This window comes from Citrobacter sp. W9 (genome assembly GCF_026719375.1).
In the GTDB taxonomy this organism is placed as follows: Bacteria; Pseudomonadota; Gammaproteobacteria; order Enterobacterales; family Enterobacteriaceae; genus Citrobacter; species Citrobacter werkmanii.
Genome location: NZ_JAPPTE010000002.1, coordinates 226,876 through 284,546 on the forward strand (window position 1 = coordinate 226,876; position 57,671 = coordinate 284,546).

The 57,671-nt window shown below is 52.7% G+C and carries 48 protein-coding genes and 1 riboswitch (2 of these 49 only partly in view); of the genes, 29 read left to right on the plus strand and 19 right to left on the minus strand.

All coding sequences use genetic code 11. From position 1 onward, the window contains the following. A protein-coding gene (alkA, locus tag OOJ59_RS05845; protein ID WP_137347136.1) for a DNA-3-methyladenine glycosylase 2 crosses the window boundary here: on the minus strand, positions 1-507 show its 5' portion. The gene continues 363 nt to the left of window position 1, outside the view; the window shows 507 of its 870 coding nt (coding positions 1-507); the start codon lies at positions 505-507; the stop codon falls past the left edge of the window. Between the two features lie 136 nt (positions 508-643). Between alkA and yegD the strand changes: the two genes are divergently transcribed. After that, complete coding sequence (gene yegD / locus OOJ59_RS05850) at positions 644-1,996, plus strand: molecular chaperone (protein ID WP_137347115.1); 1,353 nt, start codon at positions 644-646, stop codon at positions 1,994-1,996. A 99-nt stretch (positions 1,997-2,095) separates the two neighbouring features. Here yegD and OOJ59_RS05855 read toward each other — a convergent pair whose 3' ends face one another. Beyond that, a complete protein-coding gene (locus OOJ59_RS05855; protein ID WP_106672390.1) occupies positions 2,096-2,155 on the minus strand; it encodes a type I toxin-antitoxin system Ibs family toxin in 60 nt (19 codons plus the stop codon). Between the two features lie 279 nt (positions 2,156-2,434). Between OOJ59_RS05855 and OOJ59_RS05860 the strand changes: the two genes are divergently transcribed. From OOJ59_RS05860 to trhP, 7 genes are all read left to right on the plus strand, one after another. Further along, positions 2,435-3,682, plus strand: a complete 1,248-nt coding sequence (locus OOJ59_RS05860; RefSeq protein WP_160956061.1) for an MdtA/MuxA family multidrug efflux RND transporter periplasmic adaptor subunit — start codon at positions 2,435-2,437, stop codon at positions 3,680-3,682. Further along, a complete protein-coding gene (locus OOJ59_RS05865) occupies positions 3,682-6,804 on the plus strand; it encodes an MdtB/MuxB family multidrug efflux RND transporter permease subunit (RefSeq protein WP_085047915.1) in 3,123 nt (1,040 codons plus the stop codon). The genes OOJ59_RS05860 and OOJ59_RS05865 overlap by 1 nt, the downstream gene beginning before the upstream one ends. Next, on the plus strand, positions 6,805-9,885 hold the full coding sequence (gene mdtC, locus OOJ59_RS05870; protein ID WP_038641823.1) for a multidrug efflux RND transporter permease subunit MdtC: 3,081 nt from the start codon (positions 6,805-6,807) through the stop codon (positions 9,883-9,885). Beyond that, positions 9,882-11,294: an MFS transporter gene (locus tag OOJ59_RS05875; RefSeq protein ID WP_137347118.1), complete on the plus strand. Its 1,413-nt coding sequence runs from the start codon at positions 9,882-9,884 to the stop codon at positions 11,292-11,294. The genes mdtC and OOJ59_RS05875 overlap by 4 nt, the downstream gene beginning before the upstream one ends. Beyond that, positions 11,294-12,697, plus strand: a complete 1,404-nt coding sequence (gene baeS / locus OOJ59_RS05880) for a two-component system sensor histidine kinase BaeS (RefSeq protein WP_159120963.1) — start codon at positions 11,294-11,296, stop codon at positions 12,695-12,697. Before OOJ59_RS05875 ends, baeS begins: the two co-directional genes overlap by 1 nt. Continuing rightward, positions 12,694-13,416, plus strand: coding sequence for a two-component system response regulator BaeR (baeR, locus tag OOJ59_RS05885; protein ID WP_038641831.1), 723 nt, complete (start codon positions 12,694-12,696; stop codon positions 13,414-13,416). The genes baeS and baeR overlap by 4 nt, the downstream gene beginning before the upstream one ends. Before the next feature lie 165 nt (positions 13,417-13,581). Further along, positions 13,582-14,943 carry a prephenate-dependent tRNA uridine(34) hydroxylase TrhP gene (gene trhP, locus OOJ59_RS05890; protein ID WP_150345189.1) on the plus strand — a complete coding sequence of 454 codons (1,362 nt, stop codon included), beginning with the start codon at positions 13,582-13,584 and terminating at the stop codon, positions 14,941-14,943. A gap of 189 nt (positions 14,944-15,132) precedes the next feature. Here the strand turns inward: trhP and OOJ59_RS05895 are convergent, their stop codons facing one another. The 3 genes from OOJ59_RS05895 to clpS form a co-directional block, all read right to left on the minus strand. After that, on the minus strand, positions 15,133-15,462 hold the full coding sequence (locus OOJ59_RS05895; protein ID WP_032939562.1) for a DHCW motif cupin fold protein: 330 nt from the start codon (positions 15,460-15,462) through the stop codon (positions 15,133-15,135). 75 nt (positions 15,463-15,537) lie between these two features. Then, a complete protein-coding gene (gene clpA / locus OOJ59_RS05900) occupies positions 15,538-17,814 on the minus strand; it encodes an ATP-dependent Clp protease ATP-binding subunit ClpA (RefSeq protein ID WP_038641840.1) in 2,277 nt (758 codons plus the stop codon). Positions 17,815-17,844: 30 nt separating this feature from the next. Continuing rightward, on the minus strand, positions 17,845-18,165 hold the full coding sequence (gene clpS, locus OOJ59_RS05905; protein WP_006683877.1) for an ATP-dependent Clp protease adapter ClpS: 321 nt from the start codon (positions 18,163-18,165) through the stop codon (positions 17,845-17,847). Positions 18,166-18,488: 323 nt separating this feature from the next. Here clpS and cspD point away from each other — a divergent pair, with 323 nt between their 5' ends. Further along, positions 18,489-18,713 carry a cold shock-like protein CspD gene (gene cspD, locus OOJ59_RS05910; protein WP_003036813.1) on the plus strand — a complete coding sequence of 75 codons (225 nt, stop codon included), beginning with the start codon at positions 18,489-18,491 and terminating at the stop codon, positions 18,711-18,713. Between the two features lie 74 nt (positions 18,714-18,787). Here cspD and macB read toward each other — a convergent pair whose 3' ends face one another. After that, complete coding sequence (gene macB / locus OOJ59_RS05915) at positions 18,788-20,734, minus strand: macrolide ABC transporter ATP-binding protein/permease MacB (protein WP_087855946.1); 1,947 nt, start codon at positions 20,732-20,734, stop codon at positions 18,788-18,790. Next, a complete protein-coding gene (gene macA / locus OOJ59_RS05920; RefSeq protein WP_038641845.1) occupies positions 20,731-21,846 on the minus strand; it encodes a macrolide transporter subunit MacA in 1,116 nt (371 codons plus the stop codon). The genes macB and macA overlap by 4 nt, the downstream gene beginning before the upstream one ends. A gap of 159 nt (positions 21,847-22,005) precedes the next feature. On the opposite strand from macA, the gene OOJ59_RS05925 reads away from it, so the two are divergent. Beyond that, on the plus strand, positions 22,006-22,953 hold the full coding sequence (locus tag OOJ59_RS05925; protein WP_085047908.1) for a VirK/YbjX family protein: 948 nt from the start codon (positions 22,006-22,008) through the stop codon (positions 22,951-22,953). On the opposite strand, the gene OOJ59_RS05930 is transcribed toward OOJ59_RS05925, so the two are convergent. Then, positions 22,950-24,608, minus strand: coding sequence for an ATP-dependent endonuclease (locus OOJ59_RS05930; protein ID WP_137350822.1), 1,659 nt, complete (start codon positions 24,606-24,608; stop codon positions 22,950-22,952). The genes OOJ59_RS05925 and OOJ59_RS05930 overlap by 4 nt on opposite strands. Before the next feature lie 371 nt (positions 24,609-24,979). On the opposite strand from OOJ59_RS05930, the gene aqpZ reads away from it, so the two are divergent. The 4 genes from aqpZ (at position 24,980) to hcr (ending at position 29,504) form a co-directional block, all read left to right on the plus strand. Further along, positions 24,980-25,675, plus strand: coding sequence for an aquaporin Z (gene aqpZ, locus OOJ59_RS05935; RefSeq protein WP_038641851.1), 696 nt, complete (start codon positions 24,980-24,982; stop codon positions 25,673-25,675). Positions 25,676-25,817: 142 nt separating this feature from the next. After that, a complete protein-coding gene (locus tag OOJ59_RS05940) occupies positions 25,818-26,717 on the plus strand; it encodes a lysine exporter LysO family protein (RefSeq protein WP_087855944.1) in 900 nt (299 codons plus the stop codon). Positions 26,718-26,872: 155 nt separating this feature from the next. Beyond that, positions 26,873-28,525: a hydroxylamine reductase gene (gene hcp / locus OOJ59_RS05945; protein WP_137347122.1), complete on the plus strand. Its 1,653-nt coding sequence runs from the start codon at positions 26,873-26,875 to the stop codon at positions 28,523-28,525. 10 nt (positions 28,526-28,535) lie between these two features. Further along, positions 28,536-29,504 carry an NADH oxidoreductase gene (gene hcr / locus OOJ59_RS05950; RefSeq protein ID WP_069323474.1) on the plus strand — a complete coding sequence of 323 codons (969 nt, stop codon included), beginning with the start codon at positions 28,536-28,538 and terminating at the stop codon, positions 29,502-29,504. Between the two features lie 67 nt (positions 29,505-29,571). Here hcr and OOJ59_RS05955 read toward each other — a convergent pair whose 3' ends face one another. Then, positions 29,572-30,006: a DoxX family protein gene (locus OOJ59_RS05955; protein ID WP_069323473.1), complete on the minus strand. Its 435-nt coding sequence runs from the start codon at positions 30,004-30,006 to the stop codon at positions 29,572-29,574. A gap of 153 nt (positions 30,007-30,159) precedes the next feature. Here OOJ59_RS05955 and poxB point away from each other — a divergent pair, with 153 nt between their 5' ends. The 4 genes from poxB (at position 30,160) to OOJ59_RS05975 (ending at position 35,468) form a co-directional block, all read left to right on the plus strand. Next, entirely contained in the window at positions 30,160-31,878 is a 1,719-nt protein-coding gene (gene poxB / locus OOJ59_RS05960) for a ubiquinone-dependent pyruvate dehydrogenase (RefSeq protein WP_137350826.1), read from the plus strand. 36 nt (positions 31,879-31,914) lie between these two features. Continuing rightward, the gene (gene ltaE, locus OOJ59_RS05965) at positions 31,915-32,916 is read left to right on the plus strand and encodes a low-specificity L-threonine aldolase (RefSeq protein ID WP_085047903.1); all 1,002 of its coding nucleotides are present in this window, start codon (positions 31,915-31,917) and stop codon (positions 32,914-32,916) included. A gap of 10 nt (positions 32,917-32,926) precedes the next feature. Beyond that, complete coding sequence (locus tag OOJ59_RS05970) at positions 32,927-34,357, plus strand: SDR family oxidoreductase (protein ID WP_121529269.1); 1,431 nt, start codon at positions 32,927-32,929, stop codon at positions 34,355-34,357. 97 nt (positions 34,358-34,454) lie between these two features. After that, entirely contained in the window at positions 34,455-35,468 is a 1,014-nt protein-coding gene (locus tag OOJ59_RS05975; RefSeq protein ID WP_038641874.1) for an NAD-dependent epimerase/dehydratase family protein, read from the plus strand. On the opposite strand, the gene OOJ59_RS05980 is transcribed toward OOJ59_RS05975, so the two are convergent. Next, a complete protein-coding gene (locus OOJ59_RS05980) occupies positions 35,465-36,295 on the minus strand; it encodes an N-acetylmuramoyl-L-alanine amidase (protein WP_085047901.1) in 831 nt (276 codons plus the stop codon). The two genes, OOJ59_RS05975 and OOJ59_RS05980, sit on opposite strands and share 4 nt — an antisense overlap. Continuing rightward, on the minus strand, positions 36,292-36,615 hold the full coding sequence (locus OOJ59_RS05985) for a heavy metal-binding domain-containing protein (protein ID WP_001160725.1): 324 nt from the start codon (positions 36,613-36,615) through the stop codon (positions 36,292-36,294). The genes OOJ59_RS05980 and OOJ59_RS05985 overlap by 4 nt, the downstream gene beginning before the upstream one ends. A gap of 126 nt (positions 36,616-36,741) precedes the next feature. On the opposite strand from OOJ59_RS05985, the gene OOJ59_RS05990 reads away from it, so the two are divergent. From OOJ59_RS05990 to yegS, 7 genes are all read left to right on the plus strand, one after another. Further along, the gene (locus tag OOJ59_RS05990) at positions 36,742-37,257 is read left to right on the plus strand and encodes a lipoprotein (RefSeq protein ID WP_160956060.1); all 516 of its coding nucleotides are present in this window, start codon (positions 36,742-36,744) and stop codon (positions 37,255-37,257) included. A 227-nt stretch (positions 37,258-37,484) separates the two neighbouring features. Continuing rightward, on the plus strand, positions 37,485-38,213 hold the full coding sequence (gene artP, locus OOJ59_RS05995) for an arginine ABC transporter ATP-binding protein ArtP (RefSeq protein ID WP_003027295.1): 729 nt from the start codon (positions 37,485-37,487) through the stop codon (positions 38,211-38,213). 16 nt (positions 38,214-38,229) lie between these two features. Then, a complete protein-coding gene (artI, locus tag OOJ59_RS06000; RefSeq protein ID WP_003027298.1) occupies positions 38,230-38,961 on the plus strand; it encodes an arginine ABC transporter substrate-binding protein ArtI in 732 nt (243 codons plus the stop codon). A gap of 6 nt (positions 38,962-38,967) precedes the next feature. Next, positions 38,968-39,684: an arginine ABC transporter permease ArtQ gene (gene artQ, locus OOJ59_RS06005; protein ID WP_038641891.1), complete on the plus strand. Its 717-nt coding sequence runs from the start codon at positions 38,968-38,970 to the stop codon at positions 39,682-39,684. After that, a complete protein-coding gene (gene artM / locus OOJ59_RS06010; protein ID WP_160956059.1) occupies positions 39,684-40,352 on the plus strand; it encodes an arginine ABC transporter permease ArtM in 669 nt (222 codons plus the stop codon). Before artQ ends, artM begins: the two co-directional genes overlap by 1 nt. A gap of 178 nt (positions 40,353-40,530) precedes the next feature. After that, the gene (artJ, locus tag OOJ59_RS06015; RefSeq protein ID WP_061382043.1) at positions 40,531-41,262 is read left to right on the plus strand and encodes an arginine ABC transporter substrate-binding protein ArtJ; all 732 of its coding nucleotides are present in this window, start codon (positions 40,531-40,533) and stop codon (positions 41,260-41,262) included. 130 nt (positions 41,263-41,392) lie between these two features. Continuing rightward, positions 41,393-42,292, plus strand: coding sequence for a lipid kinase YegS (gene yegS / locus OOJ59_RS06020; protein ID WP_160956058.1), 900 nt, complete (start codon positions 41,393-41,395; stop codon positions 42,290-42,292). Positions 42,293-42,313: 21 nt separating this feature from the next. On the opposite strand, the gene fbaB is transcribed toward yegS, so the two are convergent. Further along, complete coding sequence (gene fbaB / locus OOJ59_RS06025; protein ID WP_160956057.1) at positions 42,314-43,366, minus strand: class I fructose-bisphosphate aldolase; 1,053 nt, start codon at positions 43,364-43,366, stop codon at positions 42,314-42,316. A 252-nt stretch (positions 43,367-43,618) separates the two neighbouring features. On the opposite strand from fbaB, the gene OOJ59_RS06030 reads away from it, so the two are divergent. Genes OOJ59_RS06030 through OOJ59_RS06040 form a run of 3 tightly spaced genes read left to right on the plus strand, consistent with a single transcriptional unit; the run spans position 43,619 to position 46,862 of the window. Next, positions 43,619-44,896 (plus strand): nucleoside permease, encoded by a 1,278-nt coding sequence (locus OOJ59_RS06030; protein WP_038641902.1) that lies wholly within the window; start codon positions 43,619-43,621, stop codon positions 44,894-44,896. Then, complete coding sequence (locus OOJ59_RS06035) at positions 44,893-45,897, plus strand: ADP-ribosylglycohydrolase family protein (RefSeq protein ID WP_160956056.1); 1,005 nt, start codon at positions 44,893-44,895, stop codon at positions 45,895-45,897. The genes OOJ59_RS06030 and OOJ59_RS06035 overlap by 4 nt, the downstream gene beginning before the upstream one ends. After that, positions 45,894-46,862 carry a PfkB family carbohydrate kinase gene (locus tag OOJ59_RS06040; protein WP_193157085.1) on the plus strand — a complete coding sequence of 323 codons (969 nt, stop codon included), beginning with the start codon at positions 45,894-45,896 and terminating at the stop codon, positions 46,860-46,862. The genes OOJ59_RS06035 and OOJ59_RS06040 overlap by 4 nt, the downstream gene beginning before the upstream one ends. Here the strand turns inward: OOJ59_RS06040 and OOJ59_RS06045 are convergent. The 5 genes from OOJ59_RS06045 to OOJ59_RS06065 form a co-directional block, all read right to left on the minus strand. Then, on the minus strand, positions 46,836-47,582 hold the full coding sequence (locus OOJ59_RS06045) for a GntR family transcriptional regulator (protein ID WP_038641911.1): 747 nt from the start codon (positions 47,580-47,582) through the stop codon (positions 46,836-46,838). The genes OOJ59_RS06040 and OOJ59_RS06045 overlap by 27 nt on opposite strands. A 42-nt stretch (positions 47,583-47,624) precedes the next feature. Then, positions 47,625-48,425, minus strand: coding sequence for a bifunctional hydroxymethylpyrimidine kinase/phosphomethylpyrimidine kinase (gene thiD, locus OOJ59_RS06050; RefSeq protein ID WP_087855934.1), 801 nt, complete (start codon positions 48,423-48,425; stop codon positions 47,625-47,627). Further along, a complete protein-coding gene (gene thiM, locus OOJ59_RS06055) occupies positions 48,422-49,210 on the minus strand; it encodes a hydroxyethylthiazole kinase (RefSeq protein WP_038641915.1) in 789 nt (262 codons plus the stop codon). Before thiM ends, thiD begins: the two co-directional genes overlap by 4 nt. Positions 49,211-49,241: 31 nt before the next feature. Beyond that, positions 49,242-49,338: riboswitch (TPP riboswitch) on the minus strand. Between the two features lie 219 nt (positions 49,339-49,557). Then, entirely contained in the window at positions 49,558-50,175 is a 618-nt protein-coding gene (locus OOJ59_RS06060) for a TetR/AcrR family transcriptional regulator (protein WP_160956053.1), read from the minus strand. Then, positions 50,168-53,293 (minus strand): efflux RND transporter permease subunit, encoded by a 3,126-nt coding sequence (locus OOJ59_RS06065; protein WP_160956052.1) that lies wholly within the window; start codon positions 53,291-53,293, stop codon positions 50,168-50,170. Before OOJ59_RS06065 ends, OOJ59_RS06060 begins: the two co-directional genes overlap by 8 nt. Before the next feature lie 823 nt (positions 53,294-54,116). Between OOJ59_RS06065 and OOJ59_RS06070 the strand changes: the two genes are divergently transcribed. After that, positions 54,117-54,449 (plus strand): RcnB family protein, encoded by a 333-nt coding sequence (locus OOJ59_RS06070; protein WP_121529274.1) that lies wholly within the window; start codon positions 54,117-54,119, stop codon positions 54,447-54,449. Between the two features lie 51 nt (positions 54,450-54,500). Here the strand turns inward: OOJ59_RS06070 and OOJ59_RS06075 are convergent, their stop codons facing one another. Then, a complete protein-coding gene (locus OOJ59_RS06075; RefSeq protein WP_085047893.1) occupies positions 54,501-55,538 on the minus strand; it encodes a hypothetical protein in 1,038 nt (345 codons plus the stop codon). Positions 55,539-55,547: 9 nt separating this feature from the next. Beyond that, positions 55,548-57,671: the 3' portion of a fimbrial biogenesis outer membrane usher protein gene (locus OOJ59_RS06080; protein WP_160956131.1), read on the minus strand. Its footprint extends 357 nt past the window's final position; the window shows 2,124 of its 2,481 coding nt (coding positions 358-2,481); the start codon falls outside the window, past its right edge; the stop codon is at positions 55,548-55,550.

Here is a 57,671-nt window from a genome sequence, read left to right on the forward strand (position 1 = left end):
CAGGTGTAATGGATCGGCATCAGCGAGCGCTTCAGGGGTAGGAAAACACACATACTCTGGCGCATCCTCCAGCGTGTCCCCATAAGTATGCGCCACTTTCGCCGTCAGTTTCGCCGCCATAGCTACGCTGACTAACTGCCCTAAAATCGCCCGTACTCCTTGTTCAAACGCATCAACACTGCCCGGCAAACGCAGTCCCGGACGCGCTGCCCCAAGGCTTCCCAGCGCGCTGACGATTTGCTGCGGGCAACAGGTAAGATCGAATAAGCGCGTCATTTTAGCCAGACACTCTGCGGCAACCGGCTGTAGCCCCGGACTCAACGTCACGTGTAGTTGATGGGTGTGTAGATCCGGTATCACGCGCACCAGACCACGATGATTCCCGACGGTCAGGCTTCTGGCATAACGCAGATCCCCCACGGTTTCTACCCCTTCCACCGCACGGGCGGCCAGGAACCCCAGCATCCAGGGCCAGTCATAAGGCGGTTGCCAACTCAGCGTGAACATTGCGTTTTCCTTTTCAAGCAAACCTACAGCATAAACGGTATTCAAACGATACGCCTTGCTTTCATATTCCAGTTGTCGGGACGTCGACATTTCGTTAAAGTCACGCCCCTTCTTCACTGGCATGGGGATTTTTACGGTGTTTATTGGTTTTGACTACGGTACGGCAAACTGTTCAGTGGCCGTTATGCAAGACGGGCAGCCACACTTGCTCAAAATGGAAAACAACAGCACGCTTCTGCCCTCAATGCTGTGTGCGCCAACGCGCGAAGCGGTCAGCGAATGGCTGTATCGCCATCACGACGTGCCAACCACGGATGACGAAACGCAGGCGCTGCTGCGTCGTGCGATGCGCTATAACCGCGAAGAAGATATTGAGGTGAATGCCAACAGCGTGCAGTTCGGTCTGGCTTCACTGGGTCACTATATTGACGATCCGGAAGAGGTGTACTTCGTTAAATCACCAAAATCCTTTCTCGGTGCCAGCGGTCTGAAACCGCAGCAGGTTGCGCTGTTTGAGGATCTGGTCTGCGCCATGATGCTACATATTCGTAATCAGGCACAAAGCCAGTTGCCGGAAGCCATCACCCAGGCCGTTATTGGTCGCCCAATCAACTTCCAGGGTTTAGGCGGCGATGACGCTAATGCTCAGGCGCAGGGGATTCTTGAACGTGCGGCAAAACGCGCTGGTTTTCAGGATGTTGTTTTTCAATACGAACCGGTAGCGGCTGGCCTGGATTACGAAGCCACGCTACAGGAAGAAAAACGCGTATTGGTCGTGGACATTGGCGGGGGGACGACCGACTGTTCATTGTTGCTGATGGGACCGCAATGGCATCAACGCGGCGATCGCGAAAACAGCCTGCTGGGGCACAGCGGCTGCCGCGTAGGCGGGAACGATCTGGACATTGCGCTGGCATTTAAACACTTGATGCCGCTCCTCGGCATGGGTGGAGAAACGGAAAAAGGCATCGCCTTACCTATTCTGCCCTGGTGGAACGCGGTCGCGATTAACGATGTCCCCGCGCAAAGTGAGTTCTACAGTAGCGCCAACGGACGCTTACTGAACGATCTTGTGCGCGACGCCCGGGAAGCCGATAAAGTCGCCCTGTTGCTCAAAGTCTGGCGCGAGCGTCTGAGCTACCGCCTGGTACGCAGCGCAGAAGAGAGCAAAATCGCACTCTCCGACCAGAACATCGTTACGGCGGCGATACCGTTTATCAGTGAAACGCTGGCCACCGATATCAGCCAACACGGACTGGAAGCCGCGCTCAATCAGCCCCTGGTGCGCATTCTCGAGCAGGTTCAACTGGCGCTGGAAAACGCGCAGGAAAAACCGGACGTGATTTACCTGACCGGCGGCAGCGCGCGTTCGCCGTTGATCAAAAAAGCTCTCGCAGAGCAGCTTCCGGGGATCCCAATTGCCGGTGGCGATGATTTCGGTTCCGTCACCGCCGGACTGGCCCGCTGGGCTGAGGTTGTTTTCCGCTAAGCCGCTCGCATGCTGAAAAGGACGTGTATTGACATCACCTTAGCTGTAGCTTATTTTCAGGAGTGAGGGTTAGGGAAGGTCTCCCCTCCCCCTGGTGTCTTAGTAAGCCGGTAAGCTAATCACTAAGAGTATCACCAGTATGATGACGTACTTCATCATAACCCTTTCCTTATTTTGGCCCCTTCCTCGGGAGGGGTTTTCCCGTTCCAGCGTCCCGCTGAAATCTCTGGCTTACCTCCTTTTTGCCTTGAACGCACTCTAACGCACTATTTCTTGTTCGCCGTTTTCACCGCTTAATGTTGCTTAATACCTCGCAAAGCCGCGTCAGCATTCAGACGAATCCCGACAGTGTTTCATAATTCCTCCATTTTTCTCCCTTGTTCGCTGGCTAAACTAGTATCATTCCGCGAATCGTTTCAGGATGAGAAACTCATAACAATGAAAGGCAGTAACAAATCCCGCCGGGTGATAGCAATTGTGATCGTCGTGGCCGCCATCGCCGCATTCTGGTTCTGGCAAAGCCGCAGTGAACCCCAGGGAACCGCACCAGGCGCGACCAAACCAGCACAGCACTCGCCAGGGGCTGGGCGTCGTGGTATGCGTTCCGGGCCGTTGGCTCCCGTTCAGGCTGCCACCGCCACCGAGGAAGCCGTTCCACGTTATCTGACGGGGCTAGGCACCATTACTGCCGCCAATACCGCTACGGTGCGAAGCCGGGTAGATGGCCAGCTCATCGCGTTACACTTCGAGGAAGGGCAACAGGTAAAAGCTGGCGACCTGCTGGCAGAGATAGACCCCAGCCAGTTTAAAGTTGCTCTGGCTCAGGCGCAGGGGCAACTGGCAAAAGATAAAGCCACGCTGGCGAATGCCCGTCGCGACCTTGCGCGTTATCAGCAGTTGGTAAAAACCAATCTGGTCTCCCGCCAGGAGCTGGATGCCCAACAGGCGCTGGTAAATGAAACGTTAGGGACAATCAAAGCGGATGAAGCCAGCGTCGCCAGCGCCCAATTGCAGCTCGACTGGAGCCGTATAACTGCCCCTGTCGATGGTCGGGTCGGTTTGAAGCAGGTGGATGTTGGCAACCAGATTTCCAGCAGCGATACCACCGGTATCGTCGTCATTACACAAACCCACCCTATCGACCTGATATTTACCTTACCTGAAAACGACATCGCCACCGTGTTACGGGCGCAAAAATCGGGAAACCCGCTGAAAGTCGAAGCCTGGGACCGTACTAATTCGCAAAAACTGAGCGAAGGCGTCCTGCTGAGTCTCGACAATCAGATCGACACGAGTACCGGAACCATCAAAGTTAAGGCCCGGTTTAACAATCAGGATGATGCCTTATTCCCGAACCAGTTCGTTAACGCCCGCATGCTGGTCGATACGGAACAAAATGCCGTAGTCATCCCTACGGCCGCCCTGCAAATGGGTAATGAAGGTCACTTTGTCTGGGTGCTGAACAGCGACAATAAGGTGAGTAAACACCTGGTGAAACCGGGTATCCAGGATAGCCAGAAAGTGGTGATTACCGCCGGGCTGTCCGCAGGAGATCGCGTGGTGACCGACGGTATTGACCGCCTGACGGAAGGGGCAAAAGTTGAAGTCGTGGAGGGGCAAGACGCCTCAGTGGCAGACGAGAAAACTGCGCCGCGCGGCTACGGCAAAAAAGGAGCTAACTCCTGATGCAGGTGTTACCACCCGGCAACTCAGGCGGCCCATCGCGCCTGTTTATTCTGCGCCCCGTCGCCACCACGCTGCTGATGGTCGCCATTTTGTTAGCCGGTATTATCGGTTATCGTTTCTTGCCGATCGCCGCCTTACCGGAAGTGGATTACCCCACGATTCAGGTCGTAACGCTCTACCCCGGCGCCAGCCCGGACGTCATGACCTCGGCAGTGACCGCGCCGCTTGAACGTCAGTTTGGACAGATGTCCGGCTTAAAACAGATGTCATCGCAAAGTTCCGGCGGCGCCTCGGTCGTGACATTGCAGTTTCAACTGACGCTCCCGCTGGATGTCGCCGAGCAGGAAGTACAGGCTGCAATTAACGCCGCGACCAATTTATTACCGGGCGATCTGCCCAACCCGCCGGTTTACAGCAAGGTAAACCCGGCGGATCCACCAATCATGACGCTGGCTGTCACCTCCAGCGCCATGCCGATGACGCAAGTTGAAGATATGGTCGAAACCCGCGTCGCACAGAAAATCTCTCAGGTTTCCGGCGTGGGTCTGGTAACGCTTTCCGGTGGGCAACGTCCGGCCGTCCGCGTCAAGCTTAATGCGCAGGCCATTGCCGCGCTCGGTCTGACCAGCGAAACCATCCGTACGGCAATTACCGGCGCTAACGTCAACTCGGCCAAAGGCAGTCTTGATGGCCCAACGCGCGCCGTCACCCTCTCAGCTAACGACCAGATGCAGTCTGCAGATGAATATCGTCAGCTGATTATTGCCTATAAAAACGGTGCGCCGGTACGTCTGGGCGATGTCGCGACCGTGGAGCAAGGGGCAGAAAATAGCTGGCTGGGCGCATGGGCCAATAAGCAACAAGCCATTGTGATGAATGTTCAGCGCCAGCCTGGGGCAAACATCATTTCCACTGCTGACAGCATCCGCCAAATGCTGCCGCAGCTCACTGAAAGCCTGCCTAAATCAGTAAAAGTCAGCGTGCTTTCGGATCGTACAACCAATATTCGTGCATCCGTAGCTGATACCCAGTTTGAGCTGATGCTGGCGATTGCGCTGGTTGTTATGATTATCTACCTGTTTCTGCGCAATATCCCGGCGACGATTATACCCGCGGTCGCCGTTCCGCTGTCGCTAATCGGCACCTTTGCGGTCATGGTATTTCTTGATTTCTCTATCAATAACCTGACCTTAATGGCGCTAACCATCGCCACCGGTTTTGTGGTGGATGACGCCATCGTGGTGATTGAGAACATTTCACGTTATATCGAAAAAGGCGAAAAACCGCTGACCGCCGCCCTGAAAGGTGCGGGCGAGATTGGTTTTACCATCATCTCTCTGACATTTTCGCTGATCGCCGTGCTGATCCCACTGTTGTTTATGGGCGATATTGTCGGGCGATTGTTCCGCGAGTTTGCCGTAACACTGGCCGTGGCGATCCTGATTTCTGCCGTGGTGTCGCTCACCCTTACGCCGATGATGTGCGCCCGCATGCTCAGCCAGGCATCGTTACGTAAACAGAACCGCTTCTCTCGCGCTTCGGAACGGATGTTTGATCGCGTCATCGCCGGGTACGGCCACTGGCTGGCAAAGGTGCTCAACCATCCGTGGCTGACGCTCAGCGTGGCGCTTGGCACGCTGGCGCTGAGCGTCATGCTGTGGATCTTTATTCCAAAAGGATTCTTCCCGATACAGGATAACGGCATCATTCAGGGCACGCTGCAGGCGCCGCAGTCCAGTTCGTTTGCCAGCATGGCCCAGCGTCAGCGTCAGGTTTCAGATGTCATCCTGCAAGATCCGGCGGTTGAGAGCCTGACCGCTTTTGTTGGCGTGGACGGCACCAATCCGGCATTAAACAGCGCACGTATGCAAATCAACCTTAAGCCACTGGATGAACGCGACGATCGCGTGCAGAAAGTGATCGCGCGGTTACAAGAGGCAGTAAACAACGTTCCCGGCGTCGACCTCTATCTTCAGCCTACGCAGGACCTGACGATTGATACTCAGGTCAGCCGGACGCAATATCAATTCACGCTGCAAGCAACCTCCCTGGATGCGCTCAGTACCTGGGTTCCCCAACTGTTGGAAAAGCTACAACAGCTTCCGCAGGTGTCTGATGTCAGCAGTGACTGGCAGGACAAAGGGCTGGTAGCCTATGTGAACGTCAATCGCGACAGCGCCAGCCGTTTAGGTATCAGCATGGCGGATGTCGATAACGCCCTGTACAACGCCTTCGGCCAGCGTCTGATTTCAACCATCTATACGCAGGCAAACCAGTATCGCGTCGTGTTAGAACATGACACCAACACGACGCCAGGGCTTGCGGCCATGGACACTGTTCGTCTGACCAGTAGCGACGGCGGCGTGGTGCCGCTCAGCGCTATCGCCAGCATTGAACAGCGTTTTGCCCCGCTGTCGATTAACCATCTCGATCAGTTCCCGGTGACAACCATCTCGTTCAATGTGCCAGACGACTATTCATTGGGCGATGCGGTACAGGCGATTCTGGATGCCGAAAAAACGCTTAACCTGCCAGCGAACATTACCACCCAGTTCCAGGGCAGTACGTTGGCCTTCCAGGCCGCGTTGGGCAACACTATCTGGCTAATTGTGGCAGCGGTTGTCGCGATGTATATCGTACTCGGCGTGCTGTATGAAAGCTTTATTCACCCGATTACCATTCTCTCCACGCTGCCCACGGCAGGCGTTGGCGCACTGTTGGCGTTAATGATTGCCGGCAGCGAACTGGACGTCATTGCGATTATCGGCATTATTTTGCTCATCGGTATCGTCAAGAAAAACGCCATCATGATGATCGACTTTGCCCTGGCCGCAGAGCGCGAACAGGGTATGGCGCCGCGTGAAGCTATTTTCCAGGCCTGCCTGCTGCGTTTTCGCCCGATCCTGATGACCACGCTGGCGGCGCTGCTGGGCGCGTTGCCCCTGATGTTAAGTACCGGTGTGGGTGCTGAATTACGCCGTCCATTAGGGATTGGTATGGTCGGTGGTCTGCTGTTAAGCCAGGTATTAACGCTGTTCACCACCCCGGTGATTTATCTGCTGTTTGATCGTTTGTCGCTGTATGTGAAAAGCCGTTTCCCACGTCAGGAAGAGGAAGCGTAAATGAAATTTTTCGCGCTTTTCATTCATCGTCCGGTGGCGACTATTCTCATTTCTGTGGCCATCACTCTGTGCGGCATACTGGGCTTTCGTCTGCTGCCGGTGGCCCCGCTTCCGCAGGTGGATTTCCCGGTGATTATGGTTAGCGCCTCATTACCCGGCGCATCTCCTGAAACGATGGCCTCCTCCGTCGCCACCCCGCTGGAGCGCTCTCTGGGCCGCATCGCGGGCGTGAATGAAATGACCTCAAGCAGTTCGCTTGGCAGCACACGCATTATTCTCGAATTTAATTTCGACCGTGACATCAACGGCGCTGCGCGAGACGTTCAGGCCGCGATTAACGCCGCACAAAGCCTGCTACCAAGCGGAATGCCCAGTCGCCCAACGTACCGCAAAGCCAACCCTTCCGACGCGCCGATAATGATCCTGACGCTCACTTCTGATACGTATTCTCAGGGTGAGTTGTACGATTTCGCCTCGACCCAACTGGCGCAAACCATCGCGCAAATCGATGGCGTCGGTGACGTGGATGTGGGAGGCAGTTCTCTGCCCGCCGTGCGTGTAGGACTCAACCCGCAAGCGTTGTTTAACCAGGGAGTCTCACTCGACGACGTGCGTAGCGCAATTGATAACGCCAACGTGCGTAAGCCGCAGGGAGCTATCGAGAGTGAAACCCATCGTTGGCAGGTACAAACCAACGATGAGCTGAAAACGGCAGCCGAATACCAACCCATTATCATCCACTACAATAACGGCGCTGCGGTGAGGTTAGGTGACGTTGCGTCGGTGAGCGACTCGGTGCAGGACGTGCGCAATGCGGGGATGACCAATGCCAAACCGGCCATCCTGCTGATGATCCGCAAACTACCGGAAGCCAATATCATTCAGACGGTAGACAGCATCCGGGCCAAACTACCGGAGTTACAAGCCCTGGTCCCGGCCGCCATCGACCTGCAAATTGCCCAGGACCGCTCTCCGACCATTCGCGCCTCGCTGGAGGAAGTTGAACAGACGCTGATTATCTCTGTGGCGCTGGTCATCCTGGTGGTCTTTGTCTTTCTGCGTTCCGGACGCGCAACACTTATCCCCGCCGTCGCGGTTCCGGTCTCGCTAATCGGCACATTTGCCGCCATGTATTTGTGCGGATTCAGCCTGAACAACCTGTCGTTAATGGCGCTAACCATTGCCACGGGTTTTGTCGTCGATGACGCCATCGTGGTACTGGAAAATATTGCCCGCCATCTGGAAGCCGGAATGAAACCACTTCAGGCAGCGTTACAAGGCACGCGCGAAGTCGGTTTTACGGTGCTCTCCATGAGCCTGTCACTGGTGGCAGTGTTTCTGCCGCTGCTGCTGATGGGCGGCCTGCCGGGGCGGCTGTTACGCGAATTTGCCGTCACGCTGTCGGTTGCCATCGGCATTTCCCTGCTGGTGTCGCTGACATTAACGCCAATGATGTGCGGCTGGATGCTTAAATCCAGCGCCCCGCGCGCGCAGACGCGTAAGCGGGGATTTGGTCGCGTGTTGGTAGCGCTGCAACAGAGTTACGGCACATCGCTTAAATGGGTACTGCGCCATACGCGCCTGGTGGGCGTGGTATTACTCGGTACCATTGCGCTGAATATTTGGCTCTACATCTCCATCCCGAAAACCTTCTTCCCTGAGCAGGATACAGGCGTATTGATGGGTGGGATCCAGGCTGACCAAAGCATCTCTTTCCAGGCGATGCGCGGCAAACTGCAGGACTTTATGCAGATCATCCGCGACGATCCGGCGGTGAATAACGTCACTGGCTTCACCGGCGGTTCCCGGGTCAATAGCGGGATGATGTTTATTACCCTCAAGCCACGCGATGAACGCCGTGAAAGCGCGCAACAGGTGATCGACCGCCTGCGCGTCGCGCTGGCAAAAGAGCCGGGCGCGAATCTGTTTCTGATGGCAGTGCAGGATATTCGCGTCGGCGGACGACAGGCCAACGCCAGCTATCAGTACACATTGCTGTCCGACGACCTGGCGGCGCTGCGTGAATGGGAACCTAAAATTCGTAAGGCGTTAGCCGCCCTGCCCCAACTGGCGGACGTCAATTCCGATCAGCAGGACAATGGCGCGGAGATGAATCTGATTTACGATCGCGACACCATGTCCCGTCTGGGAATCGATGTTGCCGCCGCCAACAGCCTATTGAATAACGCTTTCGGACAACGACAGATTTCGACAATTTATCAACCGATGAACCAGTACAAAGTCGTGATGGAGGTCGATCGACGTTACACCCAGGATATTAGCGCGCTGGACAAAATGTTCGTCATCAACAATGACGGTAAGGCGATCCCGTTATCGTACTTTGCCAAATGGCAACCGGCGAATGCCCCGCTGTCGGTGAATCATCAGGGCTTGTCCGCCGCGTCAACGGTGTCGTTTAACCTGCCGACGGGCTCTTCACTTTCTGAAGCGACAGAGGCCATCAACAGGACGATGACCCAGCTTGGCGTGCCCTCAACGGTTCGCGGTAGTTTTGCTGGTACCGCGCAGGTCTTTCAGGACACCATGAACTCGCAGGTGATCCTGATTATCGCGGCCATCGCAACGGTCTACATCGTGTTAGGTATGCTGTATGAAAGTTATGTTCACCCTCTGACTATTCTTTCCACACTGCCTTCAGCGGGCGTCGGGGCGTTACTGGCACTGGAGCTATTCAATGCCCCGTTCAGCCTAATCGCCCTGATAGGGATCATGCTATTAATTGGTATTGTGAAGAAAAACGCCATCATGATGGTCGATTTTGCGTTGGAAGCGCAGAGAAACGGTAAGTTGCAACCGGAGGAAGCCATTTTCCAGGCCTGCCTGTTACGCTTTCGCCCAATAATGATGACCACGCTGGCTGCGCTGTTTGGCGCGCTGCCGCTGGTGTTATCCGCAGGTGATGGCTCCGAACTGCGCCAGCCATTAGGGATCACCATCGTCGGCGGGCTGGTAGTGAGTCAACTCCTGACGCTGTACACCACGCCCGTGGTGTATCTCTTTTTCGACCGTCTGCGTCTGCGTTTTTCGCGTAAAAATAGCAAACCGGTAGCCGAGTTATGACAGAACTTCCCGACAGCACCCGCTGGCAACTTTGGATTGTGGCATTTGGCTTTTTTATGCAGTCGCTGGATACCACCATCGTCAATACCGCGCTTCCTTCGATGGCCGCCAGCCTCGGAGAAAGCCCGTTACATATGCATATGGTCATTGTGTCGTATGTATTAACCGTTGCCGTAATGCTGCCTGCCAGCGGATGGCTGGCCGATAAAGTTGGCGTGCGCAATATCTTCTTCACCGCCATCATCCTGTTTACGCTTGGCTCGCTGTTTTGCGCCTGGTCCGGCACGCTCAACGAGCTGGTGATGGCGCGCGTCTTACAAGGCGTTGGCGGCGCGATGATGGTGCCGGTTGGCAGGCTAACGGTGATGAAAATCGTCCCGCGTGAGCAATATATGGCGGCGATGACGTTTGTCACGTTACCCGGTCAGATTGGCCCATTGCTGGGTCCGGCGTTAGGCGGCGTTCTGGTTGAGTATGCCTCCTGGCACTGGATATTTTTGCTGAACATTCCGGTTGGTATTGTCGGCGCGATAGCAACGTTAATGCTGATGCCCAACTACACGATGCAAACGCGACGCTTTGATCTTTCGGGATTCGCGATGCTGGCGGTCGGCATGGCGGTGCTAACGGTGGCGCTCGATGGCAGTAAAGGAACCGGCATCTCCGGTATTACGCTGGCAGCGCTGGTTATCTGCGGGGTGTTGGCTATTGCGCTGTATCTGAAACACGCCCATCGTAATCCACGCGCGCTGTTTAGTTTGAATCTGTTTCACACACCAACCTTCTCGTTAGGTCTGCTCGGCAGTTTTGCCGGACGCATCGGCAGCGGTATGCTGCCGTTTATGACGCCGGTGTTTTTACAGATTGGCCTCGGTTTTTCACCTTTTCATGCCGGGCTGATGATGGTCCCGATGGTGCTCGGCAGTATGAGCATGAAGCGCATTGTGGTACAGGTCGTTAACCGCTTTGGCTACCGTCGCGTACTGGTCGCCACAACGCTTGGCCTGTCGCTGGTCAGCCTGTTGCTGATGACCACCGCGCTGCTCGGCTGGTATTACGCCCTGCCCTTGGTGCTGTTCTTACAGGGAATGGTCAACTCAACGCGTTTTTCGTCCATGAATACCCTTACGCTGAAAGACCTGCCAGACGATCTCGCCAGCAGCGGCAACAGTCTGCTGTCGATGATCATGCAATTGTCGATGAGTATCGGGGTGACTATCGCTGGCCTGTTGCTAGGTATGTTTGGCCAGCAGCATATCGCTGTCGACAGCGGCAGTACGCATACCGTCTTTATGTATACCTGGCTGTGCATTGCATTCATTATTGCGCTGCCCGCCATTATTTTTGCCCGCGTGCCGAACGACACGCAAACTAACGCGGTGATCTCACGGCGCAGAAGGAGCACCTGATGAAGTTCTGGCGGCCCGGTATTACCGGCAAACTGTTTCTGGCGATTTTCGCCACCTGCATCGTGTTGCTGATCAGTATGCACTGGGCCGTACGCATTAGCTTCGAACGGGGTTTTATTGACTATATCAAACACGGTAACGAGCAGCGTCTGCAAATGCTCAGCGACGCGTTGAGCGAGCAGTATGAGCAGCATGGCAACTGGCGGTTCTTACGCAATAACGATCGTTTTGTTTTTCAGATCCTGCGCTCATTTGAACACGACAACGACGATGATAAACCCGGTCCCGGCATGCCGCCGCACGGCTGGCGTACCCAATTTTGGGTTGTTGATCAAAACGCTCGCGTGTTGGTCGGCCCGCGCGCTCCGGTCCCTCACGACGGTATGCGCCATCCTATCCGCGTCAACGGTCGCGAAGTGGGCGCCGTGATTGCCTCTCCCGTAGAGCGCTTAACGCGAAATACGGATATCAATTTCGACATGCAGCAAAGACGCTCCAGTTGGCTTATCGTCGCACTCTCCACAATTCTGGCGGCGCTGGCAACGTTTACGCTGGCGCGCAGCCTGTTGGCCCCGGTCAAGCGACTGGTGGAAGGCACGCATAAACTGGCGGCAGGCGATTTCACCACCCGCGTTGCGCCGACCAGTACCGATGAGCTGGGCAAACTGGCGCAAGACTTCAACCAGCTTGCCAGTACACTGGAAAAAAACCAGCAGATGCGGCGTGACTTTATGGCCGATATTTCTCACGAACTGCGTACGCCGTTGGCGGTGCTACGCGGCGAGCTGGAAGCCATTCAGGATGGCGTACGCCAGTTTACCCCTGACTCCATTACCTCTTTACAGGCAGAAGTCGCAACGCTCACCAAACTGGTGGACGATCTTCATCAACTCTCCATGTCCGATGAAGGCGCGCTGGCCTATCAGAAAACATCGCTGGATCTTATTCCCCTGCTGGAAGTGGCAAGCGGTGCATTTCGTGAACGCTTTGCCAGTCGTGGATTGACGATACAACTTTCTCTCCCGGACAGCATGACGGTATTTGGCGACAGAGATCGTCTGATGCAATTATTCAACAATCTGCTGGAAAACAGCCTGCGCTATACCGACAGCGGCGGCGGGCTGCATATCAGCGCCGAACAACGTGAACGAATGGTGTTATTAACCTTCGCGGATTCCGCTCCCGGCGTGAGTGAAGAGCAGTTGCAGAAGCTGTTTGAACGGTTTTATCGCACCGAAGGGTCGCGTAACCGCGCCAGCGGAGGTTCCGGCTTGGGGCTGGCGATTTGCGTCAATATCGTCCAGGCGCATAATGGTCTGATCCGCGCCGCCCATTCGCCTTTTGGCGGGGTTAGCATTACAGTAGAGCTACCGCTCGAACGCGATTTACAGAGAGATGTATGACAGAGTTACCCATTGATGAAAACACGCCGCGTATTCTGATCGTGGAAGACGAACCCAAGCTGGGACAACTGCTTATCGACTATCTGCGGGCGGCAAGCTACGCGCCTACGCTCATCAGCCATGGCGATCTGGTTCTGCCTTACGTACGTCAAACGCCGCCCGATCTGATCTTGTTGGATCTGATGCTGCCCGGCACCGATGGCCTGACCCTGTGTCGGGAAATTCGGCGTTTCTCTGAAGTTCCCATCATGATGGTAACCGCAAAAATCGAAGAGATTGATCGCCTGCTGGGACTGGAGATTGGTGCGGATGATTATATTTGTAAACCCTACAGCCCGCGCGAAGTCGTCGCTCGCGTGAAAACGATCCTGCGTCGTTGTAAACCTCAGCGCGAACTGCAACAAATGGATGCAGACAGCCCGCTGATTGTCGACGAAAGTCGTTTTCAGGCGTCATGGCGGGGGAAAATGCTCGACTTAACGCCCGCGGAATTCCGCTTACTCAAAACGCTGTCACATGAGCCGGGAAAAGTGTTCTCCCGCGAGCAGTTGCTCAACCATCTGTATGACGATTACCGCGTCGTTACCGATCGAACCATCGACAGCCATATTAAGAACCTGCGACGCAAGCTGGAATCGCTGGATGCGGAGCAGTCATTTATCCGCGCGGTGTATGGCGTAGGGTATCGCTGGGAAGCCGATGCGTGCCGAATTGCGTAATCAGCGATAGTCCAAATGATATCGGGTAAGGCGAAGCGACCACCAGCACAATGACTTTACCTGCCCGCCCCTCAGCGCTACAATGCCCGCCCTTAATATGGGGGCACTCCCCTAACCGCCTCATTAAGTGAGGCGAGTCTGACCTGTCATCAGAACGAGATAATTATGTTTAAACCGGAACTCCTTTCCCCGGCGGGAACGCTGAAAAATATGCGTTACGCTTTCGCCTATGGCGCAGATGCTGTCTATGCGGGCCAACCGCGTTATTCACTGCGCGTACGCAACAACGAATTCAACCACGAAAACCTGCAGCTCGGCATTAATGAAGCCCATGAACTGGGTAAAAAATTCTATGTGGTGGTTAATATCGCCCCGCACAATGCCAAGCTGAAGACCTTCATTCGTGATCTGAAACCGGTGGTGGAAATGGGTCCGGATGCGCTGATCATGTCGGACCCGGGTCTGATTATGCTGGTGCGCGAGAACTTCCCTGACATGGATATTCACCTGTCGGTGCAGGCTAATGCCGTTAACTGGGCGACGGTCAAATTCTGGAAGCAGATGGGGCTGACCCGCGTGATCCTCTCTCGTGAACTGTCGCTGGAAGAAATTGAAGAGATCCGTACCCAGGTGCCCGATATGGAGCTTGAGATCTTCGTTCACGGTGCATTGTGCATGGCCTACTCCGGGCGCTGCCTGCTCTCTGGTTACATCAACAAGCGCGACCCGAACCAGGGCACCTGTACCAATGCCTGCCGCTGGGAATACAACGTGCAGGAAGGGAAAGAAGACGTGGTGGGCAATATCGTCCATAAGTACGAGCCGATCCCGGTACAAAACGTCGAACCCACATTGGGTATTGGCGCGCCGACAGATAAAGTCTTTATGATTGAAGAAGCCCAGCGACCTGGTGAGTACATGACCGCTTTCGAAGACGAACACGGCACTTACATCATGAACTCGAAAGATTTGCGTGCTATTGCCCACGTTGAGCGTCTGACGCAGATGGGCGTGCATTCGCTGAAGATCGAAGGCCGTACCAAGTCATACTATTACTGCGCACGTACCGCGCAGGTTTATCGCAAAGCGATTGATGATGCCGCTGCCGGCAAACCGTTCGATCCGCAACTGCTGGAGACGCTGGAAGGCCTGGCGCACCGCGGCTACACCGAGGGGTTCCTGCGTCGCCATACGCATGACGACTATCAAAACTACGAATACGGTTTTTCTGTGTCCGAGCGTCAGCAGTTTGTTGGCGAATTCACCGGTGAACGTAAGGGCGAATTAGCGGCCGTGCTGGTGAAAAACAAATTCACCGTCGGCGACAGTCTGGAGTTGATGACCCCACAGGGCAACATCAACTTTACCCTTGAGCAGATGGAAAACGCCAAAGGCGAAGCCATGCCGGTTGCGCCGGGCGATGGCTATACCGTGTGGATGCCTGTACCTGAGGATATCGATCTGAATTATGCGTTGCTGATGCGTAATTTTGCCGGTGAGTCGACGCGCAACCCGCATGCTAAGTAGTTAATTACGGTTATTTTTCAGCGATCGGAAGATTCTTAGAAATCGATCACATACCGTTTCGTTTATTGAGGGTATTATCCCACCCGCTGAAAAACATAACCCATAAATGCTAGCTGTACCAGGAACCACCTCCTTAGCCTGCGTAATCTCCCTTACGCAGGCTTATTTTTTGCCTGCTGGTTTACGCCATCAATCCACAATAAACAACTTTGCTCCCGTTGCGGTTGATGAGCGATGCGCTTCTGCATGATCGGCCACCTGGTAACTCATACCTGGCTTTAGATCGAACGCGCGGCCATCTTCCAGTTCCGTGCGTAACTCACCTTCCAGACAAAACAGAACGTGTCCTTTCGAACACCAATGGTCGGCCAGATATCCCGGCGAATATTCGACAATTCGCACCCGAACATCACCGGCAAAAGCCACTTTCCATGTAGCATATCCAGACTCACCAGGATGCTGCTCGGGAATAACCTGCGACCAGTCGGTCACATGGAATGGAATATTGTCCAGTTTCATCATTTAGCTCCACGGTAAGTCGTCTTCAGACGAAAAAAAACCGGGCATTACGCCCGGCTCATTAGTGATTAGAACTTAATGTGCGGCTTCTGGCTTGTGCTTTTGCGCACTCTGGAAACCATAGGTCAGCTCATTTTTCTCTTTATCCAACTCAACGGTTACCTGACCACCGTCCACCAGCGAACCAAACAGCAGTTCGTTGGCCAATGGTTTTTTCAGGTTGTCCTGAACAACACGCGTCATTGGACGTGCGCCCATCGCGCGGTCATAGCCTTTCTCAGCCAGCCAGTTACGTGCTTCCTGGCTTACTTCCAGCGAGACGCCTTTCTGATCCAGCTGTACCTGCAACTCGACAATAAACTTATCAACAACCTGATGAATCACCTCGGTAGAGAGATGGTCGAACCAGATAATATTGTCGAGACGGTTACGGAACTCCGGCGTAAACACTTTTTTGATTTCGCCCATCGCATCAGTGCTGTTGTCCTGATGAATAAGCCCAATCGATTTACGCTCGGTCTCACGTACCCCGGCGTTGGTGGTCATGACCAGCACCACATTACGGAAGTCCGCCTTACGGCCATTATTGTCGGTCAGCGTACCGTTATCCATTACCTGCAGCAGCAGGTTAAAGACATCCGGGTGCGCTTTTTCGATTTCATCCAACAGCAGGACCGCATGCGGGTGTTTAATGACCGCGTCGGTCAGCAAACCGCCCTGGTCATAACCGACATATCCCGGAGGCGCACCAATCAGACGACTGACGGTGTGACGTTCCATATACTCGGACATATCAAAACGCAGCAGCTCAATGCCGAGCGCTTTGGACAGCTGCACCGTGACTTCGGTCTTACCAACGCCAGTCGGTCCGGCAAACAGGAATGAACCGACAGGTTTATGCTCATGGCCGAGACCGGCACGGCTCATTTTGATCGCTTCAGTCAGCGCCTCAATGGCTTTATCTTGTCCGAATACCAGCATTTTCAGACGGTTACCCAGATTTTTCAGCGTATCACGATCGCTCTGCGACACGCTCTTCTCCGGGATACGCGCGATGCGGGCCACCACGGACTCAATATCGGCAACGTTAACGGTTTTCTTGCGTTTGCTGACCGGTAACAGACGCGCACGTGCCCCCGCTTCATCGATCACATCAATGGCTTTATCCGGCAGATGACGATCGTTGATGTATTTCACCGCCAGTTCGACCGCGGCACGCACTGCTTTCGCGGTGTAACGAACGTCATGGTGCGCTTCGTATTTCGGTTTCAGACCGTTGATAATCTGCACGGTCTCTTCTACCGACGGCTCAGTGATATCAATTTTCTGGAAACGGCGCGCTAACGCCCGGTCCTTCTCAAAAATATTGCTGAATTCCTGATAGGTCGTGGAGCCTATCACACGGATTTTACCGCTGGAGAGCAGAGGCTTGATTAAGTTCGCCGCATCCACCTGGCCACCCGATGCCGCACCCGCACCGATAATGGTGTGGATCTCATCAATAAACAGGATGCTGTTGGTATCCTGTTCCAGCTGTTTCAGCAGCGCCTTAAAGCGTTTTTCAAAATCGCCGCGGTATTTGGTGCCCGCCAGCAGCGACCCGATATCCAGAGAGTAAAGGGTGCAGTCCGCCATAACTTCCGGCACGTCGCCCTGAACAATACGCCAGGCAAGGCCTTCGGCAATCGCGGTTTTACCGACGCCAGATTCACCCACCAACAGCGGGTTGTTTTTTCTACGGCGGCAGAGTACCTGAATGGCGCGCTCCAGCTCTTTTTCCCGGCCAATGAGCGGATCAATTCCACCCACACGGGCAAGCTGGTTAAGGTTAGTCGTGAAGTTCTCCATACGGTCCTCCCCGCCAGCTTGCTCTTCGTTATTTGGCTGATTCCCGGAGTCAGAAGACTGACTTGGTTCGTCTTTGCGCGTGCCATGAGAAATAAAATTCACCACGTCCAGACGACTCACTTCATGCTTACGCAGCAGATAGGCCGCCTGAGATTCCTGCTCGCTAAAGATAGCTACCAGAACATTTGCGCCGGTAACTTCATTGCGCCCGGAGGACTGAACATGAAAGACCGCGCGTTGCAGTACACGCTGAAAACTCAACGTTGGCTGCGTGTCGCGCTCTTCTTCACTGGCAGGCAATACGGGTGTGGTTTGTTCAATGAAGGCTTCGAGTTCCTGACGGAGCGCCACCAAATCCACAGAACACGCTTCCAGCGCTTCGCGGGCCGATGGGTTACTGAGCAACGCCAGTAACAAGTGCTCGACGGTCATAAACTCATGTCGGTGCTCGCGCGCTCTGGCGAAAGCCATGTTTAAACTGAGTTCCAGTTCTTGATTGAGCATAGGCACCTCCCCCAATATTTATGCCTGCATTCAGGCTTTTTCCAGCGTACACAGCAACGGATGCTCGTTCTCCCTTGCATATTTGTTCACCATCGCGACTTTGGTTTCAGCCACTTCGGCAGTGAATACGCCGCAGATAGCTTTACCTTGATAGTGAACTGCAAGCATCAGTTGCGTTGCACGTTCTACATCATAAGAAAAGAATTTTTGTAACACGTCAATAACAAACTCCATCGGAGTGTAATCATCATTGATTAATATCACTTTATACATAGATGGCGGTTTTAGCGCGTCGCGCAATTTGTCTTCCGCCAGCAGATCGAAATCCAGCCAGTCGTTCGTCTTACTCATTGTCAGTCGTCATCTTCAGTTACGGTTTCCGGCAGAAAATGTTGCCGCTGACAAGCAGCCTATGCACACACTCAATCTACCTCAAGTATTAGATAACTATCATCTATTAGTGTCATCCGCGACATCTGTCACAGAACCGACAATAGCGTTAACTGCTTCAAATTTTGATGCATTTTTACCCTATTCCATCCGTCTGACGCTTGACGCCCCGCCTGATTTCTCTAAATTGTAGTTTCGAGAGTTGGCGAGGTTTTGAACAGCCCCCACTCCGCAACCGGTTCATTCCATCTTACTTATATAAGATCTACGAAGGATGTCGAAGTATGGAAACGGGTACTGTTAAGTGGTTCAACAACGCCAAAGGGTTTGGTTTCATCTGCCCCGAAGGCGGCGGCGAAGACATTTTCGCCCATTACTCCACCATTCAGATGGATGGTTACAGAACGCTAAAAGCCGGACAGTCTGTCCAGTTTGATGTCCACCAGGGGCCAAAAGGCAATCATGCCAGTGTCATCGTGCCTGTCATTGAAGCAGAAGCCGTCGCTTAACCCTTCTGTTTCATTGTGTACATCCCGCAGTCAAAATGCCAGCCCTTGCGGCTGGCATTTTTATCTCTGTAACATTATTCCCGCGCCAACGCATCTACCGGATCAAGCCGCGCTGCATTACGCGCCGGTAACCAGCCAAACAAAATTCCGGTAGCGGTTGAGCACAGAAATGCCGTGAGCAGCGCAACGGGTGAGAAGCCAATTTCCCAGCCGGGCAGGAATAACTGTAGCGTAAAGGCGATCAGCATCGACAACGTGATGCCCAACGCGCCGCCAACCAGACATACCAGCACCGCTTCAATGAGGAACTGTTGCAGCACATCACTGGCGCGCGCGCCAACCGCCATACGAATGCCAATCTCGCGCGTTCGTTCGGTTACCGAAACCAGCATAATATTCATCACGCCGATTCCACCTACCACCAGCGAAATGACCGCCACCAGCGTCAGGAAGAGTTGTAATGTACGTGTGGTCTTTTCGGCGGTTTTCAAGACACCGTCCATATTCCAGGTAAAGAAATCTTTCTTCCCATGGCGTAACGACAACAGACGGGTAAGTTGCTGCTCAGCCTGAGCGCTATCAAAACCGTCCTTCACTCGCACGGTGATTGAGTTCAGCCACGATTGCCCCATGATTCGCCCGGACATGGTGCTGTAAGGCAGCCAGACCCGCAGGATCTTACTACTGCCGAACATCGACTGTTTCTCCTCTGCAACGCCAATCACCGTAGCAGGCATATTTCCCACCAAAATGACCTCGCCCACCACCTTCGCTTTGTTGGGGAACAACTGACGTCGGGTATTACTGTCAAGCACCACCACCTGCGCCCGGCCAGCCAGTTGCTCAGCGTTAAAGGTGGTGCCTTCGCTAAACGTCATGCCATAGACGTTGAAATAGTCGCCGCTAACGCCGTTCGCACTGGCTGCCACGTCAATATTACCGTAGCGTAACCGCAGGTTCTTCGACACCGCAGGCGTCACCGAACTTACCCAGGGCTGTTTCTGCAGCGCGGTTAAATCGTCATATTTCAGCGCCTGTTGATACTGCGGATCGTCATCGCCGAAATCTTTGCCGGGATAGATATCAATGGTATTGGTACCGATAGCGCGAATGTCTGCCAGCACCAGCTGTTTTGCCGCATCCCCCACCACCACAATTGAAACCACCGAAGCAATACCGATGATAATCCCCAGCATGGTCAGCAGCGTACGCATCTTATTCGCAGCCATTGCCAGCCAGGCCATGGTGAGCGCTTCGCGAAAACCGCTGATAAACTGACTCCAGCCGGATACTGTTTTCACTGTTGATTCGGAGATTTCGCGTCCGCCAGAAGATTTGTGCGGCGGCGGATTACGTACGATCTCTCCGTCGCGAATTTCAATGACGCGCTCGGCCTGCGCGGCGACCTGGCTGTCGTGCGTAACGATAATTACCGTATGTCCGCGATCGCGAAGTTGATGCAAAATCGCCATCACCTCTTCGCCAGAATGGCTATCCAACGCGCCGGTGGGTTCGTCGGCAAGAATAACCTGCCCACCGTTCATCAACGCACGCGCAATACTGACCCGCTGCTGCTGACCACCGGAAAGCTGGGAAGGCTGATAGTCAACCCTGTCGCCCAGCCCCAGCCGCTGGAGTAATTCCTGCGCACGAGCCAGACGTTGCTTACGTTCAGTCCCGGCATAGACCGCTGGCACCTCAACGTTTTGCGCGGCGGTTAAATGCGACAGCAAATGATAACGCTGGAAGATAAAACCGAAATGCTCGCGTCGCAGTTGCGCTAACGCATCGCTATCGAGGGTGGAGACATCGCGCCCGGCCACCCGATACGTGCCGCTGGTAGGCTTATCAAGACAACCGAGAATGTTCATCAGCGTCGATTTACCCGAGCCAGACGCGCCGACAATCGCCACCATTTCACCGGCCTGAATGCTCAAGGAAACGTCCTTTAACACCTCGACCTGCCCTTCGCCTGACGGGTAACTGCGGCGGATATTGCTCAGCTCAAGCAATGCCGTCATTTCGCCGCTCCTGGATTGCCCTCGCCGGTAATGACTTCATCTCCCTCTTCCAGCCCCTTCACAATCTCCACATCGGTGTCATTGCGCGCGCCGATCACCACCTCACGCTCGCGGGTTTCGCCGTTACGCAGCAGCCTGACGTTATAGCGATTATTGCCAATAGGATCGCCCAGCGCCGACAGCGGGATAGTTAGGACATTTTTGACATCCGTGAGCTGGATATGGACCTGTGCAGTCATATCCAGACGCAGGATCCCTTTCGGGTTAGGCACTTCAAAGCGGGCATAGTAGAAAATCGCATCATTCACTTTTTCCGGCGTCGGCAGGACATCTTTCAGCGTACCTTCGTAGCGCGTCTGCGGATCGCCCAGGACGGTGAACCAGGCTTTTTGTCCGGGATGCAGGTGAATAACATCCGCCTCGGAAACCTGCGCTTTCACCAGCATGGTACTCATGTCTGCTAACGTCAGAATGTTAGGTGCCTGCTGGGCGGCAATAACGGTTTGTCCTTGCAGGGTGGTTATTTGCGTAACCTCACCCGCCATCGGCGCCACAATGCGGGTGTAATCAAGGTTGGTCTTTGCTGTATCAAGAGAGGCTTGATTACGTTTAATCTGTGCATCAATGGTGCCGATTTGCGCCTGTTTGACCGCCATCTCGGTAGCCGCGGTATCGAGATCCTGTTGTGAAACCGCCTGGGTTTTCGCCAACTGTTGCTGACGGGAAAGCGTCACCCGCGCCAGCTTCCACTCGGCTTCAGCCTGTAAACGCTGAGCGCGTAATTCCATCAGCGTCGCTTCAACCTCTTTGATCTGGTTTTGCGCCTGTTCAGGATCGATAACGCCAAGCAGTTGATCTTTTTTTACTTTATCGCCAATCGCGACCGACAGCGTTTTTAACTGCCCACTGACCTGCGCCCCGACGTCAACTTTACGCAGCGCATCCAGTTTCCCGGTTGCCAGTACGCTTTGCTGAAGATCGCCTGGACGAACAATTAACGTTTGATACTGAGGTAAAGGCGCATTAAGCGTTCGCCATAGTGCAATTATCGCCACAATAAGGATGATAGCGAAGATAAAATAGCGTTTTTTGATTTTTCCCTTGAGCTTCATAAATGTCCCAATTCCCCCAATACGTCCATCAGAGTGGAGTGTTAAACGTCAACGTTAAATAAATAGCCGTTGAAAAGCGCAAGAATAACAGAGTTATTGATGAATGGTTAAGATCCGCTGTGCTGAAATTAATGCCAGGGTATCAATCGGATTTATATTATGAGTCAACTAACTGAAAGCGCTTTTCTTTCCAGCAAACCCATCACCAGCTTGAGTCTTTTTTACAGCCTGAGCCGCGGTCAATTACGGCCTGCACAGTGTTGGGATAAACGGAGCTTTCGGCGTAAGTTTATCTGGCGTTCATTGCTGATACCTCGCCTTACCCAGGAATGGATGACTGAACTGGCGCAGTGGCCCGAGCTTGAAGACCTGCTCGCCCGTCAACCCCGACTGCCCGTTCGTCTGCATCGTCCTTACCTTGCCGCCAACTTCGATCCCAGAATGCGATTAGATGCGGTGCGTTTTCATTATCATGTTATCCGCCATGCATTTTTACCTGGTGAATTTAACGCTTTATTAAGTCATGACGGCTTACAGTTGGCGCAAATTGCAGGCAAAGATAACGAGATATTTACCGTGACCATGATGATGTTTCCGGTACTGGATAAAGAGGGTGAAAGTACCATTCTGGTGCGAAATGGCGATGGTGACGAACTGACTAAAATGACATTTACGTTCTGCGAATATAATGGGAAAAGTACATTATTTATCGGCGGCATGCAGGGCAATTCACAACTTCCGCACGAAGCAACACAAAAAGCGACCAAATCCTGTCACGGAATATTCCCCAAACGCCTTGTTATGGAAGCCATTTGTCGTTTAGCGGAACAATTGAATATCGAAAAGGTAATGGCTGTCAGTAACGAGCAGCATATCTTTCGCAGTCCGCGTTACAACGATAAAAACAAAGTGATTCTTTCCGACTACAACGCATTTTGGGCGTCGCTTGGCGGCGAGTGCGACAGCCGCGGGTACTATCATATTCCGCGTGCGCTGGCACGAAAAAGCGAAGCGGAGATTGCCAGTAAAAAACGCGCAGAATACCGCCGTCGCTATCAGCTACTGGACAGCATCCACGCGCAGCTGTCGTCGATGTTTCGCCACTAATCCGCTCTGCCGCGTGCCAGCCACAGCACGCGGGAAAACATTTTCCGCAACAAAGTGGGAACGGCGTCTACACCACGCCGCCCTGCTTCCATCGCCACCTCGATCGCCAGATCCGGTTTTGACGAACGATGAATCGCCTTGGAGATAATTTTGCGCATATTCATTGGCACGTTTTCCGGAATCTGCGCGACGCGATGAAAGACATCGGCGAACCCCTGACGATACATAAAGTGTTCCATATCCAGCGCGGGGAGCATGGTTAAATGATCGCGCTCCTCCTCTCTGTCGTTATTCAATAAACCGCGCACCGTGGCGGCATACTTTTTCCCCGCTTCATCGCCATCGACCAACACGTGCCATTCAATTCCCATCCGGCGGGCAAACTTAACCAGTGGTTTGAGGCCTGACTGAGCGAATTCGATGACTTTAATGCCTTCCGCATCAAAGTGGTGTCCGCACTGGCGGGCCAGCTCGTTAATGACCCAGGTTTCCGTTTCGCCTTCCACCAGCAGCCAGCAGCGGGCAAACAGTGAAGATGCGCGATTGAAACGAATATGGAAAGCAATACGCCGACCGTCCTCCGCGCTGATCCCACCCGGCCCCAGTCGCCAGGCGGCGACGCGGGATGACTCACGCACCAGACGGACAACGTGTTCCACCGGCGTGAGAGACAGCAACTCACCGGAGTTGGTGGTCGCCACCCGCTGGAGAGGAAGTAGATTCAGCAGGTGCCAGGCAACCGACAACATGATGGGATGTAAACGCGTTTCCGGGTCTTCTATCAGCAATAAAGGCCGGGCATCTTTATCCAGCCTTAACGTGCCTTTGGCCTGCAACAGCGTCGAGAACAGTCCCAACAGGATAACGCGATGCGTTCGTCCGCCAGGTTTATCAATCATGCGGTTAATGATATCCAGATAGCGCCAGCTACGTTGTTCGTTATTGGAGCGGCGACGCATCAGGCGATAGCGGGACTGACCAGAACCCTGCTCAGAAAAATAGTGCTCTAATAGCTGCACCATAGCCGACAGCCCCTGACGAATCTGCCCATCGGTCAGGTTTTGTGGTCGGGTAGCCAGTTCACGCGCCAGAAAATCCAGCTGGCGAGCGGTCACTTCAACATCCGCCGAATCCGGCACCGTACCGTTACGAATGCGCCGCATAAAACGCGCGTCACGCAGACGCAACACAGGCATCAGACGCACGAGATGCCGCGCCAGATCGTTAATGTCGTCGAGATTTAGCGGATGACCATCACTATCAAGAAAACTACGTAGCGTCAGGACGCTCCCATCATCCGCGCACTCGCCCTCCAGACGATAGAATATACGGTGATAGCTATCGTGGCACGGCGTCCAGCAGGCTTCCAGAGGACGGTAGCGACGAACCCGATGACGACCCGGCTGAGATTCACGAAACGTCAGGATAATGTGCAAATGATGTTCCCGGCCCTGTATATCCCCCGGCGGGAACCAAAAATCATCGCGGTTAAAGTGGTACAAATCAGATTCCGGTGACAGCAGCAAGGTTAAAGCATCCAGCAGACTGGACTTACCCCACGCGTTCTCCCCAATCAGCACGTTACTCTGCTCAAGCATCAACGACAGGCGGTTAATACCACGAAATCCAACAATCTCAACGCGTTCGAGAATCATATAGCCTCCGGAAATGCTAACTTTTTCCTTCAAGTTATCAGGAGTATAACGTTAACCGAGCGCTCAGGGCACCCGATATCATCAGGAGGTTAATCGCAGAAATCAAAAAAATTAAGAATATTCTTCTTATGTTTTCCTGTGATTATAATTTCTGAGCTCAATCATCATTTTTAGCTAATTGAACTATGCTTCATTCATCCAATATTCAAAAAGGAATCACGACATATTGCCTTAAATCAAATTTTTTCATCAATTTAACTGGCGAAGGGATGATGTTTTTTTCTAAAATACCCGCTCTTTCATCATCGTCCCTTTAAGCGATGAATTACCGGGCAAGGAACACGAACCCGGAACTTTTAATTGAGGTGGTTATGTTCAGGAAATTAGCAGCCGAATTCTTCGGTACGTTTTGGCTCGTCTTTGGTGGGTGCGGTAGCGCAGTACTGGCCGCAGCATTCCCGGAATTGGGAATTGGATTCACCGGTGTCGCATTGGCATTTGGTCTGACCGTATTAACTATGGCCTTTGCCGTGGGCCATATTTCAGGTGGACATTTTAACCCGGCAGTAACCTTCGGTTTATGGGCTGGCGGTCGCTTCCCGGCGAAAGACGTTATTGGATATGTTATTGCGCAGGTTGTGGGCGGTATTGTTGCAGCTGCGGCTCTGTATCTAATTGCCAGCGGTAAAGCAGGTTTTGATGCAACCGCCAGCGGTTTTGCTTCGAACGGCTTTGGTGATCATTCACCTGGCGGTTATTCCATGCTTTCTGCTGTTGTAATTGAAATTATTCTGACCGCTGGTTTCTTATTAGTGATCCACGGCGCGACCGACAAACATGCTCCGGCAGGTTTTGCCCCTATTGCAATCGGTCTGGCGTTAACACTGATCCACTTGATCAGCATTCCAGTCACTAATACCTCCGTAAACCCGGCACGTAGTACCGCAGTTGCCATTTTCCAGGGCGGCTGGGCATTGCAACAATTGTGGTTCTTCTGGGTCATGCCAATTATCGGTGGGGTTCTCGGCGGTCTTATTTACCGCACTCTGTTGGAAAAACGCGATTAATCATTAACAAAAAGGCCTGGCGAAAGTCAGGCCTTTTTTTCCTCGCTATATTTCCTTTTATTTGCAACTTTACTCCCCTCTTTGCATTGAGTAGTGTGTGCTTGCGCATTTCGTCTTACATCTCAGCAAGGATCGGGTTTTCATGTTTTCAGGGCTGTTAATCATTCTGGTTCCCCTTATTGTGGGCTACCTTATTCCACTTCGGCACATGGGCGCACTAAAACTCATCAATCGCCTGTTGAGCTGGATCGTCTACCTTATTCTCTTTTTTATGGGCATCAGCCTGGCGTTTCTGGATAATCTCGCCAGCAACCTGTTAGCCATACTTCATTATTCTGCTGTCAGCGTGACGGTTATTTTGCTGTGTAATATCGCCGCGCTGTTCTGGCTGGAGCGTTCACTGCCCTGGCGGCATAACCATCAGCAAGAGAAACTACCGTCGCGGATCGCGATGGCGTTTGAGTCGCTCCAGCTTTGCGGGGTTGTCGTGGTGGGCTTCCTGCTAGGTCTCACCGGTCTTTCCTTTTTGCAGCACGCCACCGAAGCCAGCGAATATACGTTAATCTTTTTACTGTTCTTGGTGGGGATTCAGCTTCGCAACAGCGGTATGACCCTCAAGCAAATCGTGCTGAATCGCCGGGGCATGATTGTTGCCGCCGTCGTCGTCGCCAGTTCGATGCTGGCAGGGGTTATTAATGCGTTTATCCTCGGCCTGCCAGTCAAAACCGCGATGGCGATGGCGTCAGGTTTTGGCTGGTATTCGCTGTCCGGTATTCTGTTAACCGAATCGTTCGGGCCGGTGATTGGGAGTGCCGCCTTCTTTAATGACCTGGCGCGTGAACTGATTGCCATCATGTTGATTCCCGGCATGGTGGGCCGCAGTCGCTCTACCGCGTTGGGGCTATGCGGGGCCACATCGATGGATTTCACCCTGCCGGTTTTACAACGCAGCGGTGGACTGGAAATGGTTCCGGCAGCCATCGTGCACGGTTTTATCCTGAGTCTGTTAGTCCCTCTGTTGATGGCATTTTTCTCCGCCTGACCCTTAAACAAATACCTCTCTGGCGGTAGTTGGCTACCGCCAAAATTGCGCTAAATCAATCTCCTTGCAAGTTGTAGCAGAAATCCCTTTTATCCCTGCGCGCACAGGCATAACCTTAAACATGTATATTAAATATAACTTTAAAAGGTGTGACCATGTTTTGTGTGCAATGTGAACAAACCATCCGTACTCCGGCAGGGAACGGCTGCTCTTACGCGCAGGGTATGTGCGGTAAAACGGCTGAAACCTCCGATTTGCAGGATCTGCTGATTGCTTCCCTACAAGGTCTGTCTGCATGGGCTGTTAAAGCGCGTGAATATGGCATCATCGACCATGACGTTGATAACTTCGCACCGCGCGCGTTCTTCTCCACGCTGACCAACGTTAACTTCGACTCCCCGCGTATTGTTGGCTATGCCCGTGAAGCGATTGCCATGCGCGACGCGCTGAAAGCGCAATGTCTGAACATCGATGCGAACGCAGCGGTCGACAACCCGATGGCCGACCTGCAACTGGTCAGCGACGATCTGGGCGACCTGCAACGTCAGGCGGCTGAATTTACCCCGAACAAAGACAAAGCGGCCATCGGCGAGAACATTCTCGGCCTGCGCCTGCTGTGCCTGTACGGTCTGAAAGGTGCCGCGGCCTATATGGAACACGCGCACGTTCTCGGCCAGTACGACAACGACATCTACGCCCAGTACCACAAAATTATGGCGTGGCTGGGTACCTGGCCTGCCGACATGAACGCTTTGCTGGAGTGTTCTATGGAAATCGGCCAGATGAACTTCAAAGTGATGAGCATCCTGGACGCCGGTGAAACCACTAAATACGGTCACCCGACGCCGACTCAGGTCAATGTAAAAGCCACCGTTGGTAAATGCATCCTGATCTCCGGTCACGACCTGAAAGATCTCTACAACCTGCTGGAGCAGACCGAAGGTACCGGCGTTAATGTCTATACCCACGGCGAAATGCTGCCGGCACACGGCTACCCGGAACTGCGCAAGTTCAAACATCTGATTGGTAACTATGGCAGCGGCTGGCAGAACCAGCAGGTTGAGTTCGCTCGCTTCCCTGGCCCAATCGTGATGACCTCTAACTGCATCATCGACCCAACCGTGGGCGCGTACGACGACCGTATCTGGACCCGTAGCATCGTCGGCTGGCCGGGTGTGAGCCACCTCGAAGGCGACAACTTCGGTCCGGTCATCGCTCAGGCACAACAGATGGCAGGCTTCCCGTACAGCGAAATCCCGCACCTGATAACCGTAGGTTTCGGTCGTCAGACGCTGCTGGGCGCTGCTGATACGCTGATCGACCTGGTCAGCCGTGAAAAACTGCGTCATATCTTCCTGGTCGGCGGCTGCGACGGCGCGCGCGGCGAACGTAACTACTTCACCGACTTCGCCACCAGTGTCCCGGACGATTGCCTGATCCTGACCCTGGCGTGCGGTAAATACCGTTTCAACAAACTGGAGTTCGGCGATATCGAAGGCCTGCCGCGTCTGGTCGATGCCGGTCAGTGTAACGATGCTTACTCTGCCATCATCCTGGCGGTCACTCTGGCGGAGAAACTGGGCTGCGGCGTCAACGACCTGCCGCTGTCTCTGGTGCTCTCCTGGTTTGAACAGAAAGCGATTGTGATTCTGCTGACCCTGCTGTCGCTGGGTGTGAAAAACATCGTCACTGGCCCAACAGCGCCTGGTTTCTTCACGCCGGATCTGCTGGCTGTGCTCAACGAGAAATTCGGCCTGCGTTCCGTCACCACCGTTGAAGAAGACATGAAGCAGTTACTGAGCGCGTAAGGAGTAAAGAATGACAATGCCAACTCATCAGTGCCCATGGCGGATGCAGGTGCATCACATCCATCAGGAAACGCCGGATGTATGGACGATTTCGTTGCTGTGCCACGACTATTATCCGTACCGCGCCGGGCAGTATGCACTGGTCAGCGTACGTAACTCAGCCCAGACGCTGCGTGCTTACACCATTTCATCTACCCCGGGAGTAAGCGAGTACATTACGCTGACCGTTCGCCGGATTGACGATGGCGCAGGTTCACAGTGGCTGACCCGTGACGTGAAGCGCGGCGACTATATCTGGCTGTCCGATGCCATGGGTGAATTTACCTGTGAAGATAAGGCGGAAGATAAGTTCCTGATGCTGGCTGCCGGTTGCGGCGTGACGCCAATCATGTCAATGCGTCGCTGGTTGGCAAAGTACCGCCCACAGGCCGATGTGCAGGTGATCTTTAACGTTCGTTCACCGCAAGATGTTATTTTTGCCGACGAATGGCGTGACTATCCGGTGACGCTAGTCGCTGAAAACAATGCCACCCACGGTTTTGTTTCTGGCCGACTGACGACCGATCTGCTGAAAAGCGTGCCGGATCTGGTCTCTCGTACCGTGATGACCTGCGGCCCGGCGCCGTATATGGATCTGGTCGAGAAAGAAGTCAAAGCACTGGGCGTGACGCGCTTCTTTAAAGAGCAGTTCTTCACGCCAGTTGCCGAGGCCGCCACCAGCGGTCTGAAGTTCACCAAGTTGCAACCGGCGAAAGAGTTTTACGCGCCGGTGGGCAGTACGCTGCTGGACGCGCTGGAAAGCAATAAAGTGCCGGTCGTTGCCGCATGTCGTGCGGGCGTTTGCGGCTGCTGCAAAACCAAAGTGGTTGACGGTAACTACACGGTCAGCAGCACCATGACGCTGACGGATGCAGAAATAGCCGAAGGCTATGTACTGGCCTGCTCCTGTCATCCGCAGAGCGATTTAGTACTCGCTTAATCTGTAAAATACCCCTTCGTAGCTGCTCCAGGCCGGATAATGCGTTTACGCCATATCCGGCCTTTTTTTACCGCCAGGCCGAATTTCCTGCCACCGAGAAACGCCCCGCCCCTAAAAACGCGACAGCCAGCGCGCCGAGCAAGAAGTACACCAGACTCTCAATCGCCCATGCGCCGGTTTTGTCCAGTGACCAGGTTTCGCCCATCCCGACCATCAGCCACGCCACCACCATCGTAAACGCCAGCCCCAACGCCGCCGGACGGGTCAGGATCCCCAGGATAATCAGGCAAGGCGCAACGACCTCCCCCAACAGAACGCCGTAAGCAATAAAGCCCGGAAAACCTTTCGCTATCAGCATGCCGCTGATGCCATCAATACCGGAGAACAATTTATGTAAGCCATGAAACAGCATCAGTCCACCAACGGCGATGCGTAACAGAAACTTGCCAAAGTCTTCATGAGTCAGCGTTCGGTTCACTGCATTTAATAGTTTAGTAACCATTTGAATTCATTCCTTGTTTCACCATGCCAGATATCAAACTACGCGTTATCTGCTCAAAAGGTAAGCTGCCGAAAATAAGGGGGAAATGAGAAGCATAACTATCATCTTCATCTAAACTTGTAACCGGTATCACATTAAAGGAGATGGAAAACCATGAAACAAACGGTTGCCGCTTTTATTGCTAAAACCCTCGAACAAGCTGGCGTTAAACGCATTTGGGGCGTGACGGGCGACTCATTAAATGGTCTTAGTGACAGTCTTAATCGTATGGGAACGATTGACTGGATGCCGACCCGTCATGAAGAAGTTGCCGCCTTCGCCGCTGGCGCAGAGGCGCAGCTAACCGGCGAACTGGCCGTCTGTGCCGGTTCATGTGGACCAGGGAACCTGCACCTGATCAATGGGCTGTTTGATTGCCACCGCAACCATGTTCCGGTCCTGGCGATTGCCGCACATATCCCTTCCAGTGAGATCGGCAGCGGTTATTTTCAGGAGACCCACCCGCAAGAGTTGTTCCGCGAATGTAGCCACTATTGCGAGCTGGTTTCCAGCCCTGAACAGATCCCGCAGGTACTCGCCATTGCCATGCGTAAAGCCGTATTAAATCGTGGCGTCTCAGTCGTGGTATTACCCGGCGACGTCGCGCTGAAGCCCGCGCCGGAAAGCGCCAGCACGCACTGGTATCATGCGCCACTCCCGGTCGTCACCCCGGAAGAAGAAGAACTCAGAAAACTGGCGCAACTGCTGCGTTATTCCAGCAATATCGCCCTGATGTGCGGCAGCGGCTGTGCCGGCGCGCATCAAGAACTGGTTGAGTTTGCGGCAAAAATCAAAGCGCCGATTGTTCATGCCCTGCGGGGTAAAGAACACGTCGAATACGATAACCCGTATGACGTCGGTATGACCGGGCTGATTGGCTTTTCATCCGGATTCCACACCATGATGAATGCCGACACGCTGATCCTGCTCGGCACCCAGTTCCCCTATCGCCCGTTCTATCCGACCGACGCCAAAATTATTCAGATTGATATCAATCCGGCGAGCATCGGCGCGCACAGTAAAGTTGATATGGCGTTGGTGGGCGATATTAAATCCACTCTCCGCGCCCTGCTGCCGCTGGTGGAGGAAAAAACCGAGCGGAAGTTTTTGGACAAAGCGCTGGAGCACTATCGTGAGGCGCGCAAGGGTCTGGATGATTTAGCCAAACCGAGCGATAAAGCCATTCATCCGCAGTATCTGGCGCAGCAGATCAGCCATTTTGCCGCTGACGACGCGATCTTTACCTGCGATGTTGGTACCCCGACGGTTTGGGCGGCACGCTATCTGAAAATGAACGGCAAACGCCGCCTTCTCGGGTCGTTTAACCACGGGTCGATGGCGAACGCTATGCCACAGGCGCTCGGCGCCCAAGCGACCGAACCGGGACGCCAGGTCATCGCCATGTGCGGTGACGGCGGTTTTAGCATGCTGATGGGCGATTTTCTGTCGGTTGTCCAGATGAAGCTGCCGGTGAAGATTATCGTCTTCAACAACAGCGTGCTGGGATTTGTGGCGATGGAGATGAAGGCTGGCGGTTATCTGACCGACGGCACGGAGCTGCACGACACAAACTTCGCGCGGATTGCCGAAGCCTGCGGCATTACGGGCATTCGTGTGGAGAAATCCTCAGAGGTCGATGAAGCGCTGCAAAGGGCGATGTCGATTGACGGTCCGGTGCTGGTCGACGTGGTGGTGGCGAAAGAAGAGTTAGCCATCCCGCCGCAGATCAAACTCGAACAAGCAAAAGGTTTTAGCCTGTATATGTTGCGCGCAATCATCAGTGGACGCGGTGATGAAGTGATCGAACTGGCGAAAACGAACTGGCTCAGGTAAAACAGAGGGCATTACCTCACTAAAAAAGGAATGCCCGTGATTGACTTACGCAGTGATACCGTAACCCGGCCGAGTCGCGCCATGCTGGAAGAGATGATGGCCGCACCGGTCGGGGACGACGTATACGGAGATGACCCTACCGTTAACGCTCTCCAGCAATACGCTGCAGAGCTTTCCGGCAAAGAAGCCGCTATTTTCTTACCTACCGGCACTCAGGCGAACCTGGTTGCGCTGCTCAGCCACTGCCAGCGCGGCGAAGAATATATTGCAGGCCAGGGCGCACATAACTATCTCTACGAAGCGGGCGGCGCAGCGGTGCTCGGCAGCATTCAGCCGCAGCCTATCGACGCCGCGCCGGATGGCACTTTACCGCTGGACAAAGTGGCGGCAAAAATCAAAGCGGACGATATCCATTTTGCCCGCACACGCCTGCTTAGTCTGGAAAACACCCACAACGGCAAAGTGCTGCCACGCGAGTATCTGAAAGATGCCTGGGAATTCACTCGTGAGCGCAATCTGGCCCTGCACGTTGATGGCGCGCGTATTTTTAACGCCGTCGTCGCTTACGGTTGTGAGCTGAAAGAGATCGCGCAATACTGCGACTCGTTCACCATTTGTCTCTCCAAAGGTCTGGGAACGCCGGTAGGCTCACTGCTGGTCGGTAGTCACGACTACATTAAACGCGCCATCCGCTGGCGTAAAATGACCGGAGGCGGAATGCGTCAGGCCGGGATTCTGGCGGCGGCCGGACTGTATGCGTTGAAAAATAACGTGGCGCGTTTACAGGAAGACCATGACAACGCGGCCTGGATGGCGGAACAACTGCGCGAAGCAGGCGCAGATGTCATGCGTCACGATACCAATATGCTGTTTGTCCGCGTTGGCGAAGAACACGCTGCTGCGCTGGGCGAGTACATGAAGGCGCAAGGGGTACTGATTAACGCCTCCCCGATTGTACGCCTGGTGATGCATCTGGACGTATCGCGTGAACAACTTGCTGAAGTCGCCGCCCACTGGCGCGCTTTTTTAACTCGCTAAGGAGATAGGCGTGCCGCAACGGATTTTGGTTCTTGGCGCCAGTGGCTACATTGGTCAGCATCTGGTACAGGCGCTCAGTCAGCAAGGGCACCAGGTACTGGCTGCGGCACGCCGGATTGAACGGCTGGAAAAACTGCAACTGGCCAACGTCAGTTGCCACAAAGTCGACTTAACCTGGCCTGATAACCTGACGCCGCTGCTGACGGATGTTGATACGGTTTATTACCTGGTCCATGGCATGGGTGAAGGCGGTGATTTTATCGCTCATGAGCGCCAGGTCGCGATGAACGTGCGTGATGCGCTACGTAGCATCCCCGTCAAACAGCTTATTTTCCTGAGCTCATTACAGGCTCCGCGACATGAACAATCCGATCATCTGCGTGCGCGGCAGATAACCGCAGACATCCTGCGCGAAGCAGGCGTGCCGATGACCGAATTACGGGCAGGCATTATCGTCGGGGCGGGTTCCGCCGCTTTTGAAGTGATGCGCGATATGGTCTACAACCTGCCGGTACTTACGCCTCCGCGCTGGGTACGTTCGCGTACCACGCCCATCGCGCTGGAAAATTTGATGTACTATCTGGTGGCGCTGTTGGACCATCCCACAAGCCATCACCGCGTACTCGAAGCCGCAGGGCCACAGATATTAAGCTATCAGGAACAGTTCGAGCATTTCATGGCCGTCAGCGGCAAACACCGCTTGTTGATCCCTATCCCGTTTCCGACCAGTTGGATTTCGGTGTGGTTTTTGAATGTTATTACGTCGGTACCGCCCACTACGGCAAAGGCGCTGATACAAGGCTTAAAGCATGACCTGCTGGCCGACGACGCTGAGCTACGCGCGCTGATCCCGCAAAAGCTGATCGCCTTTGATGACGCAGTGCGCAGCACGCTGAAAGAAGAAGAGAAGCTGGTTAACTCCAGCGACTGGGGGTATGACGCTCAGGCATTCGCCCGCTGGCGTCCCGAATATGGCTATTTTGCCAAACAGGCTGGCTTTAGCGTCGACACCTCCGCCAGTCTGAAAGCGCTGTGGCAGGTGGTGAACCGACTCGGCGGGAAAGAGGGCTATTTCTTTGGCAATTTTTTGTGGAAGACGCGCGCCGCGCTGGACCTGCTGGTCGGCCATAAGCTGGCAAAAGGCCGCCCGGAAAACCCGTTGTTGCAGGTTGGCGATGCCGTGGATAGCTGGAAAGTGATCATCGTTGAGCCAGAAAAACAGCTCACACTGCTGTTTGGCATGAAAGCGCCGGGATTAGGCCGTTTAAGCTTTACACTGGAAGATAAAGGCGATCATCGGCGCATTGATGTACGCGCCTGGTGGCATCCGCACGGCATGCCCGGTCTCTTCTACTGGTTGTTGATGATCCCGGCTCATCTGTTCATTTTCAGAGGGATGGCAAAGCGTATCGCCAAACTTGCAGAACAAATCACAGACTAATGACAAAAAGAGACTGTATTCTTTCACGTTTCCCATTGCATACAGGCGTATTTCACGGAAGAATGCGCACGACGTTTTTTAAACACAGTGGATTGATATGAAGGTACTGGTTACCGGAGCCACCAGCGGCTTGGGCCGAAATGCGGTTGAGTTTCTATGCAGCAAAGGCGTCAGCGTCAGAGCCACCGGTCGCAACGAAGCGATGGGCAAGCTGCTGGAGAAAATGGGCGCAGAATTTGTGCATGCGGATTTGACCGAACTGGTCTCTTCGCAGGCAAAGGTCATGCTCGCAGGTATCGACACGCTGTGGCACTGCTCCAGTTTTACCTCGCCGTGGGGAACGCAGGAAGCCTTCGATCTGGCCAACGTTCGTGCTACCCGCCGTCTGGGCGAATGGGCCGTTGCCTGGGGCGTACGTAACTTTATCCATATCTCCTCTCCGTCACTCTATTTTGACTATCACCATCATCGGGATATCAAAGAGGACTTCCGACCACATCGCTTCGCCAATGAATTCGCCCGCAGTAAAGCGGCTGGTGAAGATGTGATTGCGCTGCTCGCGCAGGCTAACCCGCAGACCCGCTTCACGGTATTGCGTCCACAAAGTCTGTTCGGACCTCACGATAAAGTTTTTATCCCCCGTCTGGCCCACATGATGTACCACTACGGCAGCATCCTGTTGCCGCACGGTGGAAGTGCGTTGGTGGATATGACCTATTATGAGAACGCGGTACACGCAATGTGGCTGGTAAGCCAGGAAGCTTGCGATAACCTGCCGTCAGGCCGCGCATACAACATTACTAACGGCGAGCATCGAACGCTGCGCAGTATCGTGCAGAAGCTGATCGACGAGTTGAATATTGATTGCCGAATCCGCTCGGTGCCCTACCCGATGCTGGACATGATTGCTCGCAGCATGGAGCGTCTGGGCAATAAATCGGCGAAAGAGCCAAAGCTTACGCACTACGGCGTCTCGAAGCTGAATTTTGACTTTACGCTGGATACCACCCGCGCTCAGGAAGAGTTAGGTTACCAGCCCATCGTCACGCTGGATGAAGGGATTGAGCGTACCGCGGCCTGGCTGCGCGACCACGGTAAGCTTCCGCGTTAACCCTGCCCGTATTTCTCCAGCAAGGCCTCCGCAATCGCCTGCGTTTCTGCATCCGCCACGCCGTTCCACAACGTCGGGCGGAAGTGCATCTGGAATGCCATAATCACTCGCTGCTGTTCACGCGGCGTCATTTCGGGTTTCACCTCATAACCATAGCGCGACAGCAGATCGAGTAACGATGCAGTGTCTACCGGTGTAGACGGCGCTCTCCCGTTGAGATAAAACGCCACGCGCTGAGCATCAGGCCATGCGCCGATTCCCTGTGCAGCCAGCTGTTTCCATGGAAACAATGGGCCAGGATCGTCCTTACGCTGCGGTGCGACGTCCGCATGAGCCACCACGTTTTGCGGCTTGATGTCGTAGCGAGCAATAATGTCCTTCGCCAGTGGGATCAACGCCTGAATCTGCGCTGGCTCAAACGGGGCAAAATATTTCGTTCCCGCCGATTTTTGCCAGCCGCGGTTTTCCAGCTCAATGCCAATCGAGGTATCGTTAATCCGCGTCGCGCCGCGCCAGAAGCTAATCCCGGCATGCCAGGCCAGATCGTTTTCCGGCACCAGTTGCCAGATACGCGGCTTGCCGTGATAAAGCGGCGGCACAGCTGGGATCAGATAGTGCGAACTGACGTTTTTATCGGTCAGCGTAGCCAGTGAAGCGTCAAAATCATCGGCCGTGTAATGGATAACCAGCACTTTAATGCGCGGGTAAGCGGCCTGCGCCTGACGGCGGGTATCCAACTGATATCCGTCTTTATCGACAATCCCTTTTTCGCCAGCACAGCCCGCCAGCAGCAGCGTCAATGCCAGCAGCCACAACAGACGCTTCATCGGCGAGTTTTCACCGCAGTACCGCTGACGCTCACCATCAACATGCTGCCATCTTTACCCACGGTTTCGTAATCAATGTCGATACCGACGACCGCATCAGCACCCAGCGCTTTCGCCTGCTCACCCAGCTCCTGAAAAGCAATTTCGCGCGCTTTACGCAACTCTTTTTCATACGCGCCGGAGCGGCCGCCGACAATATCGCGAATGCCGGCGAAGAAATCGCGGAAGATATTCGCGCCTAAAATCGCTTCGCCCGTCACCACACCGCAGTATTCCACGATGCTCTGCCCTTCAAGCGTTGGGGTAGTTGAAAACTGCATGATTAATCTCCTTTTTGCGCTAAGAGCACGATCTCAAAAGCATTATCGAACCGATCCACTATCATTGAAAGGATATATTCTATCAACGTAGAACACTAATAGTAGAAAGCTAATAAGGAAATCATTATGCGCTACTCGAAACTCTCACTGCTGGTTCCATGTGCACTACTTCTCAGCGCCTGTACTACCGTGACTCCGGCCTATAAAGATAACGGCACGCGGAGCGGTGCATGCGTAGAAGGCGGGCCAGACAGCGTGGCTCAACAATTCTATGATTACCGTATTCAGCATCGAAACAATGACATTACCCCCCTTCGTCCATACCTCAGCGACAATCTGGCTAAACTGCTGACCGATGCCAGCCGTGATAACGCGCATCGCGATCTGTTTAACAGCGATCCGTTCTCCAGTCGCACGACGTTACCGGATAGCGCCAGCGTCGCCAGCGCATCGACTATTCCGAATAGTGATGCACGCAACATTCCGCTGCGCGTAGAGCTGAAACAGGGTGACCAAAGCTGGCGTGACGAAGTGCTGATGATCCGCGAAGGCCAGTGCTGGGTAGTAGACGACGTCCGCTATCTGGGCGGCAGCGTACACGCGCCAGCCGGGACGCTGCGCCAGTCTGTGGAAAACCGCTAGTCGCACCCATTCACCCGCCCGCATCATAACCCCCATAAATTGTCCGGCATTCTGCATAGAATGCCGACAATTATTCTTGCTCGCTGGTGGCCCCGCTATTTTGTGCTATGTTTAGATAAGAATGCGGTTTGCATTTAACTTTTAACGCATAAATATTGCATAACTATTCTGTCAAAGGTAGTATCTGCGGCTTCAATAGCTATCAGACTGCCAGCATACGAGTGTCAATGAGTATTCAATTAAACGGCATTAACTGCTTCTACGGCGCACATCAGGCGCTGTTCGATATCACGCTGGATTGCCCTCAGGGTGAAACACTGGTGTTACTTGGCCCTAGTGGAGCCGGGAAAAGCTCGCTACTGCGTGTACTCAACCTGCTTGAGATGCCGCGCTCGGGCACGCTCTCTATTGCGGGTAACCGTTTCGACTTCACGAAAACACCGTCAGATAAAGCTATTCGCGATCTGCGCCAGAACGTGGGTATGGTTTTTCAGCAATATAATCTTTGGCCGCACCTCACGGTTGTACAGAATCTGATTGAAGCGCCCTGCCGTGTGCTCGGTCTGACAAAAGAGCAGGCAATGGCGCGCGCCGAGAAACTGCTCGAACGTCTGCGTCTGAAGCCCTACAGCGATCGTTATCCGTTGCATCTCTCCGGCGGCCAGCAGCAGCGTGTAGCCATTGCCCGCGCATTAATGATGGAACCGCAGGTGCTGCTGTTTGATGAACCGACCGCCGCGCTTGATCCGGAAATTACCGCGCAAATCGTCAGCATCATTCGTGAGCTGGCGGAAACCAACATTACTCAGGTGATCGTCACCCACGAAGTGGAAGTTGCTCGTAAAACGGCCAGTCGTGTGGTGTATATGGAAAACGGTCATATCGTCGAGTTTGGGGATGCGAGCTGCTTTGCTAACCCGCAAACCGAAGCATTTAAAAACTATCTCTCTCACTAAGATTCGGGACAATACAATGAAAAAAGTTCTGATTGCCGCGCTAATCGCAGGTTTTAGCCTTTCCGCTACCGCAGCCCAAACCATTCGTTTCGCTACCGAAGCGTCTTATCCTCCGTTTGAATCTATCGATGCGAATAACAAGATCGTCGGTTTTGACGTTGATCTGGCGAACGCGCTGTGTAAAGAGATCGATGCTACCTGTACGTTTACCAATCAGGCATTCGACAGCCTGATCCCGAGCCTGAAATTCCGTCGTTTTGACGCGGTGATGGCCGGTATGGACATCACGCCTGAGCGTGAAAAACAGGTCCTGTTTACCACCCCTTACTACGACAACTCTGCGCTGTTTGTTGGCCAGCAGGGTAAATACACCAGCATTGATCAGCTGAAAGGCAAAAAAGTTGGCGTACAAAACGGGACGACGCACCAGAAATTCATCATGGATAAGCATCCGGAAGTGACCACCGTACCGTATGACAGCTACCAGAATGCCAAGCTCGATCTGCAAAACGGTCGCATTGACGGCGTCTTCGGTGATACCGCAGTGGTAACCGAATGGCTGAAAGACAATCCAAAACTGGCCGCTGTTGGCGACAAAGTGACGGATAAAGATTACTTCGGTACAGGTCTGGGCATCGCGGTGCGTCAGGGCAACACTGAGCTGCAGCAGAAATTTAACGCTGCACTGGAAAAAGTGAAGAAAGATGGGACTTACGAGACCATCTACAACAAATGGTTCCAGAAGTAATATTTGATGAATGAATTTTTTCCGTTAGCAAGCGCCGCCGGGATGACCGTCGGCCTTGCGGTTTGTGCGCTGATCATCGGCCTTGCGCTCGCCATGTTTTTTGCCGTCTGGGAGTCCGTAAAATGGCGTCCAGTGGCATGGGCAGGTTCTGCGCTGGTCACCATTCTGCGCGGGTTACCAGAAATTCTGGTGGTTCTGTTTATCTATTTCGGCTCCTCGCAACTGCTGCTGACGCTGGCCGATGGTTTTACGATTAATCTCGGGTTTGTAGAAATCCCGGTACAGATGCAGATCGAAAACTTCGACGTCAGCCCGTTCCTGTGCGGTGTGATTGCGCTGTCTTTGCTGTACGCCGCCTATGCGTCGCAAACGCTGCGTGGCGCGCTGAAGGCCGTGCCGCTCGGACAATGGGAATCCGGTCAGGCGTTGGGTTTGTCTAAAGCCGCGATCTTCTTTCGTCTGGTGATGCCGCAAATGTGGCGTCATGCCTTACCGGGACTGGGTAACCAGTGGCTGGTATTGCTGAAAGATACCGCGCTGGTCAGCCTGATCAGCGTGAACGATCTGATGCTGCAAACCAAAAGCATTGCCACGCGTACCCAGGAGCCATTTACCTGGTACATTGTGGCGGCGGCTATTTACCTGGTGATTACGCTGGTGAGTCAGTACATTCTCAAACGCATTGACCTGCGCGCGACACGTTTTGAGCGGAGACCAGGCTGATGCTTGAGTATTTACCTGAATTGTTGAAAGGGCTGCATACCAGCCTGACGCTGACGGTCGCCTCCATCGTGGTTGCTCTGGTGCTGGCGCTGATTTTTACCGTCATCCTGACGCTAAAAACGCCGGCCCTGGTCTGGCTGGTCCGCGCCTATATCACGCTGTTTACCGGTACACCGCTGCTGGTGCAAATCTTCCTGATCTACTACGGACCAGGACAGTTCCCGACGCTGCAGGAGTATCCGCTGCTGTGGCATCTGCTCTCTGAGCCGTGGCTGTGCGCCTTAATTGCGCTGTCGTTAAACAGTGCGGCCTATACGACGCAGCTGTTCTACGGTGCCATCCGCGCAATCCCGGAAGGTCAGTGGCAGTCATGCGGTGCATTAGGGATGAGCAAAAAGGATACGCTGGCGATTCTGTTGCCATACGCCTTTAAACGCGCCCTCTCCTCGTATTCCAACGAAGTGGTGCTGGTGTTTAAAAGTACCTCACTGGCTTACACCATCACGCTGATGGAAGTCATGGGCTACAGCCAACTGCTGTATGGTCGCACTTATGACGTCATGGTCTTCGGCGCGGCGGGCGTGATTTACCTGATCGTCAACGGTTTGCTGACGCTGATGATGCGCTTAATCGAACGTAAAGCGCTGGCGTTTGAACACCGGAATTAAGCCGATAACTGCATAAAGCGAAAAATAAAAGACGGGCAAGTCTAACAACCGCCCGTCTTTTTTTATATCGATAAAATACTTAATCATTTTTATTGCATATAAATTCATTAAATGGCATTGTTAATTCACGCCGCAGACACGGTAAATCATCATAAGATTGACAGACGGGAGTTCCACCATGAAAAAGTTAGTACTGGCCGCATTACTGGCTACTTTCGCCGCTGGCGCCTCAGCCGCTGATAAAATTAGCTTTGGTGTATCAGCGACTTATCCGCCATTTGAATCGCTGGACGCGAGCAACAAAATTGTCGGTTTTGACATTGACCTGGCAACGGCGCTGTGCAAACAAATGCAGGCGGAATGTACTTTTACCAATCATGCTTTCGACAGCCTGATCCCCGCGCTGAAATTCAAAAAATATGATGCAGTGATTTCCGGAATGGATATCACGCCTGAACGTAGCAAACAGGTTGCGTTCACACAGCCTTACTATGCTAACTCCGCGCTGGTTATTGCCAAGAAAGACGCCTATAAAACCTTTGCCGATCTGAAAGGAAAACGCATCGGTATGGAAAACGGCACCACGCACCAGAAATACCTGCAGGACAAACATCCTGAAGTGAAAACCGTGGCCTATGACAGCTATCAGAATGCGATTATCGACCTGAAAAATGGCCGTATTGATGGCGTATTTGGCGATACCGCCGTCGTTAACGAGTGGCTGAAAACTAACCCGCAGTTAGGCGTGGCTACCGACAAAGTGACCGACCCACAATACTTCGGTACCGGTCTTGGCATTGCGGTTCGCCCGGATAACAAAGCCCTGCTGGAAAAACTGAATAACGCACTGGCCGCCATCAAAGCGGACGGTACCTACCAAAAAATCAGCGATCAGTGGTTCCCGCAGTAATTTCCGCTCAATCTGAAAAGCCGCAACCGCGGCTTTTTTTATCTCTTCGCCTGCGCTTTCAGTCAGTTCTTACGCCAGAAATGCATTCATGGCATACACTAATTAAAACGATAAAGAATGAGGCATAAGGATGATAGCGTTTCCTGCCAGCTTGCTGATCCTCAATGGAAAAAGTGCTGATAATCTCCCTCTGCGTGAAACTATTGCGCAGCTTCGCGATGAGGGCGTGGAAATTCATGTACGCGTCACCTGGGAAAAAGGCGACGCTCAACGTTACGTTGATGAAGCGCGTCGATTAGGCGTTGCAACGGTGATTGCCGGCGGCGGCGATGGCACGATCAACGAAGTCTCGACAGCGCTAATCCAGTCGCAGGGCGGCAATGTTCCCGCCCTGGGTATTTTACCGTTGGGAACGGCGAATGACTTTGCCACCAGCGTGGGTATTCCTGAAGCATTGGATAAAGCGTTAAAACTGGCTATCGCCGGAAATGCGACAGAGATCGATATGGTGCAGGTCAATGATAAAACCTGTTTTATCAACATGGCGACCGGCGGCTTCGGCACTCGTATCACCACCGAAACGCCAGAAAAACTCAAAGCCGCGCTGGGCGGCGTATCGTATTTTATTCACGGTTTAATGCGCATGGATACGCTCAAGCCCGACGTCTGCGACATCCGTGGAGATGATTTTCACTGGCAGGGCAAAGCGCTGGTGATTGGGATTGGTAATGGCCGCCAGGCCGGTGGTGGACAACAGCTTTGCCCGACGGCGCTGATTAACGACGGATTGCTGCAACTGCGCATTTTTACCGGCGAGGAGTTGCTGCCCGGGCTGCTTTCAGCGTTAACGCAATCCGAAGACAACCCTAATATCATTGATGGCGCTTCATCGTGGTTTGATATCCGCGCCCCACACGAAATTACCTTTAATCTTGATGGCGAACCGCTCAGCGGACAGGAGTTTCATATTGAAATCCTGCCCGCGGCGCTACGTTGCAGATTGCCGCCGGGTTGCCCGTTGTTGCGCTAACAAAACGGCACCCCGCCGCAATCAGGCAATGGTGACTTTGCTGTCCAGATAAACATCCTGCACGGCGTTAATCAGCTTAACGCCGTCGGCCATGGTTTTCTTGAATGCTTTGCGTCCAAGGATCAGCCCCATACCGCCAGCGCGTTTATTAATGACTGCCGTACGTACCGCATCGCTCAGATCGGTTTCTCCACCGGCAGCGCCGCCAGAGTTAATTAATCCGGCGCGCCCCATATAGCAGTTCGCCAACTGATAACGTACCAGGTCAATCGGGTTGTCGCTGGTCAGCTTGTTGTAGACGCGATCGTCGGTGTAGCCAAAGTTAACGGCTTTGTATCCGCCGTTATTTTCCGCCATTTTCTGCTTCACGATATCCGCCCCAATGGTGGCGGCCAGATGGTTAGCCTGACCAGTGAGATCGGCGGAGACATGATAATCCACCCCGTCTTTCTTAAACGCGGAGTTACGCAGATAAGCCCACAGTACGGTGACCATACCCAGCTCATGGGCACGCTCAAACGCGGCGGAAATCTCTTCAATCTGACGTCGAGACGCCTCAGAACCGAAATAAATAGTCGCCCCGACCGCCACCGCGCCCATATTGAACGCCTGCTCGACGCTGGCATATAACGTCTGGTCAAACGTATTGGGATAACTGAGCGTTTCGTTGTGGTTAATCTTCACAAGGAACGGAATACGGTGCGCGTAACGGCGGGAAACAGAAGCCAGCACGCCATAGGTCGATGCCACGCAGTTACACCCTGCTTCGATTGCCAGTTCCACGATATTCTTTGGATCAAAGTACAACGGGTTAGCCGCAAACGATGCCCCAGCGGAGTGCTCCACGCCCTGGTCCACCGGAAGAATCGACAGGTACCCTGTTCCAGCCAGGCGCCCCGTGTTATACAGCGTCTGCATATTACGCAGTACGGCTGGGGGACGGTTGTTATCAACCATTACGCGATCAACGTAATCATGTCCTGGCAGGTAAAGTTGGTCAGAAGGAATGGTCATACAACGATGCTGTAAAAGGCTGTCGGCATCTTTGCCAAGCAACTGCGCAATATCAGTCATAGCTATGCTCCCGTAAGTTCCGATTAATAATCGGAATGTGAATTATCCTGACCCGCTTTTTTGCGGGCAGCAATAAGCCTGGTACCGACTGCGCTTTTTTTCCATCTTTAGCGCACTTTTCAGCGATTTCCGCTGGAACGATTCAGGAAGAAATAATGTTAAGGCGGTCAAATTTAGACCGCAAAGGTATTTTAAAGGTATTATCAGGTGGTACTATCAACGCGTACCTTACCTGTCATGAAGGATTTAAAGATGAAAACTACAGTTAAGCTGTCGTTCATGATGTTTGTTGAGTGGTTTATCTGGGGCGCCTGGTTTGTCCCGCTTTGGCTGTGGCTCAGCAAAAGTGGCTTTACCGCGGGTGAAATTGGTTGGTCGTACGCCTGTACCGCCATTGCTGCGATCCTGTCGCCGATTCTGGTCGGCTCTATCACTGACCGTTTCTTCTCAGCGCAAAAAGTCCTCGCCGTATTGATGTTTGTCGGCGCTATCCTTATGTACTTCGCCGCGCAGCAAACCACCTTTAGCGGATTCTTCCCGCTGTTACTGGCCTATTCACTGACCTATATGCCGACAATTGCGTTAACCAACAGTATCGCTTTTGCCAACGTACCGGACGTGGAACGTGATTTCCCACGCATTCGCGTGATGGGCACCATTGGCTGGATTGCGTCTGGTTTGGCCTGCGGCTTCTTGCCGCAAATGCTCGGCTATAGCGATATTTCCCCCACCAATATCCCCCTGCTTGTTACGGCCGGAAGTTCCGCGCTGTTAGGCGTTTTTGCGTTCTTTTTACCGGATACGCCGCCGAAAAGTACCGGCAAGATGGATTTCAAAGTCATGCTGGGGCTGGATGCGCTGATCCTGCTGCGGGATAAGAACTTCCTCGTCTTTTTCTGTTGCTCATTCCTGTTTGCCATGCCGCTGGCATTTTATTACATCTTCGCCAACGGTTATCTGACAGAAGTTGGGATGAAAAATGCGACCGGTTGGATGACGCTGGGCCAGTTCTCTGAAATCTTCTTTATGCTGGCGCTGCCGTTCTTCACCAAACGCTTTGGCATTAAAAAGGTATTGCTGCTTGGTCTTATTACTGCGGCTATCCGCTACGGATTCTTCGTTTACGGCGGTGCGGAAGAATATTTCACTTATGCCCTGCTGTTTCTCGGCATTCTGCTACACGGCGTCAGTTACGACTTCTACTACGTTACGGCTTATATCTATGTCGATAAAAAAGCGCCGGTACACATGCGCACCGCAGCGCAAGGGCTTATCACGCTCTGCTGTCAGGGATTCGGCAGCCTGCTGGGTTATCGCCTGGGCGGCGTAATGATGGAAAAAATGTTTGCCTATAAGGAACCGATTAATGGTCTCACCTTCAACTGGGCGGGCATGTGGGGATTTGGCGCGATCATGATCGCCGTCATTGCCGTGCTGTTTATGATTTTCTTTCGCGAATCAGATAAAGAAATTACCGCCATTCAGGTGGACGATCGCGATGTAGCGTTGAAACAAGGGGAAGTGAAATGAAAGCAGAACGTATTCTCGGTGCTCTTTATGGGCAGGCGTTAGGGGATGCGATGGGCATGCCGTCTGAACTGTGGCCAAGAACCCGGGTTAAAGCACACTTCGGTTGGATCGACCGTTTTTTGCCTGGACCTGCGGAGAATAATGCCGCCTGTTATTTTAACCAGGCGGAGTTTACCGATGACACATCCATGGCCCTGTGTCTGGCTGATGCCTTGCTTGAATGTGATGGAAAGATAGTTCCAGACGTTATTGGCCGCAATATTCTGGCCTGGGCCGAACGTTTCGATGCCTTTAATAAAAACGTGCTTGGTCCAACGTCAAAAATTGCGCTAAATGCCATTCGCAACGGCAAACCTGTTGCCGAACTGGAAAATAATGGCGTCACTAACGGAGCGGCAATGCGCGTTTCGCCGCTGGGATGTCTGCTGCCCGCGCACGATCTCGATACCTTTATTGATGACGTCGCACTGGCCTCCAGCCCGACACATAAATCGGATCTGGCTGTCGCCGGCGCTGTCGTCATCGCGTGGGCGGTGTCGCGTGCTATCGACGGAGAAAAATGGTCGGAGATCGTCGACGCGCTGCCTGCCATTGCCCGACATGCGCAGCAAAAACGGATCACCACCTTTAGCGCCTCGCTCTCTGCCCGTCTTGAACTGGCGCTGAAAATCGTTCGTCATGCCGATGGTATAGAGTCCGCCAGCGAGCAGTTATACCAGGTCGTTGGGGCCGGAACCAGCACCATTGAGTCCGTGCCCTGCGCCATCGCGATGGTCGAACTGGCGCAGACCGATCCTAACCGCTGCGCCATTCTGTGCGCGAATCTTGGGGGCGATACCGACACCATCGGGGCAATGGCGACCGCTATTTGCGGTGCGTTACATGGCGTAAGCGCGATTGACCCGGCATTGAAACAGGAACTGGATGCGGTAAATCAACTGGACTTTACCCGCTATGCCAGCGGATTACTGCGACTGCGCGGACAACGGGAGGCGCTATGAACAGCACCACGCGTCTGCAACAACTTCTCCCCCAGTTAGGTTCACACAGGCCGGTTACGGTGGTGGGGGCAGCGGTCATTGATGTTATTGCCGATGCGTATGCCCTCCCCTGGCGCGGGTGTGATATCGAGCTTAAACAGCAAGGCGTTAACATTGGCGGCTGCGCGCTCAATATTGCCGTTGCGCTCAGGCGTTTAGGTATCAGCGCCAGCAATGCGCTACCGCTGGGTCAGGGGGTATGGGCCGATATTATCCGCAACCGGATGGCAAAAGAGGGATTGCATAGCCTGATCGACAACGCAGAAGGCGATAACGGTTGGTGTCTGGCGCTGGTGGAACCGGATGGCGAACGAACCTTTATGTCTTTTAGCGGCGTCGAAAACCAGTGGAACACCGACTGGTTGGCGCATCTGAACATCCCGCGTAACAGCCTGGTCTATCTGTCAGGCTATCAGTTAGCCTCTCCATGTGGCGAGCTGCTGGTCCAGTGGCTGGAAGGTCTGGAAGACGTGACGCCGTTTATCGATTTTGGTCCGCGAATCGGCGATATTTCAGACGCCTTAATGGCGCGAATCATGGCCTGCCGACCACTGGTATCACTCAATCGACAGGAGGCCGAAATTGCCGCCGAGCGTTTTGCATTAAGCCAGGATGTAGAGGGTTTTGGCGCAGAGTGGGTACGCCGTTTCGCCGCGCCGGTGGTGATACGCCACGATAAAGACGGCGCGTGGTATTTCAGCGCGCAAACATCCGGTTGCGTACCAGCATTTAAGACGACCATCGTGGATACCATTGGCGCGGGCGACAGCCACGCCGGCGGCATGCTGGCCGGACTGGCGTCAGGCTGGCCGCTGGCTGATGCGGTACTGCTGGGCAATGCGGTGGCTTCCTGGGTAGTCGGGCATCGCGGCGGCGATTGCGCCCCCTCGCGAGAGGCGTTACTCCTCGCACACAAAGACGTATAGATCGCTTCGGCAATAGCTGATGCTGTATTCAATGGGCCGTTGCTGCTGGTCAAGCGCTACCTGCTTGATCACCAGCACCGGCACTTTGCTGTCCATTTGAATGTGTGCCTGGAACTCTGCGTCAGGCATCCTGGCGCTGACGCGTGAACGCGTGCGCTGCGGGAAGATATGCTGGCTGCGAAAATAGTCGTACAGCGAAACGCCGATGGCATCCACATCATGGATTAGTTGGACCGGCACCCATGACTCTTCAATAGAAACGGCGTCTTCATCGACATAGCGAATACGCTTGAGCAGAAAAACGTCACTCCCGGCGGCAACAGCCAACTGCTGCGCTACCTCTTCCGGACAAGGCACAATGCGCTTGTTGACCCACAGCGTATCTGGTTTTTTACCGCGTAAAACGACCTGCTGCGAGAAACCCCGCGCTTCTTTAAGCGAATACTCGAAGATGTTGTTGATCTGCGTCCCGTAACCGCGGGCGCGTGTCACCACGCCTTCTTCCTCCAGGGCCTGCATTGCCTTGCGTACCGTAATTCGCGACACGCCGGTCAACTGACTGAGATCGCGCTCGCCGGGCAGGATATTGCCATGCTCGAGGATCCCGCAGCGCACAGCGTTTTTCACCGTTTGCGCAAATTTCATATACAGCGGCGTGTTATCTGCCGCTGCAATGCGTTCATTCAGTTGCGCGATAAGCTGGGTATGCGCTTGTTCCATTTATCTTTTTCCAGGCAGACGTTTCTGCTGCCAGTATACTCATTACCACCACGCGTGGAAATGATGCACCGGACCTATTCCCTGCCCGACTTCAAGGGTGTCGGCTTGTGCCAGCGCAGCTGAAAGCCACAGCTTGGCTTCCTGTACCGTATCAGCCCAGTTGTTATGCCGTGGACGCAGCGCCGCCAGCGCTGCGGACAGCGTACAACCGGTACCGTGGGTGTTTTTAGTGATAACACGGGGCGCAGTAAAACGCTGTTCGCCGTCACGGGTAAACAGCCAGTCCGGGCTTTGCGCATCCTCCAGATGACCGCCTTTCATCAGCACCGCCTCACAGCCCAGCGCTCGCAGCGCCCTTCCCTGTTCTAACATCTCCTGTTCCGTTTGCGCATGCGATGCGCCGAGCAATGCCGCGGCCTCCGGCAAATTTGGGGTGATAATTGAAACCTGCGGCAGCAAACGGGTACGCAGCGTTTCTACCGCTGCGGGCGACAGTAACGGATCGCCGCTTTTCGCCAGCATTACCGTATCCAGCACCACATTTTGCACCCGATGGCGGTGCAAACGTTCGGCGACCGCTTCAACAATATCCGCTTCCGCCAGCATGCCGATTTTGGTGGTGTCGATACGTACATCGCTGAACACCGAGTCCAGTTGCGCAGCGACAAAGTCAGGTTCAATGCGATACACCGACTGCACCCCACGCGTATTTTGCGCCACCAACGCCGTGATCACCGAACAGCCGTAAGCGCCAAGCGCGGAGAACGTTTTTAAATCGGCCTGAATACCCGCGCCACCACTGGGATCGGTTCCGGCAATCGTTAATGCGTTAATCCGTTTCATGCTTGCTCCTGCGCGTTCAGGTTATAGAGGGCGTCGAGAAATGCCGGGACAAAACTGCCCGGCCCGGTCGATTGTTGCGTGGCGATTTGTCCGGCCTGTTTCATCCAGCTACAGGCGGAGGCGACGTTATCAAGCCGGTCACCGGGCAGCGCGCAACTGGCCGCAACGACCGCAGATAGCGCACATCCGGTGCCGACCACGCGCGTCATCAACGGATCGCCGCCATTCACGCAGACAGTGCGCAGACCATCGGTAACATAGTCCACTTCGCCAGTCACCACGACGATGGTCTCTACCTGACGGGCCAGCGCCCGGGCCGCGCCAAGCGCAGCGGCTGGCGTATCGGTCGTGTCCACGCCACGCCCCCCGCCGTTCATTCCTGCCAGCGCCAGTATTTCCGAGGCATTACCGCGAATTACGGCTGGCTGTAGCGACAGTAAATCCAGACAGAAGCGGCGGCGAAACTCAAGAGCGCCCACGGCAACGGGATCGAGCGTCCAGGGGGTTTTAGCAAGAAGCGCCTGCTCAACGGCGACGCGCATCGCCGTGGCCCGCTCCAGGGTAAGCGTGCCGACGTTAACCAGCAATGCGCTGGCAATAGCCGCAAACTGGCTGGCTTCTTCAGGTTCAACCACCATCGCAGGTGATGCGCCTAACGCCAGCAGCGTATTGGCGGTAAAGTTTTGCACGACCTCATTGGTCATACAGTGCGTGAGGGGGGAAAGCGTTCTAAAGTGGTGTAAGGCATGGGCCGCGAGCGCGCGGCTGTGCAGGTCAGGCTGCATGGTTCAGCTCCTGCCCGCGCGAAGAAGGGACACGAGCAGTGTCAGACTTCCCTACGCTGGCATTATCCAGATCAGGTGGTACGGGTATTTCTCAGCCTTCACAAAGAAGGGCACCCCGAGTCGTTTTACATAAAACTCAATAATATTAAAGGATAGCGAGAGAAACTTACATACTCGAGCCCCTGCTATCCATTTACTGAATGGCGGAATGTATCCACACCACATACTTTACCAGTCAGTGAGGGAAGTGAACAGCAGGGGTTGATTCTGGAAAGGATGATCATTGGCGCAGGCGACGTCATCCACTCAGGCATTTCGTATAGCGTCTCAATGCGGGGACACAACGATCATCCCTGCTTAAATTTCCAGGCAGACAGAAACGTTGCAATTGAACATTCAGCCAGTTTCTCAAGTTTATGGGGATCAACTGCTTTTTGCGCAATTATCGCACCAGGAAGCAGATATCCCATAATGGCCCCGAGGAAAGCCGTAGCCTGTAATTCAGGATCATCTAGCGTTACTATTCCTTCATTATTTTTCTGTTCCAGAATTTCCGTCAACGCCTGCAAAACGCGTCCAGAGTTTCTTTGCTCCAGCATGACATGTAAATCGGGCTTTTGAACCAGCACTTGAATCAATAATCGCTGGAAATGGATATTCTCCGGGGTGTAGAAATGATTCTGTACAACCCGGGCAAACCCTCGCAGGAGATCGGGAAAATCCAGTTGCTCCTGGAGCAACTGGCGTAAAGGCGGCTGCATTTTGTCATTCAGAAATTCAAACGTTGCCAGCAGGAGAGCATCCTTTCCCCCTGGGAAATGGCTGTAAAGTGTCGGCCGCGTTGTCCCTGCTTCACTGGCAATAGTATCAAGAGACACGTCAATGCCATGCTTGAGAAACAGCTCACATGCCGTTTGTAAAATGCGAGGACGGGACTTCATTGGCCGCCCGCGTTGATTAACCATTATTGCATTCCTTACGTTTGCCTTTTTTCAGTCTCGAGATTCCCTGCTGAATGAGAATAAAAAATATTGGGACAAAGAGCAGCGTCAGTAACGTGCCTGTGAGCATACCGCCGATTACCGAAGTTCCAATCTCTTTTTGGCTGGAGGCCCCTGCGCCAGTAGAGAGTACCAGAGGGATAACACCAACAACAAATGCCAGAGACGTCATGATGACAGGACGTAAGCGTAATCTTGCTCCTTCAAAAGCAGCCTGAATCAAAGGTTTACCCTTGCGGATTTGCGCCAGAGCAAATTCAATAATGAGAATTGCATTTTTTGCTGAGAGCCCCATCGTTGTGAGTATACCCACCTGGAAGTAGACATCATTTTCAAATCCGGCGATCAAGGCTGCGCTCACTGCGCCGAGAACCCCAAGTGGGATAATCAGCAGCACAGCAATGGGCACAGACCAGCTTTCATATAAAGCAGCCAGACATAAAAATACGAACGCAACGGAGGCAAGATATACCCATAGTGTCTGTGCCGATGAAGCCTGTTCCTGCCATGATATCCCGCTCCACTGCAGATCAAATCCTTCAATTGGCACTATCAGCCGGGCCATTTCAGCCATTGCTGCCCCAGAACTTATTCCCGGAGCTGCGTCTCCTTGAAATTGCACAGCAGGTAATCCATTGAATCGCTGAAGCATTTGTGGACCAGTAGTCCAGCGGAAGGAAGCAAAACTGGCGAATGAGGTCATATTATCGCTACTGTTACGTACAAACCAGGAGGATAAGTTTTCAGGTAGTGAACGCCATGGCGCATCACCTTGTATATAAACCCTTTTTACACGGCCACGGTCAATAAAGTCATTAACGTAAATCCCTCCCCATGCAGCAGAAAGCGTTTCGTTGATATCCGCCTGTTCAAGGCCGTGAGCTTGTGCTTTTTGTCTGTCAATATCTACCTGCAGCAACGCCTTCTCGGCCAGGCTGTTCATTCGCACAGCGCTCAGATTTTGGTTTTCTCTGGCAGCCGTAAGTAACATTGTTTGCGCCTGATTAAGACTGTGGTAACCGCGGTCTGAAATGTCCTGAAGCCATAATTCGAACCCGCTGGATTGTCCTAGCCCCCGAACTGTGGGTGGCGATACAATGCTGACAGAGGCATTCTGAGACGTTTGATTAAAATATTGATTAGCTCTTGCGATAATAGCCTGAGCGCTGTTAGTTTCCCCCTGACGTTCGTTCCAGTGCTTTAACTCAGCAACGGACATTCCCACATTTTGCCCGCTACCTGCGTTATTTCGTCCAGCGACAGTAAATATAGCGTTAAGATTGGCATTCTCCTGCGTCATGAAATAGCGTGTGATTTCATCTCCAACCCTCTGAGTCATTGACATTGGCGCCCCTGGAGGAAGAGTGAACTGGATTGATATTGCCCCCTGATCCTCCTCCGGAAGAAAACTGGTCGCGAGTTTTTGATATTGCCAAACCATGAACATCGACATCAGAAAAGCGAGAATAATGATTCTCACAGGGCGTGCTGATATTTGCGCGAGCACATTAATATAGCGATGCTGGCTTTTTTCGACATACCTGTTGAAATGAGTGAAGAATTTCCCTTTCTTCTCATTTCGGCTTTTAAGCAAATGAGCGCACAATGTAGGGGTTAAAGTCAGTGCAACCAGCACGGAAAGCACCATAGCAGAAACAATGGTGACCGTGAACTGGCGGTAAATAATGCCGACTGAGCCACCAAAAAACGCAACTGGAATAAAAACTGCGGATAAGACCAGCGCGATACCTATTAATGCACCGGTTATTTCCCGCATGGAGTTTAGCGTAGCCTGCAGCGGCTCGAGATGTTCTTCTTCCATTACTCGTTCGACATTCTCAACCACGACAATCGCGTCGTCGACAAGTAACCCAATGGCAAGCACCATGGCAAAAAGTGTTAAGGTATTGATGCTATACCCTAGCAGGCTGAGGATGCCGAATGTGCCCAATAATACGACAGGCACCGTCAATGAGGGAATTAATGTGGCTCTCCAGTTTTGTAAGAACAGATACATTACCACCACAACAAAAACGATCGCTTCAATCAGCGTCTGCACAACATTTGTGATGGACACCGTCACAAACGGAGTACTGTCACGAGGATAGGCAACTACAATGCCTTGCGGAAATCGATCTTTTAATCTGTTAACTTCAGCGCGAACCTTTTCAGCAGTTTCCAGAGCATTAGCTCCGGATGCGAGTTGAATAGATATTCCAGCCGCAGGATGACCATTAAGTGTGGTCAGATTCTGATAGTTTTCAGCCCCGAGTTCGACTCGAGCAACATCTCGCAAATATACAGCTGAGCCATCATTATTTGTCCGAAGAATGATACTTTCAAATTGCGTCGATGTTTCCAGGCGGGACTGGGCGGTCACCGTCGCATTCAGATACTGATCATTGAGAGAAGGAAGAGAGCCAATTTCTCCGCTGGTAACTTGCGAATTTTGTGCCTCGATAGCCGTTTGTACATCAGAGGGCATCAAACCATAATTATTGAGCTGATGTGGGTTGAGCCAAATCCGCATAGCATATTGCGCACCAAAAACTGTTGTTTCTCCCACCCCCTTAACTCTACTTAAGGGCTCCTGCAACGTGTTGATAAGGAAGTCGCTGATATCGACACTGGTTAAACGGTCGTTCTGGTCATATAAGGAGATAACCATCAGGCTATCTCCCTGTGATTTAGTCACAGAAAGTCCCTGTTGTTGCACTTCCTGCGGTAGCCGTGTCATAGCCTGGTTTACAGCATTTTGTACCTGGACCTGGGCTATATCGGGATTGATACCTTGTTCAAAACTAAGGCTAATACGGGACTGGCCAGCTGAACTGCTGGTTGAAGAAAAATAAAGCAGACCATCAATTCCTTTTATTTGCTGTTCAAGTAGCTGCGTTACGCTGTCCTCAACGTTTTGCGCAGAAGCGCCTGGGTAGTTTGCCGTAACGTTCACCCCCGGTGGCGCAATATCCGGATACTGCTCAACAGGCAGTGTTAAAAGAGCCAGGATACCAGCAGAAACGATGCAAATAGCAATGACCGCGGAGAACACAGGACGGAAAATAAAGAAGTGAGCCAGCATCGTGTTTTCCTCCGTTTAGTCAATGGGGTCGCGCAGTGAAAACACGTGCGGAGGCCTGGCTCGTTGAATAAAAGCCATATGCGATGTTTGCCACAAATTAAAAACAGGTTGAGGTATGGGTAATTTGACCGTTGCTGGGCATAGCAGAATATTGATTGCTTTCGCGACAATGTATCTGCTGATTTCGAGGCAAGACATTGTTCGTTGATGTTCACGCCATAAATAGTCATAGGTTTGGATAGTGAAACTATTTTGGAGTAGTAAAAAACGTAAATAGCTGAGTCGTAACTGCATATGCTGATAATTCAAATCGGTACACTGAAAGCAAGCCTGCTCCCGGTCCCGCATGACAAGACAGCGATCAACCGTCTTTGGCTCTACAGACCCCCTTCCAGGCAGAGATGCCTTAAGATGACATGACAAAGTCATTAACAATATGAAAATTAATAACTTTCCCCATTTACTAAAGTTCGTCATAGTAAAGCCTCGCCAATTTATTTACTTTACAGTAAAGTAAATAAATTGATTAAACAAGCATCAACTTTTTTACTCCATTCCAGTAGTGGGTTTTCTTGAAGACAATTGTTCCGGGCCACAGAAACCGGAGCAACTCATGTATGCTGTGGAACAGCGCTACGCTGAGTTGATATGCAAAAACGTGACACCTCATCGCTAAATTGCCACTCTAAATTGTCGCAATGCTGTACATTCATTTACACTTTTTACGAAATTTCTGGAGTGATAACAAAAAAGTCCTTGTCAGATGCCCTGTAAGCCAGGAATGATACATGACTGATTTTGATGACCCGAAGAGGTAGAGAAGATGGGTATGAAGAATAAAATGTTGCTGGGTGCACTCCTGCTTGCGAGCAGTGTCGTCTGGGCCGCGCCGGCTGCAACAGCTGCCCCCACCGGTATCGATAAATATGAGCTGAGCAGCTTTATTGCTGACTTCACCCATTTCAAACCCGGTGACAAAGTTCCACCACTGTATCTCACCAGCGAATACACTATTAAGCAGTGGAATCTGCGCAACCTGCCCGCACCGACAGCAGGCACCCACTGGACCTACATGGGCGGCGCGTATGTGCTGGTCAATGATGCCGATGCTAAGATCATTAAAGCCTACGACGGCGAGATTTTTTATCATCGGTGAAAAAACACGCACTCACTCTGATGAGGGAGTGCGTAAAATACCATAGCGTGATCAATCATAATCGATAACAATTTTTACACGGCTTAGTACCTGCCCGGCTTTAAATATCTTATCTCCATAAGGAGTGTATTTATATTTCAGCGGTATAATCGTATTTCTGGCCACGTTTTCTTTTAAATCTCCCCATGCTATCAGATCATAATGATTATTGCTTAAATTAACTACAGAACCATCTTTTATTAACTCAAAGCCAATATTTCCAGCGCTATCACTATTCGTATATTCATTAGGTAAAACATTACCGACAGCATTATCAGAAACGAATCTGTAATGAACTGATCTTGTGGCATAGGCTACAATTTGGTCGCAATCAATTTTCACTTCGGCATCAGCATCATATGAAAGATTATTCTTCACATCACTATAATTTACAGTATTAACTCTAACTGCAGTATCAGTAAAAGAACAGGTAGTAGGAGTATAATTAAATTTCACCTTGATTTTTTGGGCTAAATAATGACTAGAGTCAGTACGGTCCTCCGTAAAAACAATATAATCGCCAAGGAGCGTTGAATTATTTAATTTTATAGACGTAGTTCCTCCCGGATCTTGATTGATTAATTTATAATCTACCCTGTAGCTTCCTTTCGAATTAATTTCACCACCATTGAAATTAAAATACTCATACTGACTCAATATCCCCGCAATTCGAGAAAGTGGAAAGACAGGGGAATTTTGCACTATAATTCTCACTGCGACATATATATAACTACTTATATCTTCTGACTCTATCCGATAGTACATGATATGATTATAAAGAGGTATGGCAGTGAGTTCGTAATTATTACTATTTTTATTCGAAAATTGACAGTGGAATTTTCTTGAAGAAGTAAAATTAAAATTTTGAGCAATAGTTTGCTGAAATAAATTTAACTGCGCCTCATTTAAATTTATTTCTATATCTTCACTTACAGCCACCCCATCCGAAATTTTTGTCGCAGTTCCTAAAAAAGAAAAATCATCATCATAACACATAGAAAAACTTGAAAATGATACAACCATAAGAAATAACAAACATATAAATCTCATATCTCCTCCTCACCGACAAATATAAACTTTACTTTCATCAATCGTTTTACCAAAGGAGATTGAGCATGAAAGTCCCTGTTGTTTATCCACTGCGACTTTAATTTCCGGCGGCACACTGTCGGTACGAATAAAGAGCTGGCTGCCCTGACCGACCAGGCCAATATTATTCCCTTGGTTATCTTCCACCTCATAACCAAAAGTTAACGGTGAACCATCCGGGCGCTGGGCGCGAATAAACCAGGGCTGCCGTTGGTCGGTATCGAATTTCACCAGCACCACGGCGCCGCGATAAGGCGCGGCACTGTGTCGGTTACCCAATAGCTCGGTTTTACTGTCGGTATTAGAAACGTCCAGCGTCAGGCTATTTTCCCGGTACGGGGTCAACATATCATATAACACCACACCGCTGCGGTTAGTGGTGCGGTAACGTTGCCCGTTGACGTAGGCGCCTTGCAGTCCCGGCGCCTGCATTACTGCAAAAGTATCGGAAAGGCGGTTCGCAAGATTCACCCCGCCGGACCAGGCCACTATCCCGCCCGAAATATTACCACCCGCCTGCCGGTATTTATTAGACTGGCTATAGCTACCGCTTAGTTTAGCAATCGGTGCGTTCCAGGTTAAGTTGGTGCCTGCCGTCGTTTCGCTGTCCTGGCGCTGATGGCTCAGGTTAACGCCATAGTTAAACTGGTCGCGATCGCCCATCGTCCCGGAAAGTCCGGTATTGTTTGAGGAAAACCCATCGTTATTAAAGGTCGTTGAGTTAGATAAATATATCTGGCGGCGTCTTGAGGTAATATCATCCCCCCAGTCAAACGGAACAGAAATTAAAAGGTTAAAACGCTTATCCTCGCGATGATCCTCGTCATAGGTCTGGCTGGCCGAAAAGGTATAGCTAATACGTTGCCAGTTATTGGTATAACTCAACTGATAATCCTTACTCGTGCCACTACGCTCCCAGTAATCGCGCCACAATATACTTAGTGATAAGGAACCATAGCCCGCCGGTAAAGTTTGGCTCACATTGGCGGAAAAACTGTTTTTGCGACCAAAATCATACCGGTAATAATCCGCTATGTCATAAACATCATTTTCATCACGATGATAGCTGTCTTTATTATTGGCCCAAACGTGATCGTTAAAAGTCCGATAATCCCGTGATGAGTATCGATAGGCAGCAAGGCCAAAACGCGTGGCGGTTTGTGTCAAATATTTATTATAAGCAATTTGATAGCTTTGCCCATCAAATACATCACCATTATCCTGTTTACTGTGTGAACGCGTCGCATCCACGGAGATTGCGCCAATTCGGGTATTCCAGCCAGTTCCTAACGTGAACGAATTATAGTTATCAGCGAGCATCGTACCGCCATATAACGTTAATAGGTTACTCCACCCATATTGATAGCTCATCTGCGCAAAGTCGGTCTGATTACTTGCCCCTTCGATATGGCTACGTCCGGCGGCAAAATCATATTTTGAGACCCCAGGCTGCAACATGTTAGGTACCGCTGCATATGGCACCAGATAGGTGGTAACCGATCCATCAGCTTCTTTGATGCTAACATCAAGATCTGCACCTCCCCCTGCTAACTGCAAATCCGCGATAGAAAACGGGCCTGGCGGTACTTCTTTCTGATACACCACAAAACCGTTCTGCTCAACAGTGACCAGCGCATTGCTCTGCGCAATCCCCTGCACCACCGGGGTAAAGCTTTGTTTTGAGTTGGGTAACATCTGCATATCACGGTATAAACGCACCCCACGAAAGCGTACCGAGTCAAAAATATCAGATGAGGTGTACATATCCCCGGCGCGTAACGTGCCGAGAATTTGTGGAATACCGTATTCCAGATAAAGGGTGTTACTTTTCCATTCCCCGCTGCTGTCATCCGTTTTGTTGTAGCTGGCATCGGAATGCAACTGCCAGCCCAGCAGGTTTAATCCACTGGTAAATCGCGCATAGGTACTTTTGCTGTTACCAGAATTCTTATAGTCGCTATTGTACTGGCTGAGATAATAGGAGGTATAAAGGGCATTGATACCGCGATCCCAGCTTTCCGGCGGCACATAGCCATTTTCCAGCTCGTCAACGTAGGCCTGGGGTACGCTAAGATCTAACTGAAATTTTCCTAT

Coding starts and splice junctions, on each gene's coding strand:
- OOJ59_RS05860 (WP_160956061.1), top strand. CDS start 2,435: ATGAAAGGCAGTAACAAATCCCGCCGGGTGATAGCAATTGTGATCGTC.
- OOJ59_RS05865 (WP_085047915.1), top strand. CDS start 3,682: ATGCAGGTGTTACCACCCGGCAACTCAGGCGGCCCATCGCGCCTGTTT.
- mdtC (WP_038641823.1), top strand. CDS start 6,805: ATGAAATTTTTCGCGCTTTTCATTCATCGTCCGGTGGCGACTATTCTC.
- OOJ59_RS05875 (WP_137347118.1), top strand. CDS start 9,882: ATGACAGAACTTCCCGACAGCACCCGCTGGCAACTTTGGATTGTGGCA.
- baeS (WP_159120963.1), top strand. CDS start 11,294: ATGAAGTTCTGGCGGCCCGGTATTACCGGCAAACTGTTTCTGGCGATT.
- baeR (WP_038641831.1), top strand. CDS start 12,694: ATGACAGAGTTACCCATTGATGAAAACACGCCGCGTATTCTGATCGTG.
- trhP (WP_150345189.1), top strand. CDS start 13,582: ATGTTTAAACCGGAACTCCTTTCCCCGGCGGGAACGCTGAAAAATATG.
- OOJ59_RS05895 (WP_032939562.1), bottom strand. CDS start 15,462: ATGAAACTGGACAATATTCCATTCCATGTGACCGACTGGTCGCAGGTT.
- clpA (WP_038641840.1), bottom strand. CDS start 17,814: ATGCTCAATCAAGAACTGGAACTCAGTTTAAACATGGCTTTCGCCAGA.
- clpS (WP_006683877.1), bottom strand. CDS start 18,165: ATGAGTAAGACGAACGACTGGCTGGATTTCGATCTGCTGGCGGAAGAC.
- cspD (WP_003036813.1), top strand. CDS start 18,489: ATGGAAACGGGTACTGTTAAGTGGTTCAACAACGCCAAAGGGTTTGGT.
- macB (WP_087855946.1), bottom strand. CDS start 20,734: ATGACGGCATTGCTTGAGCTGAGCAATATCCGCCGCAGTTACCCGTCA.
- macA (WP_038641845.1), bottom strand. CDS start 21,846: ATGAAGCTCAAGGGAAAAATCAAAAAACGCTATTTTATCTTCGCTATC.
- OOJ59_RS05925 (WP_085047908.1), top strand. CDS start 22,006: ATGAGTCAACTAACTGAAAGCGCTTTTCTTTCCAGCAAACCCATCACC.
- OOJ59_RS05930 (WP_137350822.1), bottom strand. CDS start 24,608: ATGATTCTCGAACGCGTTGAGATTGTTGGATTTCGTGGTATTAACCGC.
- aqpZ (WP_038641851.1), top strand. CDS start 24,980: ATGTTCAGGAAATTAGCAGCCGAATTCTTCGGTACGTTTTGGCTCGTC.
- OOJ59_RS05940 (WP_087855944.1), top strand. CDS start 25,818: ATGTTTTCAGGGCTGTTAATCATTCTGGTTCCCCTTATTGTGGGCTAC.
- hcp (WP_137347122.1), top strand. CDS start 26,873: ATGTTTTGTGTGCAATGTGAACAAACCATCCGTACTCCGGCAGGGAAC.
- hcr (WP_069323474.1), top strand. CDS start 28,536: ATGACAATGCCAACTCATCAGTGCCCATGGCGGATGCAGGTGCATCAC.
- OOJ59_RS05955 (WP_069323473.1), bottom strand. CDS start 30,006: ATGGTTACTAAACTATTAAATGCAGTGAACCGAACGCTGACTCATGAA.
- poxB (WP_137350826.1), top strand. CDS start 30,160: ATGAAACAAACGGTTGCCGCTTTTATTGCTAAAACCCTCGAACAAGCT.
- OOJ59_RS05975 (WP_038641874.1), top strand. CDS start 34,455: ATGAAGGTACTGGTTACCGGAGCCACCAGCGGCTTGGGCCGAAATGCG.
- OOJ59_RS05980 (WP_085047901.1), bottom strand. CDS start 36,295: ATGAAGCGTCTGTTGTGGCTGCTGGCATTGACGCTGCTGCTGGCGGGC.
- OOJ59_RS05985 (WP_001160725.1), bottom strand. CDS start 36,615: ATGCAGTTTTCAACTACCCCAACGCTTGAAGGGCAGAGCATCGTGGAA.
- OOJ59_RS05990 (WP_160956060.1), top strand. CDS start 36,742: ATGCGCTACTCGAAACTCTCACTGCTGGTTCCATGTGCACTACTTCTC.
- artP (WP_003027295.1), top strand. CDS start 37,485: ATGAGTATTCAATTAAACGGCATTAACTGCTTCTACGGCGCACATCAG.
- artI (WP_003027298.1), top strand. CDS start 38,230: ATGAAAAAAGTTCTGATTGCCGCGCTAATCGCAGGTTTTAGCCTTTCC.
- artQ (WP_038641891.1), top strand. CDS start 38,968: ATGAATGAATTTTTTCCGTTAGCAAGCGCCGCCGGGATGACCGTCGGC.
- artM (WP_160956059.1), top strand. CDS start 39,684: ATGCTTGAGTATTTACCTGAATTGTTGAAAGGGCTGCATACCAGCCTG.
- artJ (WP_061382043.1), top strand. CDS start 40,531: ATGAAAAAGTTAGTACTGGCCGCATTACTGGCTACTTTCGCCGCTGGC.
- yegS (WP_160956058.1), top strand. CDS start 41,393: ATGATAGCGTTTCCTGCCAGCTTGCTGATCCTCAATGGAAAAAGTGCT.
- fbaB (WP_160956057.1), bottom strand. CDS start 43,366: ATGACTGATATTGCGCAGTTGCTTGGCAAAGATGCCGACAGCCTTTTA.
- OOJ59_RS06030 (WP_038641902.1), top strand. CDS start 43,619: ATGAAAACTACAGTTAAGCTGTCGTTCATGATGTTTGTTGAGTGGTTT.
- OOJ59_RS06035 (WP_160956056.1), top strand. CDS start 44,893: ATGAAAGCAGAACGTATTCTCGGTGCTCTTTATGGGCAGGCGTTAGGG.
- OOJ59_RS06040 (WP_193157085.1), top strand. CDS start 45,894: ATGAACAGCACCACGCGTCTGCAACAACTTCTCCCCCAGTTAGGTTCA.
- OOJ59_RS06045 (WP_038641911.1), bottom strand. CDS start 47,582: ATGGAACAAGCGCATACCCAGCTTATCGCGCAACTGAATGAACGCATT.
- thiD (WP_087855934.1), bottom strand. CDS start 48,425: ATGAAACGGATTAACGCATTAACGATTGCCGGAACCGATCCCAGTGGT.
- thiM (WP_038641915.1), bottom strand. CDS start 49,210: ATGCAGCCTGACCTGCACAGCCGCGCGCTCGCGGCCCATGCCTTACAC.
- OOJ59_RS06060 (WP_160956053.1), bottom strand. CDS start 50,175: ATGGTTAATCAACGCGGGCGGCCAATGAAGTCCCGTCCTCGCATTTTA.
- OOJ59_RS06065 (WP_160956052.1), bottom strand. CDS start 53,293: ATGCTGGCTCACTTCTTTATTTTCCGTCCTGTGTTCTCCGCGGTCATT.
- OOJ59_RS06070 (WP_121529274.1), top strand. CDS start 54,117: ATGGGTATGAAGAATAAAATGTTGCTGGGTGCACTCCTGCTTGCGAGC.
- OOJ59_RS06075 (WP_085047893.1), bottom strand. CDS start 55,538: ATGAGATTTATATGTTTGTTATTTCTTATGGTTGTATCATTTTCAAGT.